Genomic DNA, 54,578 nt, shown 5'->3' on the forward strand with positions numbered 1-54,578 from the left:
TCAAGATCATCCCGTTCGGCGTCGAGGCGAGTTTGCGCGATGCCGCGGTGAAGGCGGCGGGCAAGGACGTGCTGAAGGTCGCGCCTTACGTGATCAAGCGCGTCGGCGTGGTCTCGACGCTGCTGCCGGGCCTGTCCACCAAGGTGATCGACAAGACGCTGCGCGTCACTGCCGAACGGCTGGCGCCAGCCGGCGCCAGCATCATCGCCGAGCGCCGGGTCCCGCACGAGGAGCAGGCGCTGTCGGCCGCGATCAAGGAATTGCTCGGCCTGGGCGCCGAGCTCGTGATCGTGTTCGGTGCATCCGCGATCGCTGACCGCCGCGACGTGATTCCGGCGGCCGTCACCGGCATCGGCGGCGAGATCGAGCATTTCGGCATGCCGGTCGACCCCGGCAATCTCTTGCTGATCGCCCGCGCCGGCGAGGTGCCTGTGCTGGGCGCGCCGGGCTGCGCGCGCTCGCCGGTCGAGAACGGTTTTGACTGGGTCTTAATGCGGCTTCTCGCCGGCATCAAGGTGACCCGCTCCGAGCTGATGGGCATGGGCGTCGGCGGCCTCTTGATGGAGATCGTGACGCGGCCGCAGCCGCGCGCCAAGCCGGAGACCGAGGGCAACAGCCAGGTCGCGGCCATCGTGCTCGCGGCGGGCCGCTCGACCCGGATGGGCGGGCCGAACAAGCTGCTCGCCGAGCTCGACGGCAAGAAGCTGGTGCGCCTCGCGACCGAGCAGGCGCTGGCCTCTAGGGCATCCGAGGTGATCGTCGTCACCGGCCATCAGGCCGAGCTCGTCGAGCAGGCGCTGCAAGGCCTGAAGGTGACATTCGTCCGCAATCCGGACTTCGCCGGCGGCATCGCCAGTTCGGTGAAGGCCGGCATCGCCGCCGTTCCCGAGACCTGCGATGGCACCGTCGTGTGTCTCGGTGACATGCCGCTGATCGACGCCGGCCTGATCGACAGGCTGATCGACAGTTTCGCGCCCGACCGCGGCAATCTCATCGTCGTTCCCGTCAGCGAGGGCCGCCGCGGCAACCCCGTGCTGTGGTCGCGCCGCTTCTTCAAGGAGTTGATGACGCTCGACGGCGACATCGGCGCGCGGCATCTGATCGCCAAGCACACCGAGGCGGTCGCCGAAGTGCCCGTCGACGGCGAGAGCGCCTTCCTCGACATCGACACGCCGCAGGCGCTGGAGGCGGCACGGCGGGGCTGAAGATGCGTAGGGCGGATTAGCCGAAGGCGTAATCCGCCGCTGTGTTTCTCCGCGGAAACAAAAGAGGCGGATTACGCTTCGCTAATCCGCCCTACGGGACTACGGCATCCTCCAAGCCTGCCGATTTCAACCCCCCGTTCACCATCTGGAAACGACCGCCGCTTAGAGTTGCCGCCACCTGCCTTGGGGGGAGGGGTTTTTCCATGGCTTCGAACGTCGTCGCGCGCCGTTGCGCGATGTTTTTCCTTGCGCTGTCCGTTTTTGCATCCGGCGCGCGCCATATGACAGAAGCCCAGGCCGCCGGCGCTTTCGCGGTCGGCAAGTGCGGCGCTTATGGCCAGGCCTATGATTATGGCCACGAGCACGAGGCCCGCGCCGCCGCGCAGAAGCAGTGCAAGGGCGATTGCACCACCATGACAATGAAGCGCGCCTGCGCTGCGATGTCGGTCGATATGACCAATCCCTGCGGCGCCTACGGCTATGCCGTCAAGCCGAATATTTCCGCCTCGCTCAACGCCGCTACGCGCGAATGCTACAAATACGGCGGCAAGGAATGCGTGATCCGCGCCTGGGCCTGTGACGCCAAGGGGTGATTTTCTCTTGCTGTCGTGATCGGGCGTTGCGTAGCATCGCCTCGGGAATGACAGTGGAAGGCATACATGCAGTTCGACACCAAGATCGCGGTCGTGATCCGTACCGATCTTCAAGCCTGGCAGAAGCTGAACGTAGCCTCCTTCCTCACCAGCGGCATCGCCGCGGCCTTTCCGGAATGCATCGGCGAAGCCTATGAGGACGCCTCGGGCACGAAGTATCATGCACTGATCGGCCAACCGATCCTGATCTATGGCGCCGACGGTCCGGCGCTGTCGCGCGCGCTGGACCGCGCGCTCACCCGCAACGTCAAGGCGGCGGTCTATACCGAGGAAATGTTCAAGACGACGCATGATGCCGCCAACCGCGAGGCGGTGAGGGCGGTTGCGCGCACCGATCTCAATCTCGTCGGCATTGCGATACGCGCCGAGCGCAAGGTGATCGACAAGATCGTCGACGGTCTCAAGTTCCATAGCTGACAGATCGAGAGCATCGCGCGGCGTCATTGGGGTGTCATGATGGACCCGCCCTTGCGCAATCATTGTGCTGTTTGACTCTCGTCAAGGGTGCGCCGGGCGGCGTCGCTATTCTGCTTCACAAAGCACAAGGAGCAGACCGATGCCGACCATGAAAGCCGCAATCGTCAAGGGATTCGGCAAGCCGCTGGTGATCGAGGACGTGCCGGTGCCGCAGCCCGGTCCGGGCGAGGTTCTGGTCAAGGTCAAGGCCTGCGGCGTCTGTCACACCGATCTGCATGCCGCCTCCGGCGACTGGCCGGTGAAGCCGGTGCCGCCCTTCATCCCCGGCCATGAAGCCGCCGGCATCGTCGCCGCACTCGGGCCCGGCGTGAAGAATCTGAAAGTCGGCGATGCCGTCGGCGTCGCCTGGCTGCACGACGCCTGCATGTCGTGCGAATATTGCGAGACCGGCTGGGAGACGCTGTGCGAGCACCAGCACAACACCGGCTACAGCGTCAACGGCGGCTTTGCCGAATATGTCATCGCTTCGGCCGCGTTCGCCGCCAAGCTGCCGGCGACGATCGATTTCGCGGCCATCGCGCCGATCCTCTGCGCTGGGGTCACCACCTACAAGGGATTGAAGGAAACCGAGGCCAAGCCCGGCGAGTGGGTCGTGATCTCCGGAATCGGCGGGCTCGGCCATGTCGCGATCCAATACGCCAAGGCGATGGGGCTGAAGGTCGCCGCGGTTGATATCGCCGAGGACAAGTTGGAGCTGGCGCGTGAAACCGGTGCCGATCTCGCGGTCAACGCGCTGGCGGATGGTGCAGTGGAGAAGGTGCTGACGGCGAGTGGGGGAGGCGCGCATGGCGTGCTGGTGACGGCGGTGTCGACTGCTGCATTCGCTCAGGCGCTCAAGATGGTGCGTCGCAAGGGCACTGTCAGCCTCGTCGGCCTGCCGCCGGGCGAATTCCCGACACCGATCTTCGACGTCGTGCTCAAGCGCATCACCGTGCGCGGCTCCATCGTCGGCACCCGCCGCGACCTCGACGAAGCCATCGCGTTTGCCGCCGACGGCAAGGTCAAGGCCGAGGTGACCAAGGTGCCGCTCGCAGCGATCAACGAGGTCTTCGACCGGATGAAGGCCGGCAAGATCGACGGTCGCATGGTGCTGGATTTTGGCTAAAGCGTTTTCGAGCGAAGTGGACACCGGTTCGCGTAAAGAAAACGCGTCAAAACAAGAATCTGGCGCTTTACCCCGGCGGCATGCCGTCGAACTTCACCAGGCCAGGGTCGAGAGGATCCCACTCATGGCCGCGCGCGGCGAAGGTCACCGCCTGCGGCCTGTAGCGGGCGGGCTCGTCGAGGCTTGCCGCCCGGATCGTGAACACGTCAGGCTGCGCCGCGAAGGTCATGTAGACAGCTACGCCGCATTGTGTGCAGAAGCCGCGGGTCTTCACCTTGCCGTTGTCGGCGACCATGTCCCAGTGCCTGGCATCGCCCGTCAGCGTGACGCCGGCGCGCGCGAAGGTCGCGTACGAGCCATGGCCGCTGCCGCTTTCCCGCTGGCAGTCCCGGCACTGGCAGTGATTGCTGAAGAGGGGTTCCCCTTCGATCGAATAGCGGATCGCGCCACAGGCGCAGCCGCCGGTATAGGGTTTCTCCACCGTGATATCTCCCGCTCAATCTTCGCCGCTGATCTCATCGAGCTTGCGAACCACTTGCTTCCAGCCGCCGCTCATCACCGTGTAGGCCGACTCGTTCCTGGGCAGGACGAAGCCCGCATGGACGAGGCGGATCCGTGTGCCGGCTTCGACCGGGGTGAGGGACCAGGTCACGACGGTGTCGAGCGGGGCGCCATAGCCGGTGTTGCGCTCGTCGCCGCCCTTCCAGGCGTAGACGAGGCGGCTGAAAGCCACGACCTCCAGAACCCGGCAATGGATCACGCCGTCCCAGTTGCCGCCCGGTTTGGTCTGGAAGGTGAAGGACTTGCCTTCGATGGCCTCAAACCCGGTCGGCTGCATCAACCAGCGCCCGATCAGCTGCGCGCTGGTCAGCGCCTTCCAGATCGTCTCGGGTGGGTGGGGGAAGACCTCGTCGATGACGATGTCTCTGGTGTCGGCTTTCAAGGCGGCAGCACTCACGGGTCGATCTCCTTCAAAAGGTCACGCAGGTTCTGGAAACGCTCGCGCCAGAAGACGCCGTAATGGTCCATCCAGGTGACCAGCGGCTCCAGTCCTTGCGGCGCGGCGCGGTAATAGACGTTGCGGCCCTCGGCGCGCTCGGCGACGAGGCCCGCTTGCTTCAACGATTTCAGGTGTTGCGAGACGGCTCCTTGCGTGACGCCGCTGCCGCGCGTCAGCTCGGCGACGCTGATCTCTTTGCTCTCGAACACACGCTCGAACACGGCGCGGCGGGTCGGATCGGCAAGGGCGCGCATCACGGTGGTGACGGGGTTTGGGGTGGCTTCGATCATGCCATCAAATTAGCAGATACTAATGCATTAGTCAACACTAATTCGTCTGGACAGTCGCCGCCCCCGCGCTCTTGACTATGACTGACCAGTCAGTCATATATATCGAATGACGAAGAAGCCGACCAAAGCCGCCTTGCCCTCCGCCGCTCCCACCGGAGCGAACGACCCTGGGACTGCTGGCCCCGATGCAGCGCCTGCCTCGAACCGCGCCTCGCGTGCGGCGGAGCGGCGTGCGGCGATCGTGGAGGCGGCGATGGAGGAGTTCATCGCGCGCGGCTTTGCCGCCACCAGGCTCGACGACATCGCCAAGCGCGCCGGCGTCGCCAAGGGCACGATCTACCTGCACTTCAAGGACAAGGAATCGATGTTCGAGGAGCTGGTGCGCATCGTCATCGTTCCCGTGGTCGCACGGCTGACCACGCTGCCGCCGCCGGCAGGCTCGGTGCGCGACCTCATCGAGACGTTCGCCGGCAACTTCCTGAAGGAGGTGATCGGCACGAGACGGGGCGATCTGGTGCGTCTGATCGTGGCGGAGGGGCCGCGCTTTCCGTCCGTCGCCGACTTCTACTACCGCGAGGTGGTCTCGCGCGGGATCACTGCCATGCGCGCGCTGATCGAGCTCGGCATCGCCCGCGGCGAGATCCGGCAGAAGGACCTCGCGCGCTATCCACAGATCCTGGTCGCGCCCGCGATGATCGCCGTGATCTGGCAGAGCCTGTTTGCGCGGCATGCGCCGCTCGACGCGCAGGAGATGCTGCGCGTTCATCTCGATTTGATTTTTGGCGAACGGAGGACGACATGAGGTCGTCGCAAGTGATTTCTTTCTTGGCATTGGTCCTTGTGCTCGCAACCGGGCTTGCCGGGTGCAAGGAGAAGCGCGATCCCGGCTTCCAGGGCTGGGTCGAGGCCGACATGATCTTCGTCAGTCCGGACGAAGCCGGGCGCGTCACCAAGCTCAATGTCCGCGAAGGCGACGAGGTCAAGGTCGGCGATCACCTCTATTCCGTCGATGACGATCTCCAGCTTGCCGACCTCAACCAGCAGAAGGCGACGCTTGCGAATGCGCAGCAGACCTATGACCGTGCGGCCTCGCTGAACAAGACCGGTTCGGGCACGCAGGCCAATCTCGATTCCGCCGTGTCCGCCTTGCGCGTCGCGGAGGCGCGGGTGGCGACCTCGGAGACGCGGATGGCGCGGCGCAAGGGCTTTGCGCCAGTCGCCGGCACCATCCAGCAGATCTATTTCCGCGAAGGCGAGATGGTGGCGGCGCAGCGGCCGGTGCTCTCGATCATGCCGCCCGGCAACATGAAGCTGCGCTTCTTCGTGCCGGAGACCGAGCTGCCGAAGCTCGCGATTGGCGACACGGTGCGTGTCTCCTGTGACAATTGCGCCGCCGACCTCACCGCGAAGATCTACTTCATCGCGACCTCGGCCGAATACACGCCGCCCGTCATCTACAGCCTCGAAGAGCGCAACAAGCTGGTCTATCTGATCCAGGCGCGACCCTCGCGGCCCGATGCCTTGCGCGTCGGACAGCCGATCGACATCCACCTCAATCCCAAAACTCCTGAGACCAAGACACCGGTGGCGGACAAGCGATGAGCAACGGCAACGGCATCGCAATCGACGTCAAGGGCCTGACCAAGTCATTCGGCGGCCGCGAGGTCGTGCACGATCTGTCGATGCAGGTGAAGCGCGGCTCGATCTACGGCTTCCTCGGTCCCAACGGCTCGGGCAAGACCACCACCATCCGCATCCTCTGCGGCCTGCTGACGCCCGACAGCGGCGAGGGCACCTGTCTCGGCTATGACATCCGCCGCGATGCCGAGAAGATCAAGCGCCAGGTCGGCTACATGACCCAGCGCTTCAGCCTGTACCAGGACCTCTCGGTGCGTGAGAACCTCGAATTCGTGGCGCGGCTCTATGGCCTCGCTGACGCGCGCGGCGCCGCGCGCGACATGATCAAGCGGCTCGGGCTCTCGGGGCGGGAGGAGCAGCTCGCCGGCGAGCTCTCGGGCGGCTGGAAGCAGCGGCTGGCGCTCGGGGCCTGCACGCTGCCCAATCCACAATTGTTGCTGCTGGACGAGCCGACCGCCGGCGTCGATCCCAAGGCGCGGCGCGATTTCTGGAACGAGATCCATGCGCTGGCCGCCGAGGGCCTCACGGTGCTGGTCTCGACCCATTACATGGACGAGGCCGAGCGCTGCCACGAGATCGCCTACATCGCATACGGCTATCTGCTGGCGCACGGCACGGTGGAGGAGGTCATCGCGAAATCCGCGCTGACGACCTACACCGTCACGGGCGACGACCTGAACGAGCTTGGCGCGGCGCTCACGGGCAAGCCCGGCATCGACATGGTGGCGCCGTTCGGCACCTCGCTGCATGTTTCCGGCCGCGACGTCCCGGCGCTCGAAGCCAGCATCGCGCCCTGGCGCGAGAGAGGCGGCCTGCACTGGCAGAAGTCCAAGCCCTCGCTCGAAGACGTGTTCATCGAGCTGATGGGACGCTCCAAGGACAATTTCCAATGACCGCGGTAGAACATCCCGAACCACGGCGCGAAATCCGCGAGCGTTTCGGCTTCCTGCGGCGCTCCTACGCGATGCTGGTCAAGGAGTTCATCCAGCTAAGGCGCGACCGCGTCTCGTTCGCGATGATCGTGATGCTGCCGGTGATGCAGCTGATGCTGTTCGGCTATGCCATCAACACCACGCCGCGCCATCTGCCGAGCGCGGTGCTGCTCCAGGAGGATTCCGATCTCGCCCGCTCGGTGCTGAAGGCGCTGGAGAACACCAAATATTTCCGCTTCCTCTACGAGGTTCACGACGTCGACGATTTCGACAACCTCCTGAAGTCCGGCAAGGTGCTGTTCGGGGTCGAGATCCCGCGCGGCTTCGAGCGGGCGGTGCGGCGCGGCGACAGGCCGGCGCTGCTGGTCGCGGCCGACGCCACCGATCCGGTCGCCGCAAGCGCTGCGCTCGGCTCGCTCGGCATGATCGTGCAGACCGCGCTCGCGCACGATCTCTATATCGGCGAGCCCCCGGAGATGCCGTTCGAGATCCGCGCCCACGCCCGCTACAATCCGGCCGCGAACTCCAGCCTCAATATCGTGCCAGGCCTCGTCGGCACTATCCTCACCATGACCATGCTGATCTTCACCGCGCTCTCGGTCACGCGCGAGGTCGAACGCGGCACCATGGAGAGCCTGTTGTCGATGCCGATCAAGCCGGTCGAGGTGATGTTCGGCAAGATCGTGCCCTACGTGCTGGTCGGCTTCGTCCAGGCCTTCCTGATCATCAGCATCGGTGTCGGCCTGTTCGGCGTGCCCGTGCTCGGCAATCTCGTCCTGCTGGCGCTGCTGTCGACGCTGTTCATCACCACCAATCTGGCGGTCGGCTACACCATCTCGACGCTGGTTCAGAACCAGCTCCAGGCCATGCAGATGTCAATGATGTTCTTCCTGCCGAGCATTCTGCTCTCCGGCTTCATGTTCCCCTTCGCAGGCATGCCGGCCTGGGCGCAATATCTCGGCGAATGCCTGCCGCTGACCCATTATTTGCGGATCGTCCGCGCCATCATGCTGAAGGGCGCGACCATGGAGAATTTGCGCTTCGATACGCTGGCTCTGGCGGCCCTGATGCTGCTCGCCATGACCGTCGCGGTGACGCGCTTCCGCCGCACGCTGGATTGAGGCACAATACCCCGGAATCGAGGGGCGGAATGGCCAAGTTTGCGAGCAGGAAGACGCGGCAGCATGCCGTCTTGTCGGAGGACTTCGAGCGCGAGCTGACGCGGGAGGTGCTGCGCACCGAGCTGTTGCGGGTCCGGGCGCTGATCGCGACCGGCTGCGTCATGACGCTGTTCCTCACCGCGATCTATCTGATCGACCCCGCCGTGGTGAACCGGGTCTGGCGCGGCACCGAAGGGTTCGCCGAAGTCTACGGCCTGCTCGTCGGGTTCATTTTGTTCGAGGTCTGGGTACACACCCAGATCAGGAAGAACCTCCGCCTCGATCGCGACGTGCCGGTGGCCAGGCGCTATATCGGCACGCTGATCGAGACGTCGCTGCCAACCGTGATCCTCATCCTGCAGATCCGGACCATGGGCGCGACCCAGGCCCTCGGCTTTGCCGTGCCGCTGATGTACTTCATTTTCGTCATCCTCTCGACGCTGCGGCTCGATTTCTGGCTCTCGACCTTCACCGGCTTCGTCGCTGCTGCCGAGCTGTTCGTGGTCGCACGGGTCTACGATCCCTCGAGCAGCGTCGGCGAGCCCCAGCTCTATTTTCACGCGGTGCGCAGCGCCATCATCCTGATCTGCGGCGTGCTCGCCGGCGCCGTCGGCGCGCAATTGCGCCGGCAGTTCGCCGCGAGCATCGCGGCCGCCACCGCGCGTGACCGGGTCACCAATCTGTTCGGCCAGCACGTCTCGCCGCAGGTGGTGGAGCGGCTGATGACGGCGGGAACGGGCGCTAGCGGCGACGTCCGCCGTGTCGCGGTGATGTTCGTCGATTTCCGCGGCTTCACGGCCGGTGCGCAGTCGCGCAGTCCGCAGGAGGTGGTCGACCGGCTCGACGGCGCCTTCGCCGTCCTGGTCGACATTCTCGACCGCCAGGGCGGCATCGTGAACAAGTTTCTCGGTGACGGTTTCCTCGCGCTGTTCGGCGCGCCGCTGGAAGCATCCGATGCCGCGCACCGCGCGGTCGCCGCCGGCCGCGAGATGCTGAGGGCCATGGACCGCATCAACGCAGAGAGCAGCTGGCCGCTGCGGATCGGCATTGGCATCCATTTCGGCGAGGTCGTCGCCGGCAATATCGGCTCGCCCCGGCGCAAGGAATACACGGTCATCGGCGATACCGTGAACTTCGCCTCGCGGCTCGAGGCGCTGAACAAGGATTTCGGCTCGCAGCTCTTGATCTCGGCGTCCGTGCGCGAGGCGCTGGGAGCCGACGGCAGCGATGCCGTCGCGCTCGGCGAGGTCGAAGTGCGCGGCTACGAGCAGAAAGTACCGGTGTTTCAGCTGGGGTAATGTGCATCACACATCGGTGCGCGCAGTTCTCTTTCATGCAAGCGATTGCTCCGATTGCACTCAATTTTGGGGCATGACGAGCGATGTTTTCGGCTTGTAGAGTGCTGCGCGATGCGGCCGGTCGCGGCCGCGACTTGCATGGGGAAGTGACGATGCAGCGCCGCTACATCACCGTCGACGTGTTCACCGACCGCGCCTTCGGCGGCAACCAGCTCGCTGTGGTGCTCGATGCCGGCGGGCTGACGACGCAGCAGATGCAGGCGATCGCGACCGAGTTCAATTATTCCGAGACCACTTTCGTGCTGCCGCCGCGCGACAGGGCCAACGACGCCGAGGTGCGCATCTTCACGCCGGTGCAGGAGATCGCCTTTGCGGGCCATCCCAATGTCGGCACCGCCTTCGTGCTGGCCTCGATGGCGAAGGAGCCGAAGCCACGCCTGCTGTTCGAGGAGAAGGCCGGATTGGTTCCGGTCGAGATCGTGCGAGAGCAGGGCAGGGTGATCAGAACCGAGCTCACCGCGCCGCAGCCGCTGCAGCGGCTCTCAACGCTGTCGACAGCGGAAGCCGCGAGCTGCATCTCGCTCGTTGCCGACGACATCAAGACCGACAATCACGAGCCACAGGTCGTCACCGTCGGAAACGCGTTTCTGGTGATGGAGCTGCATTCGCGTGAGGCGCTGAAGCGGGCCCGGCCCGATGCTGCGGCCTTTGGCAAGGTCTTGCCGCGCGACGGTGCCCGCTCGGTGTGGTTCTATACGCGCGATGTGCCGGCGGCGGAGGCGCCTTGCGAGCGACAGGCGCGCATGTTCATGCGCGGTGCCAGCGGCCTCGTCGAGGATCCCGCCACCGGCAGCGCCACGGTTGCCGCCGCCGCGCTGTTCGCCGATCTCGATCCCGCGAGCGACGGCGAGCTCAAGCTCACACTCGGCCAGGGTTTTGACATGGGTCGTCCAAGCATCCTCTCGACCCGCGTACGCAAGCAGGACGGCAAAATTGTATCCGCTCACGTCGGCGGCGCTTGCGTGCAGATGATGGAGGGGACGTTCCGGCTGGCGGGGGAGGGGTAACTTGTCATTCCGGGGCGCGCGTAGCGCGAACCCGGAATCCATCTAGCCGCAGTGTTGGTGGAGGAATGGATTCTCAGGTGCGCAATTGCGCACCCTAGCTCGCGCTACGCGCCCCGGAATGACGGCGACAACTACACCTGCCGCCCCGCCAAATTCTTTACCGCAACCCCATCGCGCTCCTCGATGATCTCCGCGATCATCTGGCGGTGGCAGTGGGTGTGGTCGCGCTCGTAGCAGAGCAGGCACACCGGGCCGGCCTTTTTCACCAGCGCAGAAAGCTCGTCCATCTCTTCCCTCGCCTGCGGCGTCTTCAGGTGCTTGGAGAAGATCTTCTCCAGCACGTCGTATTGACCGCTGCGGGCGGCGAGGCGGCCTTCCTTCGGCGTGCCGAGCGCGGCGAGATGGACATAGCCGATGCCGCGCTCGTCGAGGCCCGCCGAAAGCTGCTTCTTGGAAAAGCCCGGCCGACGCGACGACGTCACCGCGCGCACGTCGACCACGAGCTTGACGCCGGCCTGTTCCAGCTCGTCCAGCACGGCCTTCGGCGGCGTCTGCTCATAGCCGATGGTGAAGAGCTTCTTCGCCTTTGCCATGGGACCCTCAACTCACCCGTGCGATCAGTTCCATGGCGCCGTGCGGTGCGCGCACCTTGCCCTCGTGGATGACGTAAGCGAACACGTCGCGCGGCTCCTTTTTTGGCTTGGCCTTGTCGACCTTCGGAAGGTCGTCAGGTTCGCCGCCGGAAGCCCAGGCTTGGAAGCGCTCGGCCCAGGCATCGAGCTGCTTTGGCGGATAGCAGGTCTTGATCTCGTCATCGCCCTTCTGCAGCCGCGCATAGACGAAATCGCCGGCGACATCTGCGATGGCGGGATATTTGCCGTGCTCGGCGAAAACCACGGGCGTCTCGAACTCGCGGATCAGCGCCACGAAGTCCGGCGTGCAGAAGCTGTCATGGCGCACTTCCACGACATGGCGCAGCGCGCGCCCCTCGAGCTTGCGCGGCAACAGCTCCAGGAACTTGCCGAAATCGGCGCCATCGAACTTCTTCGTCGGCGCAAACTGCCACAGCACCGGCCCGAGATGATCGCCGAGTTCCAGCACGCCGGAATCGTAGAACCGCTTGACGGAATCACCGGCCTCGGCGAGCACGCGGCGGTTGGTCGCGAAGCGCGGTCCCTTCACCGAGAACACGAAACCGTCAGGCACCTCGCTCGCCCATTTGCGAAAGCTCTCCGGCTTCTGCGAGCCGTAATAGGTGCCGTTGATCTCGATCGAGGTCAGCTTCGAGGCGGCATAGGACAGCTCCTTCGCCTGCGCCAGCTTCTCCGGATAGAACACGCCGCGCCAGGGCTCGAAGGTCCAGCCGCCGATACCGATGAAGATGTTGCCGGATTTTTTGGACGCAGTTTTTGCTTTGGCCACGGGAGGATCTCGCATCGACGGGGAGGGATCTCATCCTAATCAAACCAGATGTGATTGGCCAGTTGGCCGGTCCGGTCTAAGCTCGCGACGGGCCCGCGAAGAAGGAGAACAAGATGCGGATGCTGCTGGTGGGGGGCGCACTCGTCATGATGACATCTGCTGCCATGACAAGTTCTGCCGTGGCGGATGACGACGACACGAAGGGCGCGCAGAAGCTCGCTCAGCAGGGCCGCGACGACTATTGGCATTGCCTCGCGCGGGAATATTCGCGCGAGTCCAATCAGGGCCTGTCGGAGCAGGATTTCGGCCGCTCGGTTGCGGGAGCCTGTCCATCGGAGCGGCAATATTACCGGGTGACGCTGCTCGATTATCTCACCACGCAATATCCTGATATCGATGCCGGCGCTCATCTCGCCACCGCGAACAGAGCGGTGGAGGCGGCGCAGAAGGACATCGTGATGGCCTTCGTCAAGCACCGGCCGCCCCAGAAGTAGGGGAGTGGCGAATGGCGAATAGGGCGACAAGGCAGGCCATGCTCATTCGCCATTCGCGATTCGCGATTCGCCCTGGGCCTTCCAGTCGCGCGCTCATCCATGGTATCAGTGAGCCCGTCTGGAGCAGGAACTTGCATGTCGTCTGAGTCGGTGGGTGGCATTCTGGGGGCGATCGTCGCGGCGGTCGTCCTTGCGGTTGCCGTCGTGTTCGGGCCGATCGGCCAGTACGGCAAGCCGCCCAAGCCGGCGAAGGCCGAGCCGGCGGCGGCGGCACCCGCAGCCCCGGTCGCGCCCGCGCCGCGCGGGCCGGTCATCCGGGAAGTGCCCAACCAATAGGGTTTGAAAATCGGATTTCCGCCCCTTGCGGAACGCTTTTGCCATTCCCATCTAGCTTCTAACGGCGACGTTGAGCGTAAAGACCTCCGTCGCTGGAACGACCTTGGAATAGCTTAAGGCTTGCGCCGGATGTACGCGCGGCCCGCCGTTCCGGGGTCGTTGGCATTTTAGGCCCCTTTTCGGCCCTTCCCCAGACCCCCGGCTTGGCAGCGCAGGATGCGGCGGATATACGCTGCCGTCATGAACGAAGCGATCAGACCGGGCATCGACAACCAAGCCCACGAGGGGCCGGAACTGTCGGTCATCGTCCCAACTTTCAACGAGCGCGACAACGTCACCGTGCTGTACCGGCGCCTCGAGGCGACGCTCGCCAACGTCGTCTGGGAAGTCGTGTTCGTCGACGACAATTCGCCCGACGGCACCTGGGATGTCGTGCGTGAGCTGGCGCAGCGCGACAGCCGCGTGCGCTGCGTCCGCCGCATCGGCCGCCGCGGCCTGTCGGGCGCCTGCATCGAGGGCATCCTTGCCTCCAGCGCGCCCTATGTGGCCGTGATCGATGCCGACCTCCAGCATGACGAGACCCAGCTGCCCAAGATGCTGCTCTTGCTCGCGAGCGATCAGGCCGACCTCGTCGTCGGCAGCCGCTACATCGAGGGCTACAAGAGCGAAGGCTTCAACAGGCAGCGCGCTGGCGCCAGCGCGCTCGCGACCGAGGTCGCCAAGAAGATGCTGCGGGTCGAGATTGCCGACCCCATGAGCGGCTTCTTCATGATCCGCCGCGACCGCTTCGAGCAGCTCGCGCCAAAACTCTCCGTGCACGGCTTCAAGATCCTGCTCGACATCGTCGCGACCGCGCATGGCAGCTTGCGGGCGGTCGAGATTCCCTACACCTTCGGCGCCCGCCAGCACGGCGAGAGCAAGCTCGATTCCATGGTCGCGCTCGACTTCCTTGGTCTCGTCTTCGCCAAGCTGACCAACGACATCGTCTCGCTGCGCTTCATCCTGTTCGCGATGGTTGGCGGCATCGGCCTCGTGGTGCACCTGACCACGCTGTTCATCGCGCTTCGCCTGTTCAACGTGCCGTTCCCGGAGGCGCAGGCCGCCGGCGCCATCGTCGCCATGACCAGTAATTTCATCCTCAACAATTTCCTCACCTATCGCGACCAGCGGCTGAAGGGCTTTGCGCTGCTGCGCGGCCTGATCGCCTTCTACATCGTGTGCAGCGTCGGCCTGCTCGCCAATGTCGGCGTCGCCTTCTCGGTCTACGACCAGGAGCCGATCTGGTGGCTGGCCGGCCTGGCCGGCGCGTTGATGGGCGTGGTGTGGAACTACGCGATGTCCGGACTGTTCGTCTGGCGCAAGAAATAGCGCGTGATGGGCGGGGCCGACGCGCGGATCGTCCGCAACACCGCGCTGCTGATTGTCGCGCTGGTGGGATTGCGGCTCGTCGCAGCCGCCTTCACGCCGATCACGTTCGACGAAGCCTATTACTGGATGTGGTCGAAGAGCCTCGCCGGGGGCTATTACGACCACCCGCCCATGGTCGCCTATGTGATCCGCGCCGGCACCATGATCGCGGGCGATACCGAGCTCGGCGTCCGCCTCGTCTCGATCCTGCTCGCGCTGCCGATGAGCTATGCGGTCTATCGCTCCGCCGCAATTCTGTTCGGCGGGGTGCGTGTGGCCGCGACCAGCGCCATCCTGCTCAACGTGACGCTGCTGGCTTCCGTCGGCACGCTGATCGTCACGCCCGATGCGCCGCTGCTGGTCGCCTCCAGCTTCGTGCTGTTCTTTCTCGCCAAGGTGCTGGAGACCGGACGCGGCGCCTGGTGGCTCGCGGTCGGCGCCGCCGTCGGCGCGGCGCTATTGTCGAAATACACCGCGATGTTCTTTGGCGCCGCGATCCTGATCTGGCTCGCTTGCGTGCCGAAGCTGCGGCGCTGGTTCCTCTCGCCCTGGCCCTATCTCGGCGGCCTCGTGGCGCTGGCACTGTTCTCGCCGGTGATCCTCTGGAATGCCGACCATCAATGGGTCTCGTTCGCAAAGCAGCTCGGCCGCGCCAGGATCGAGGACTTCCGCCCCGTCTTCATCGCCGAGCTGATCCCGACCCAGATCGCGTTCGCAACCCCGCTGGTCTTCATCCTCGGCGCCATGGGCCTGCATGCGCTGACCTGGCAGCGCGTCGGCGCGCTGCCCTCGCGCGTGCTGATCGAGACGATGTTCTGGACCATCGTCGTCTATTTCGTCTGGCATTCGCTGCATGCGCGCGTCGAGGCCAACTGGTTCGCGCCGGTGTATCCGCCGTTCGTCATAGCCGCGGCCGCCGCGGCCAATCTTGCGCAATGGAAGCCGCGTCAGCGGCGCCTCGTCGACGTTTGCCTGCGCTGGGCCGCGCCTGTGGGCATCGTCATGTTTGCCGCCTTGATCGTGCAGGCCAATACCGGCTGGTTGTCCGGATATCGCCGCGATGCCACCGTGCGCAGTGTCGGTGTCGGCTGGCGCGAGCTCGCGGCCGGAATCGAAGCGGTGCGCGCGCGCAGTGGCGCCACCTGCGTGCTGGCGCAGGATTACGGCACCACGAGCTGGCTCGCATTCTATCTGCCGCGCGGCACCTGCGTCGCGCAGCAAAGCCAGCGCATCCGCTGGGTCAACATGGCCGAACCCGATCCCAAGCTGCTCGCCGGCAAGCTGCTCTATGTCGACGAGCTGCGCGCCGACGGTCATCCTGCCCTCAATGCTCTCTTTGCAAAGGTGACGCAGGTGGCGCAATTGCAGCGCAAGCGCGGGCCGCTCGTGGTCGAGACCTACGGCATCGACCTGCTGGAAGTCGCCAAGGGCGAGGTGCTGGACCGTTCGCCGCCGCCGGAAGCGCGCTAAAGCGCGATGCGATTAGGATGAATCATCGTCGCGCTTTAGGTTTTCCGGATCATCTCTAGCGGCTTAATCGATCATCTCGGCCTTGTCAGCATCCTGTCCCGGCCCATCGCGATCGCGCCAGAACCAGACAGTCACGACGCCGGAACGGCCGCGGACCCGGGCGAGCAGGGGGCCGGACAGAACGCCGTCGGGCGCGCCCTGGAAGTCGGCCGCATCCAGCAGCGTGTCGCTCAGCGCAAGGCGCGCATCGTTCTGGGCGGCAATCTCCATCAGCCGGCTTGCGACGTTGACGGTGTCGCCCGTCGCCGTGATGTGCTGATGGCTTTCGCCGAGTCGCGAGGCGACGATCGGGCCGCAATGCGCGCCGATCTTGTAGCCAAGCTGACCTGCGATCGCCGGCGGCAGCGAGGCGATCCAGCGTGCGAGGCCGCGATGCAGATCGACCGCGCATTTCAGCGCGCGCGCCGAATCGTCGGGCATGGCGCGCGGCAGCCCGAACAGGATCATGGCGCCGTCGCCGAGAAAGCCCGTGATCATGCCGCCGCAATCGATCGCGATCCGGTCGATCAGCGCATGAAACGCCTTCAGAATATCCGTGAGCTCGTCCGGATCGATCCGCTCGCTCAAACCGGTGAAACCGGAGAGATCGACGAACACCACGGCTGCATCCTGCCGCACCGGCTTCGACAGGAAGTTCGGATCTCGCGAGAGCCAATCCCGCAGCGCCGGAGCCTGGAATTGCGCAAGCGACCTGCTCTTAGCGGCGAAATATTGCGTGCGGCGGCCTCCGGCCCACAGCTGCACGCCGGCAAAGACCGCAACCGGCGGCACGGCGGCGGCGAGCGTGGTCGCGGCGTTCAGCCAGACGCCGTGCGTGAACGCGAACAGGTTGAGCCCGGCCCAGGCGATCATCACCGCGGCCGCCGCCATGGTGCCGAGTGCGATGCGCCGCCAGGCGAGCAGGCCGACCAGCAGCACCGGCAGCAGGATCGCCGTGAGCGCGTCGGCAATGCGGACGCGGTGGTCACGCAGGATGGCGTCGCCGGCGACGAGATGCGTGATTGCGGTCGAGACCACCTCGACGCCGGGCATCAGGGAATCGAACGGCGTCGGATAGAAGTCGCCGCCGCCGGCGACGGAGGCGCCGATCACGACGATCCGGTTCTCGATGGCCGCGCGATCGAGCGTGCCGTCGAAGATGCTCTGTGCGCTGACGGTACGGATGGTGCGGCGCGGGCCGTAATAGGTGATCGGCAATGCCAGATTGCTGTCGGTCGGCACCACGCGATCGCCGAGCATGAGATGGCCCGGCGCGACGGTCAGCGGCTCGTCGAGCGCGCGCGCCGCAACGCGCAACGGAAACGACAGCTCGACCTTGTCGCGGGTCCGGAACAGCATCGGCACCGAGAGCGGCGAGCCCGATTGCCCGGTCGCGACGTTGACGATGCCGACCTCGGCGTGATCGGCGAATGCGGGCAATGGCTGCAGAAAGCGCTCGGCCTCCGGCAGCACGGCCAGCGGACCTTCGCTGCTGGGTGACACGGTTTCGCTGGCCGAGGGGAAGATCGCGGCGGCGGCGAGCACCATGCGGCCGGTGGCCAATGTGTTGGCCAGCGTCGCATCGCCGATCGCGGCGCTGCGGTCGACCAGCAGCAGGTCGATCGCCACGACCTTCGGCTTAAACTGCACGATGGTATCGACCACGCGGGCAAGATCGGCGCGCGGCAGTGGATAGGTGCCGCCGCGCTTCACGACGGTGTCGTCGATCGCAACGATGGTGACGAAATCCGGCGGACGCCGCACGCCGCGCGCCTGCGTTCGCCAATCCGTCAACGTGGCTTCGAGGCGGTCTAGAAAGCGCAGATGGCCGTGGGCGTGCGTGGCATAGATGCCCGCGCCCCACACCGCGGTGAGGACGAGTGCCACCAGGATCTGAACGCGTCGGCTGCGCATGCGGTCTTGCAATCGTATAATCCAAATCTCATGGGCCGGGCCTTGCCGGCCCCGGCTCATTGCCCGAGTCTGGCCATGAGCGCGTCGACGCGCGGCTGGCCCCAGGTCTTGACGGTCAACGGACCGGTTGGCTCGACATCGACGCCTTCGCCGGGGCCGAGCACGACGCCGCGTCCACGAGCCCTGCGGCTCACGCCGACCCGGCCGTCTGCGACGAACACGGAAGTCTTGGCGTCGGCGGCATCGACCGCCCATTTCGTGCCGCGCACTGCGGCGATCGCTTGCGGCGTCAGCACCTTGAAGGGATTGCCGCGCGGCTTCTTGGGCACCTCGATCAGCAGCGCTTTGCTGCTCAACTCCACGGAGTCTATATGTCCGTCGCGGTTGGCGTCCTTAAGTTCAAATCTGGCGCCGTTTTCCGCAACGATGGTGATGCCGTTGTCGCAGCGCCAGGTCTGCGTCCCGGCAGCCGACGGCGATGCCGTGCAGCCCGCATTCGCCGCAGGCTGCGCAGTCGCAGATCCGATCAACAGAAACGACCCCGCCAGGGCGAAAAACCCCGCGCGCGCGATCCCTCTCATGCCAGCCTCCGTTTGCGTGCTCGGCACAGCTCAGGGCAGGATGATACGGTACCGTATCACGCGCAGAGGCTGCTGAAAAGTGCCGAAGTGGGAGCTATTTTCTCGCACCCGCGATGTCCAGAACCGAGGCGATCAACTTTCAATCACGGCGCCGTGCCGCGTGAGGTCGCCCGGCGCGACATAAGCATGCAACATTCCCGCGCGGCCGACGAGGCCAATCCGACGTGTCGTCCACCAGCCTCGCGCAACGCTGGCGCGTTACGTTCGGGGGCAGTGGAGGGCCACGAAAATGACGTTCTCAAGTGCGTCATGGATGTGGGCGCAGACGTCCGAGAGTCTGGTGAACCGGCCGAGAATTATAGTTAACAGACCCGACTAAGTCCGTAGTTCTGCGGGCTTTTTCTCAAAACGGGACAGCGTTAACGAGTTGTCGCAGATCCGCCCGAACTTAATCCGCATTTAACTAAAAGTCGCCTTAATGACGCTCCGACCCTCTGCGAGATGCTGTTCCCGGATCGTGACCAGCGGCACTTCGAAGGGGGACTGAGTGACACCGTCCTGGACGCAAGGCGAATGAGTACGAGTATCGCTGCGCAGAGTAACGCGGCACGGAAGTCCAAGAATTTCTCGAAGAATAATTCGCGGAAATCTTCCCGGAAAATGATCACGATCAATTGGCTTGGCGCCGCGGCGATCGGCTGCGCCGTGGTGGGCGCCGGGTGGACCATCCACAGCAATATCTTCGGCGCGAGCGTCTATCCCTCAGTCGGCAGCAGCGGCTACGACGAGCCGGTGATCAAGCGCGCGCCCAGGGTGGCGCTGCGCGAGGCCGGCGAGGCCATCAAGGAAACCTTCGCGCTGCTGCCCGACCGCCTCCAGGTCGCAGCTCCAATCTCGCGCGAGATGTTCAACGAGCGCTTTGCCGCGGCCGCAACGCAGGGCGTGCCATCGAATGCCACAAGCGCCGCACCCCCGGCGCAGGTCGTTGCGGTGGCCAAAGACGCCCCGAAGCAGGGCGTGATCGCGAAGGTCGCGGAAGCGCTGAAGCCGGCAGCCAAGGGCGCCGATAACACCGCGGAGAAGACCAAGCGCGCGCCGGCTGCCCAGCTGCAACTCGCCTCGGCCGACCCGGCCGAGATCGTGCCGGCGCCCGAAGCCAAGCAAAAATCCTTCGCCGACCGTGCCAAGGCCGCGGTGATGTCGATCACCGCTCCGCGCCAGGCGATGGTGGAAAAGCTGTGGGGCAAGCGCGAAGCGTCCGGCGGGCTGCTCGCCTACGCCTCGGCCGATGCCAGCATCACTGCGTCCATCGCCCCGAAGGAGCAGAACCCGATGTTCGGCGGCGCTCCGCCTTACGAGCGGGACACCGCGGTCTACGACATCACGGCCAAGATGGTGTATCTGCCTGACGGCACCAGGCTCGAGGCGCATTCCGGCCTTGGCGCCAACCGCGACGATCCGGACTCGCGCCGCCTGCGCATGCGCGGCGTGACGCCGCCGCACATCTATACGCTGAAACCGCGCGAGGCGCTGTTCCACGGCGTGCCGGCGCTGCGCCTCACCCCGATCGGCGGCGAGAGCGCGATCTACGGCCGCGACGGCCTGCTCGCCCACACCTTCATGCTCGGGCCGGGCGGCGATTCCAACGGCTGCGTGTCGTTCAAGGATTACTACGCGTTCCTCGACGCCTACCGCAACAAGGGCATCCGCAAGCTCGCGGTGCTGGCGCGGGTGGAGTGAGGCGAGCTCAGGCCGCAACGGTCTTGCGCAGCGCCATCTCGGTCGCGATCGCGCGCCGGACCGCGGGGCGGGCCTGCATGCGTTCGAGATAGGCCGCGAGCGGTGGCCATTGCGCGATGTCGATCCCTGCCGGACGGAGCAGAAGCAAGGTCCAGGTGAGATGGGCATCGGCCACGGTGAAGGCGTCGCCGACGAGGAATTCGCGGCCCGCCAGATGCGCTGCCGGCACCGACAATGTCTGCATGATCCTCGCGCGCGGCTTGGCCAGCGAGCCGTCGTCCTTGTACCAGAAGGTTGGAAACAGGAACGCCTTGTGGATCTCGGCGCCGACGAAGCTCAGCCATTCCTGCAGGCGATAACGATCGATGTCGCCGGGCCGCGGCGCAAGGCGTGCCTCCGGCTTCACATCGGCGATGTATTGCAGCACCGCTGCGCTTTCCGTCAGCCGCTCGCCGTTCTCCAGCACCAGGACCGGCACCGCGCCCTTCGGTGACACCTCACGGAAGTCGCGGCCGTCGTCCACGAGCCGCTTGGTCCAGATATGGGCGAGGTGATACTGCGCCTCGATTCCGGCCTAAAGCAACGCGATGTGGCTCGAGAGCGAGCAGGCCATCGGAAAGAAATAGAGCTGCAGCATCGGGAAGGTCTCCTCAGGTCAGCACGTCGCTCTGCGCGATGATCGCGAAGCGGTCCGACAATTCGGCCAGAGCGACCTCGTGAACGATTCTCGCCGGCAGCGTGCCGCCGCGCCCATCGGGAAGATCGCGCGTGGCGCAGGCGTCGGCCGCGATCGTCGTGCGCAGGCCGAGATCGAGCGCGGCGCGCGCGGTCGAAGACACGCACATATGCGTCATGAACCCTGCGAGCACGATGTTCTTGCGTCCGGTCGCGGCCAGCCGGGCCTGCAGGTCGGTGCCGGCGAAGGCATTCGGCAGCGCCTTCTCGATCACGGGCTCGGTCGCGAGCGGCGTCAGGCGTTCGACGATCGCGCCGCGCGCCGCCTCGCGGTCGAACAGGCCGCCGGCGCGACCCTTGTGCGCGACGTGGAAGATCGCAGCTCCGCTCTCCCGTGCGCGCGCGAGTAGGCGCGCAGCCGCGGCGATCGCTGCTTGCGCATCGGGCAGGGCGAGTGGGCCGGCGCAATATTCGTTCTGGATGTCGATTAGAACGAGGCATGTCTCGTTGAGCTTGGGCGGATCGAGATCGGCGCCGGCGAGTTCGAGCAGCGTCTTTGGAGTGGTCATGCCGTCAGGCCTTCGTGAATTCGGATGCTTCGACACTAGCGCAGCAGCAGCCTGCTATTGTGCAGGACTATTGCAGCTGATGGCTGCAAATTTGCAGGCAGCGGCGCCGCCTGCTAAGCTCGCCCGATGAACTGGGACGATCTGCGCATCATCGCCGCGGTCAGGGACGAGGGCACCTATGCCGGCGCCAGCGCGCGGCTGCGCATCGACGAGACCACCGTCGGCCGCAGGCTTGCGCGCATCCAGCGCGATCTCGGCGTGAAGCTGTTCGATGCGGTGGACGGCGTGCGGCGGCCGACGCGCCAGTGCGAGGCGGTGCTCGCGCATGTCGGTGCGATGGCCGCGCATGCGGCGGCGATCGACCGCATCAAGGAGGGCCAGGCCGGCCCGGTCGGGCGGCTGCGCATCGCCTCGACCAATGCGGTCGCCGAAGAGCTGCTGGCGCCGCATGCGAGCAGCTTCCTGCGCGATCATCCGGGACTGACGCTGCAATTCCTCACCGCGAGCGGCAACGTCAAGTTCTCGCGCTGGCAGGCCGATCTCGCCATCCGCCTGCGCAAGCCGGAGAAGGGCGATTTCACCATCTCCAAGCTCGGCGACGTCAGGCTGTACTTCTTCGAGCCCGCGGACCGCGGCGGCCGCGAGCCCGTTGCGTGCGTCTATCCGGACGAGCTCGACGCGATCCCGGAAGCGCAGTTCTTGCGTGCGAAGCGGCTGACGAACGTGCGCTGCGTCACCGACAATATCCGCATCATCCGCACCATGATCCAGTCGCATCAGGCCATCGGCGTGCTGCCCGAGCACAGCTGCTTAGCCCTGCTCGCCGACCGCAGCCTGCGCGCCACCCTGCTGCCGAAGCGCCGCGACGTCTGGCTGCTCGTGCAGAACCACCTCAAGCGCGATCCCGCGACACGCGTGACGATCGCGTGGGTGAGGGCGTGCTTCCAGGACATCTCGCGCAATTGACGTCGCATATCGCCGCAATCATCGCGCCACGCAGCGCACGCTGCGACGAAAAAACTTCAGCCGCCCCCTTGCAACCCGAACGTGCCTGGTCTATTAGCGCCGTCCTTCGCTAGGCCATGGGTTCGGGCTCGCTGAGATCCCGACTGGCGCGGGCCGGGTCTTGCCGGTTTCGTGTTCCGCCGAATGAAGGAGAAACGCAGGACGTAGCTCATGGAGAGCGTCGGGTTGAACACCCGAAGGCATCGGTTCGATTCCGGTCTCTTGCACAAAGGATAGCTCAGTTTGGTAGAGCAGATGACTTTTACTCATCGGGTCGCGGGTTCGAATCCCGCTCCAGCGCTCCGTCTCAGCGTGAAACGCTGATACCTCTGACGAGGACCGGACGCGCGCTTCAGTCGCGGTCCGGCCGTTTTGCCGCAAGGCTTTCCGTCCGAACCTAGACACTGTGAGACCGGCTTTGCGCCGCGGGTAGATACCGCTTGCGCTGATGCCGGGTGGCTCCGCACGGCCGCGCGACACGTCTCGCGCGATCGCGCGCGTGCGCCCGTCGTCATGCAAGCTCAAGCCCCGGCCCGCCGATTTCGCGGGAAGCGTCGTCCGCGTCCTCACGTCCTTTGCAGGTGTAACCCGCTATCCGGCCGCGCTCGGCCGGAGGCAACTGAAGGAGGCGTGCCATGACTTTGAACAAGACTTGGCATTTGCTGATGCTGAACGTGACGGTGAAGGATGGCGAGCGTGCGTTGCTGACGCGCAACGGGCAGCTCGTGCGCGTGCTCGCGCCCGGCAAGCATCGCCTGTTCGATCCCCTGCACGAGCTGAAGGCCGAGGTGCTCGACGTGGTCCGCAGCGAATTTCCTGCGGAGCGCTACGCAGTGCTGAAGGCCGCGCGGCCTGATCTTGCCGCCGAGCTGTTCGAGGCGGTCGAGACCAAGGCGGACGAGATCGCCATCGTCAGCCTCGACGGCCGGCCCGTGCATCTGATGACGCCTTGGCAGGTGCGCGTCTACTGGAAGGTCGCAACGCGCATCGATGTCGAGCGCATCGATGTGTCCAGCGACGTCAGGGTCGACGCGCGGCACCTCACCATGATCGAGCGCAGCCGCTCGACCGTCATGAGCGAGACTGTGGTCGAGAACCACGAAGCGGGCCTGCTCTATGTCGAGGGCCGGCTCGTGGAGCGGCTCGCGCCCGGCCGGCACGCCTTCTGGACCGTCGGCCGCAAGATCGAGGTGAAGCGCCTCGACCTGCGGCCCCAGGCGGTCGAGATCACCGCGCAGGAGATGCTGACCAAGGATCGCATCGCGCTGCGGGTGACGCTGACGGCGTTCCGCCGCATCGTCGATCCCGAGCGCACGGTGGCGACCGTGCCCGACGTGGATGCGTGGCTGTACCGCCTGGTGCAGTTCGCGATCCGCGAGGCGGTGGCGGGCCGGACGCTGGACGAGGTGCTGTCTGCGAAGGCGGCGCTGGATGCGGAGCTGCGCGACTATGTGCGTGCACGCGTCGCGGTATCAGGCGTGGAGGTGACCGAGCTCGGCGTCAAGGACGTGATCCTGCCCGGCGAGATCCGGGAGCTGGTGAACAAGGTGGTGGAGGCGGAGCGGGTCGCGAAGGCGAACCTGATCCGCCGGCAGGAGGAGACCGCGGCGACGCGTTCGCTCCTGAACACTGCCCGCCTGATGGAGGAGAACCCCCTGCTGCTTCGGCTCAAGGAGCTGGAGTCGCTGGAGCGGCTGGTCGAGAAGGTCGGCCGCATCGACCTCCATGCCGGTGAGGGCCAGGGCCTCGATGCCCTCCTGACCCGGCTCGTGCGTCTGAAGGCGCACGAGAGCGCATGACCGAAGGGCCGCCCACGGGCGGCCCTTCACATTGGCGTTGCTGCCGTCTGCGATGAACGCGATCGGCGCGAGGCGCGACCAAATTTGAGCTCGTCGGGGATTGGGCGCGCTCGCAGGTTGCGTCATCTTGGGGCCGCAACGTCTTGATCAGGGAAGGCCCATGACCGTTCTTCAGGAATCGATCCGCCCCGCGGCACGATCCAGCGACTGGAAGGCGATCGTCGTCCTGATCCTCATGATCCCGGTGCTGTGGTCGCCGGTGATCCTGTTTCGCTTCGTCCTGTATCAGCCGTTCAACATTCCGTCCGGTTCGATGACACCGGCGCTGATGGTCGGCGACTACGTCTTCGCCGCGAAATACGCTTACGGGTATGGCCGCTATTCCCTCCCATTCGCGTCGTCCTGGATCTCGGGCCGCATCCTCGCCGCCGATCCCGAATACGGGGATATCGTGGTATTCCGGACGGCGAAGGACAGTTCTGCCGACTACGTCAAACGCGTCGTCGGCCTGCCCGGAGACCGCATCCAGATGCGGCAGGGCCGGCTCATCCTCAACGGCCGCCCGGTGACCCGCGTCGCCCTGGAGGCGACATTTGCCGGCGACGCCTGCGGTGTCGACGACCGCGCCGCCGTCAAGCGCTGGCGCGAGACGCTGCCGAGCGGTGCGTCCTATGTGACCTACGACTGCCTCGACAACGGCTATCTCGACAACACAGACGTCTTCACGGTGCCGCCGGGCCACATCTTCGTGCTCGGCGACAACCGCGACAATTCCACCGACAGCCGCGTGCAGTCGACGTTCGGCTTCGTGCCGATGGACAATCTCATCGGCAAGGTGACGCGGATCTTCTGGTCGCTGGATGAAGACGGCGAGCCGCGCTTCGAGCGGCTCGGGAAGGTGGAGTGAGGCTTGCTCCGTCATTCCGGGGCGGCGCGCAGCGCCGAGCCCGGAATCCATAATCACAGGCGGACGGGAATGGCCTACTATGTCTACATCCTTGCGAGCAAGAAACACGGCACGCTCTACATCGGCGTGACCAACGACCTGGTGCGCCGAGTGTATCAGCACAGAACGAAGACCGTCCCCGGCTTCACGAGCAAGTACGGCGTCGACAAGCTCGTCTTGTTCGAAATCTACGACGATGCCGTGAGCGCCAATGCCCGCGAGAAGGAGCTCAAGAAATGGCGACGTGACTGGAAGACGCGTCTCATCGAGGAGCAGAACCCAAATTGGGATGATCTCTATCCGGGGCTGACCAAATAAGGTTCATCCTGCACTCCTTGTCATTCCGGGGCGCGCCCCCTTGGGCGCGAGCCCGGAATCCATAATCACAGCCAGATGGAGTGGGCCCGCTATGCCCGTCGCCCGTGAGTTTCGTGGTTATGGATTCCGGGCTCGCGCCCAAGAGGGGCGCGCCCCGGAATGACGTGCTCCCCAAAACAAAAACCCCGGCATCGCTGCCGGGGTTTCGCATTCGTATCGTGCCTGAGAGGCTGGATCAGAAGTCCATGCCGCCCATGCCGCCGCCCGGAGGCATCGCGGGGCCGGCGCCGCCCTTCTTGGGCAGCTCGGCGACCATGGCTTCCGTGGTGATCAGGAGCGCGGCCACCGAGGCAGCGTTCTGTATCGCGGTACGGACCACCTTGGTCGGGTCGATGATGCCCTTCTTGACGAGGTCGGCATATTCGCCGGTCTGGGAGTCGAAGCCGTAATTGTAGGCCTTGTTCTCCAGGATCTTGCCGACGATCACCGAGCCGTCTTCACCGGCGTTGATCGCGATCTGGCGAGCGGGGGCCGACAGCGCCTTGCGCACGATCTCGACGCCGGTCTTCTGGTCGTCGTTCTTGGTGCGCAGACCCTTGAGCTGCTCGGAGGCACGGAGCAGGGCAACGCCGCCGCCCGGAACGATGCCTTCTTCCACGGCCGCGCGGGTCGCATGCATCGCGTCATCAACGCGATCCTTGCGCTCCTTCACCTCGACCTCGGTCGCGCCGCCGACGCGGATCACCGCGACGCCGCCCGCGAGCTTGGCGAGACGCTCCTGGAGCTTCTCACGGTCGTAGTCCGAGGTGGTCTCCTCGATCTGCGCCTTGATCTGGGCCACGCGCGCCTCGATGTCGGCCTTCTTGCCGGCGCCGTTGACGATCGTGGTGTTCTCCTTGTCGATCATCACCTTCTTGGCGCGACCGAGCATGTTGAGCGTGACGTTCTCGAGCTTGATGCCGAGGTCTTCCGAGATCGCCTGGCCGCCGGTCAGGATCGCGATGTCCTGCAGCATGGCCTTGCGGCGATCGCCGAAGCCCGGAGCCTTGACGGCCGCGACCTTGAGGCCGCCGCGCAGGCGGTTCACGACGAGGGTCGCGAGGGCTTCGCCTTCGACGTCCTCGGCGACGATGACCAGCGGCTTGCCGGTCTGCACCACGGCCTCGAGCAGCGGCAGCAGCTCGTTCAGCGAGGAGAGCTTCTTCTCGTTGATGAGGATGTAGGCGTCGTCCATCTCAACGCGCATCTTGTCGGCGTTGGTGACGAAGTAGGGCGAGATGTAGCCGCGGTCGAACTGCATGCCCTCGACCACGTCGAGCTCGGTCTCGAGCGACTTGGCTTCCTCGACGGTGATGACGCCCTCGTTGCCGACCTTCTTCATGGCGTCGGCGAGGAACTTGCCGATTTCGGCATCGCCGTTGGCCGAGATGGTGCCGACCTGGGCGATCTCGTCGTTCGAGGTGACCTTCTTCGAGTTCTTCTCGAGGTCGGCCACGACGGCTTCGACCGCGAGGTCGATGCCGCGCTTGAGGTCCATCGGGTTCATGCCGGCGGCGACAGACTTGGCGCCTTCCTTCACGATCGCCTGGGCGAGCACGGTGGCGGTGGTGGTGCCGTCGCCGGCCGCGTCAGCGGACTTGGAGGCGACTTCGCGCACCATCTGCGCGCCCATGTTCTCGAACTTGTCGTCGAGCTCGATCTCCTTGGCGACGGTGACGCCGTCCTTGGTGATGCGGGGAGCGCCGAACGACTTGTCGAGCACAACGTTGCGGCCCTTCGGACCGAGCGTGACCTTCACCGCATTGGCGAGAACGTCGACGCCGCGCAGCATCTTGTCGCGCGCTTCAACCGAGAATTTGACTTCTTTGGCTGCCATCTGGAGTTTTCCTTAGGTGAGTTTGACTGGAGGGGAGGAGAGGGGCTCTTAAGCCGCCTTCTTCTTGGACTCGCTGACTTCGAGAACGCCCATCACGTCGCTCTCCTTCATGATCAGCAGGTCCTGGCCGTCGATCTTGACCTCGGTGCCGGACCACTTGCCGAACAGCACGCGGTCGCCGACCTTCAGGTCGATCGGGATCAGCTTGCCAGCTTCGTCGCGGCCACCGGGACCAACGGCGACGACTTCGCCCTGGGAGGGCTTTTCCTTGGCAGTGTCGGGAATGATGATGCCGCCAGCGGTCTTCTCTTCTGCGTCGATGCGCTTGACCACGACGCGGTCGTGAAGCGGACGGAATTTCATGCAGTCCTCCTAAGCAATTGCACGTGTTGAGGATTTGGAGATTGTTAGCAGTCGTTGCCCGTGAGTGCTAGCACGGGCGAGCCTGAAATAGGACAGGAATTTTGCGGGAGCAAGGGTTTGTAGCAGAAAAATTAGCAGCCGAAAGCGCGGACTGCCAGAAACCCCTCGCCATCGTTAACCGGGCAGCCGTGACCGTATTAGCACGGAGTCGTCTCTGCTGCTAAAGCATTGAATTTCAACAGCTTGTTAAACTTTTGGGCTTGAGATGAGTTGTCAGTTTGCGTCACATTTCTCTCATGTGAGCGCATCGTTTCCGGGTGGCTCCCCGGGGCACGGACCAAGCCACTCGCCGAATGCGCTCCTGCAAAGGAGGTTTGGCATGGGCCTGCGCGTTGGGGGCGTTTCCGAGGAATTCCGGAAACAGATGCTGGGCTACGGGCTGACGACGGCACAAATTCTCTATCGGATGCCGGATCATCCCTCGCTGCTCCAGACCTATGTCTGGCAGAACTACGACATGTTTCCGAAATTCCCCGCGCTGACCGATTTCCTGGCGTTCTGGCAGGAGAAGCTCGACGGTCCCCTCCATTCGGTGACGGTGGCGCATTCCAAGCTGATCAAGCCGGCCGAGCTCCGCGCCGTTGACGGCGTGTTCCGCCTGCATTGAGGCCGCGTAGGGTGGATTAGCCTGCGGCGGCGCGACGCGCTGCCGCTGGCGTAATCCACCTCGCTTCTCTCCGCGTGCCGAAACAGAAACGGTGGATTACGCCTTCGGCTAATCCACCCTACGAGATCACGCAATCAGACGCCGCCGCTGCAATAACGCGTCCACATCGAGCGATAGGCCGCGTCCACCGCTCGTGCATATGAGATGGGGTTGGCCGCGGCCGTGGCGTTGATCGTTGCGGGCAGTTCGCGGCGCAATTTGTCGAGCTCGCCGGTCTCGGCCGCGCGACTGGCCGCGATCTCGACATAGGCCTCCTCGCTGTCGGCGACCCAGTCCGGCAGGCCAAGCGCGGTGAGGATGGCGCCGGCGGCGCGGCCGGGCAGGCTGTTGCCGAGCTTCGCCACCACGGGCACGCCCATCTGCAGGGCTTCCCATGTGCTGACGCCGCCGTTCTGCGGGAACGGATCGAGAGCAATATCGATGCGATTGAACGATGCCAGATGCTCGTCCCGCAACGTGGCCCCGAGCAGATCGACGCGTTCGGCCGGCAATCGGCAAGCCGCAAATCGCGCCAGCAGCTTGTCGCGGACGAGTTGATCGTCGAGCGCAACATCCTTGATCAGGAGGCGCGAGCCCGGCACCCGTTCGAGGATACTGGACCAGACTGCCGCGGCCTCGTCCGAGATCTTGCTGATGCGGTTGAAGACACCGAAGGTGACGAAGCCGTTCGAGAGTGCCGGCGTCTTGCCCTGCGCAATCCCGGCCGGCAGCGGCGCCAGCGTCACGAAGCACGGCAGGTCGACCACCGTCTCTGCAAACAGATGCCGAACGTCGTGCGGAATCCCGACCGGATCCGAGAACAGATAATCGATTGTCGGCAACCCGGTGCCGGTGCCATGGCCCCAGCCGTGCGCCTGGATCGGTGCCGGCTTGCGCGCAAATACGCCGAGGCGGTTTCCTTTGGTATGGCCGGACAGATCGATCAGGATATCGATGCGATCGTCGCGAATCTGGGCGGCGAGGCGATCGTCGCTCCATTGCGAGGCGTCACGCCAGCGATCGGCGATGCCTTGAAATTCGCGTGTCGTCGCGTCCACTTTCGCCGAGCACGAGTAGCACACGATCTCGAACTGGGCGCGGTCATGGTGTTGCAGGACGGGCTTGAAGATGAACGCAGCCGAATGCGCGTTGAAGTCCGACGAGACGTAGCCAAGCACCAGGCGGCGATCCGGATCGCGGCCGTTGTCATGCGGTGCCGCCGCTTCTGAAGCGATTTTCGCGCCGATCCGCTCCCACCATACGCGTCGCGCCTGCTGATGCCGCTCGACGCTGGCGTCCGGCACAAAATCGAGCGTGAAGATCTTGCTCGAGATCGCGCTCTCGAGATCGGGCCTGATATCGAGGGCTCTGTCGAAACTGGCGAGGGCTTCGTCTACCCGGCCTAGTCCGGCAAGACAAAGGCCCAGCACCAGATGAGCCTGATCGGAATCGGGCGCGATCGCGAGGGCCTTCTCGCAATCGGATAGTGCCTGGGCCACCTGCCGGGTCTGAAGCAAGACATTGGCGCGCCAAAGCCATCCGTTCACGTCGTCAGGGGCGAGGGCGATTGCCCGGTTGCAATCCGCCATGGCCTCGTCGAATCGCTGCAGCTCCCGGAGTGCCACGGCGCGGTTCGCCAGCGCCGCCGCATAGTCGGGCTTGATCGCGAGCGCGCGGTTCAGGCTTGCAAGAGCCTTGTCGTAGTTGCGCAGACGGCAGAGCGTGGAGCCGCGGCCGTTGTGGGCTTCGGCGAGGTTTGCGTCGACGGCGAGCGCCCGATCGTAGCTGTCGAGCGCTTCCAGGTAGCGATCCAGGGCCGCGCTCGCGTTCCCGAGATTGGAGAGAGCGAGGGCGTAGTTGGGCCGCAAGGCGAGTGCCTTGCGATAGCTCTCGCGGGCATCATTGTGACGTTTCAGCCCGTTCAGCGCGACGCCCAGGCTCATATGGGCTTCGGCCGATCGCGGATCGACGACAACCGCCCGGCTCAGCAGGCTCTCGGCCTGCTGATAATTCCCAGCATCGGACTCCAACGCGCCGAGCATATGCAGCGCGATGAATTGATTGGGCGCGATCTGCAGGAGCTGGCGATAGGCAGCCTTGGCCCCGGGCAAGCGTCCCTTCTTGTGCAACTCGAGCGCTTGCCCGAGCAAGGGCAGCACGTCGGCCTTTTGCCGCTTCTGAAGCCGGGCATTTTGAAATGCACGCTGACCGACATTGCTGCCCATGAATCAATTCCCCCGGATGTCCCGGGCGAGACTAGTTCAGCGCGAGAACGAAGACGAGACGCCCCCAGCCCGACGCGCCAGCTTGGGGCAAGCTACGATCCGATACGGTGATCGCGTGATTGGCCTCAGCCTCTTACCCTCCAGGCGAGGGTCCTGGAGGGGGAGGGTGACAGCGCGGATGCGGCACTACTCAACACGACCAGCTCTGCGATTGCTGCCTCGCCCACGACTGGATAAGCTGACCTTCAAGCCATACCGCGCGACGGCGGCTCAGAAACAGGGAGGCAGACAATGGCCAAGCAAAAGGCATCGAGGCCCGCATTGAAGACCGCGGTGAAGAAGCGGAGTGGCGCCAAGGCGGCGGCGCGATCCTCGGCACGCAAGGCCGTGAAGGCGAAGGCGCGCACTGCCGCTGCGAAAAAGCCCGCACGTCCGAAGCAGCGCATCGCCGTCAGCCATCACCGCGAGGAAGACTTCAAGGCCGACGGCCTGCGCGCCTACGCGAAGTATCGCGATCTCGGCATCGGCGAGGCGACCCATGGCCTCGCGCAGGCGCATGTGATCCGCCTGCAAGGTCCCTGCAACCCGGCCGAGGTGTCCAAGCTCCACTATCACGACGTCGAATTCCAGATGGTCTACGTGCTCAAGGGCTGGGTGAAGACCTATATGGACGGGCAGGGCGAGACCTTGATGCAGCAAGGCAGCGCCTGGACCCAGCCGCCGAAGATCAGACACATGATCCTGGACTATTCGGACGACGTGGAGCTGCTGGAGGTGATCCTCCCCGCTGAGTTCAAGACGGTGGAGCTGAAGGCGTAAGCGCAACTCTCGATCGCTAAAATGCGGTCGATCCGAGAAACCGGGCGGTCAGCAATCGGGATGATTTCGGCCGCCCCGCAAGCCTGGTGCTAACCAGTCGAAAATACCTCTCGCGTCAACTCAAGGCTGTGTCAACGCGGGAAATGCTTTCATGGCGACCAACACTTTTGGCCGACGCGGCATCGTAGCGCCAGCTCCAAGAGCATCGTTTCAAGCCGCCGCCGCGCCGATCGCCATAGAGAAGCCCTCTTCCAGCGAGGAGACGCTTTTTGCCGACAACAAGCTTCTGGCCGACATCCCCTTCCTCACCATCGGCCTGATCTTCGGTCTGCTCCTGATCTTCGTTATGCAGCGTAGTCTCGCCATCGACATCGCGCGGGACGGCGATCTCGATGTCCGCTCGCTGATCGCTCAGGGGGCGTCCGGCTACGATCTCGTCGTCGGGAGGGGAGAGTGGTGGCGAATCGGCCTTGCGCCGCTTCTGCATGGCAGCGGGTGGCACCTCGTGAGCAACTGCGTGGCGCTGTTCATCGTCGGCGTCAGGCTGGAGTCGCTGATCGGCCGCGGCTGGTTTGCTTTGATCTTCGTTGCCAGTGCATTGGCCGGAGAGGCCGGCTCGCTGCTGGGCAACGGTCCCGGCACGGTCGGCGTCGGTGCGTCCGGCGCCATCACCGGGCTGATCGCCGCGCTGTTCGTGGCGAGCTTCGATCCCGAAGCGGACGCCGATCAGACCATATCGAGGCTGAAGACGTCGCTGTTCTTCGGTGTTCCCGCACTGCTGCCAATGGCCTTTGGCGCTTCCGGCAACGTCAACTATTACGCCCACGCAGGCGGTGCGGTGGCCGGCGCCGCGCTCGCCGTCACGCCGTGGCTCGCCTTCTGGTCCTATGACAGCCTGCCGCGGAGCGCGAGCATGACCTTGCTGGCAGGATCCATCGGATCTCTCATCTGCGCCGGCTTCGCCGCCGCGCATTATTCGGCCTACATGGCCGATGCCGCGCACTATATCCGCGCCTCGGAAGTGCCGATGAAGGGCGACGAGATGGCCAGCCGGTCGCTCGATCTCGTTAGCCGCTACCCGAAAGACGCGCGGGCTCACGTCTACCGTGCTGTCTTCTTCCTGGAACAAGCGGATATCAATGCCGCCGAGAGGGAAGCGCAAACCGCCATGTCGCTCGCAGCTTCGGACGTGGCGGGTGGGCCGGTGCGCTCCGGGGCGCAGGGCTTGATAGCGGTGTTGCTGTGGGTGCAGGGGCGAACCAGCGAGGCAAAGGCCATGGCGGCCGAGCCGTGCCGTTCCAAGGTGCCTGAGGTGCGTCGCATCCTGCAGAAGTCGAAATTGTGCGGTTGAGGCAAAGATTCTCGCCGCCGTCATTGCGAGGAGCTCTTGCGACGAAGCAATCCAGACTGTCTCCGCGGACGCATGTCTGGATTGCTTCGCTTCGCTCGCAATGACGCGTGGAAAGAGAGCCTACGCCAACACCCCCACCACCGCTCCCATCAGGCACGTCGTGAGCGTCCCCGACACGATCGACTTCAGCCCCAGCGCGTTGATCTCCTCGCGCCGCTCCGGTGCCATCACCCCTAAGCCGCCGATCATGATGCCGAGGCTGGCGAAATTGGCGAAGCCGCACATCGCATAGAGCATGATCAGGCGCGAGCGCGGATCGAGCGTATCGGGCGGCAGCTTCGAGAAGTCGACATAGGCGATCAATTCGTTCAGCACGGTCTTGGTGCCCATCAGGCTGCCGGCGGTGATCGCTTGATCCCACGGCAGCCCCATCAGCCAGCACACCGGCGCCATGACGAGGGCGAGCAGCCGCTGCAGCGAGATCGCGGCGCCGCCGACGTGCGGGAGCAGGCCGAGGATGGCGTTGACGAGATAGACCAGCGCCACCAGCACCAGCAGCATCGCGACGATGTTGATCAGCAGCTCGATGCCCGCGCTGGTGCCTTTCACGATCGCGTCCATCGTGCTGGCGACCTCCATTTGCGGATCTTCCAGCGTGCCGCCGGTGCGCTTGTCGGAGGTTTCAGGGACCATGATCAGGCTGACCAGGATCGCCGCCGGCGCGCCGAGCACCGAGGCGATGACGAAATGCGCGGCGGCGTCGGGAATGAGCGGCGCCAGCAGAGTCGCATAGAGCACCAGCACGGTGCCGGCGATGCCGGCCATGCCGCCGGTCATGACCAGGAACAATTCGCTGCGCGTCATCTGTGCCAGATACGGCCGCACGAACAGCGGCGCCTCGACCATGCCGAGGAAGATGTTGGCAGCGGTCGAGAGCCCGACGGCGCCACCGACGCCGAGCGTGCGCTCCAAGAGCCAGGCCATGCCGCGGACGATCGGCGGCAGCACGCGCCAATAGAACAGCAGCGTCGTGAGCACGCTCATGACCAGCACGATCGGCAGTGCCTGGAACGCCAGGATGAAGTCCGCGCCTGGCGCCTTCAGGTCGAAGGGCAGGGGTCCGCCGCCGATATAGCCGAACACGAAGGCGGAGCCGGCCCGCGAGGCCGCCGAGATCGCGCCGACCGCCTCGTTGATGGCGCCGAAGGCATGGGCGACGACCGGCAGCTTCAGCAGCACGAGGGCGGTGACGAAGGTCGCGGCAAGGCCGATCGCCGCCTGGCGCAGCGACACCGCGCGACGATTTTCCGCCAGCGCGAAGGCGATCAGCAGCAATGCGAAAATGCCGAGTGCAGATTGCAGGCGCAGCATGATGTCCCAAACCCTCGATGATTATGGCCGTGCCTGCGCTGCAAAGGCAATGCCGGGAGCAGCCGGGAACGACCAGTGTTGACAAGCGGGGCCACCTCGGCCACGCGGGAGGCCTTCGATATCGAGGGAAAGAGCGGTCCGAGCGTGACCGAAGAGGCGATGCCAGAGCAGCCAATATCCGGACATCGACCGGTCACCGCCGGTGAGCTCCTCCGCCATCCCGCTTTCCTGTTCTTCCTGCTCTCGCGCAGCCTGTCGCGCTTCTCCAGCCAGATCGCGGCGGTCGCGATCGGTTGGCAGATCTACGATCTCACCGGCTCGGCGTTCGACCTCGGCATGGTTGGCCTAGTCCAGTTCCTGCCCACCGCGCTTCTGGTGTTCGTCGCCGGCCACGCCGCCGATCGCTACGAACGCAAGCGCGTCGTGCAGCTTTGCCAGCTGGTGGAGGCCGCGACCGCGCTCTATCTCGGGGCCATCACCTATCTCGGCGCGGTCAGCGAGGTGCAGATCTTCATCGCGACCTTCCTGCTCGGGATCGCCGGCGCGTTCGAGAGCCCGACCACCGCGGCGCTGCTGCCGCTGATCGCGCCGCAGGGCTCGCTCCAGCGCGCCACTGCCGTCTCCAGCGGGGCGGCGCAGGTCGCGACCATCACGGGCCCCGCGCTCGGCGGCATCGCCTATGCGGTCGCCCCGCATCTTGCCTATGCCGTGATGGTCCTGTTCTGGGTCTTGGGGATGATCTTGACCGGCTTCGTCCGGCCGCGCCCGCAGGCGATCGCGAGGGAGGGGATGGACTCCGACAACATCTTCGCCGGCGTCCGCTTCATTCGCAGCAACCCGGCGATCCTCGGGACCATCTCGCTCGATTTGTTCGCCGTGCTGTTCGGCGGCGTCACGGCGCTGCTGCCGATCTATGCCCGCGACATCCTCCAGACCGGCCCGGTCGGGTTAGGCGTGCTGCGCGCCGCGCCTGCGGTCGGTGCCTTGCTGATGACCATGGTGCTGGCGCGCCACGCGATCTCCCGGCATGTGGGCCTTCGCATGTTCCAGGCCGTGATCGTGTTCGGCCTCGCGACCATCGTGTTCGCGCTGTCGTCCTGGATGTGGCTGTCGGTGCTGTCGCTCGCCGTTTTGGGGGCGGCCGATACGATCAGCGTCGTGATCCGCTTCTCGCTGGTGCAGCTGTCGACACCCGACGAGATGCGCGGCCGGGTCGGCGCGGTGAACTTCCTGTTCATCAACGCCTCGAACCAGCTCGGCCAGTTCGAGAGTGGAGTGGCAGCCGCGCTGCTCGGCGCCATGCCCGCCGCTGTGCTCGGCGGCGTCGCCACCGTCGCAGTGGCGCTGCTCTGGATGAAGCTGTTTCCAGCCCTGCGCAAGGTGGAGAGCCTGGAGTAGGCGCTCCGCTCTCTCAACGTCATTGCGAGGAGCCCGCGACAAAATTGCGTAGCAATTTTGCGCTGATGCGACGAAGCAATCCAGAATCTCACCGCGGCGGCAGCCTGGATTGCTTCGCTGCGCTCGCAATGACGATTGTTGAGATGGCGTGGGGACTTAACTCGCGTCACGCCCGCAGCCCGGCAGCAGCAGGCGCCTCTTGACGCCTACTGTGCATGGGGTTGTTTTCGCGCTTTTTGTTCAGCCCCGCCCGACGAACGGCATCTTGGTCGCCATCACCGTCATGGTCAGCACGTTGGCATCGAGCGGCAGGCTGGCCATGTAGGCCACGGCATCGCCGACTGCTTTCGCGTCCATGCGCGGCTCGTGCTTGGTGGTGCCGTCGGGCTGCAGCACGCCGGGGCCGTTGACCATGCGGTCGGTCATCGGGGTTGCGGCATTGCCGATGTCGACCTGGCCGACGGCGATGTCGTACATGCGGCCGTCGAGATTGCTGGCCTTGGTGAGGCCGGTGATGGCGTGCTTGGTCGAGGTGTAGGCCGCCGAGAATGGCCGCGGCGCGTGCGCCGAGATCGAGCCGTTGTTGATGATGCGGCCGCCGCGCGGGGTCTGATCCTTCATGATGCGGAAGGCGTGCTGGGTGCACAGGAACGGGCCGGTGAGGTTGGTGTTCACCACGGCCTGCCATTGCTCGAGGCTGAGATCCTCGAAGTTGACGGCCGGCGCGCCCATGCCGGCATTGTTGAAGAGCACGTCGAGCCGGCCGTAGGTCGCCTTCACCTTGTCGAACAGCGCGGCGATGGAGTCCGGCTTGGTCATGTCGGCGGTGACGCAGAGGCTTTTTCCCGCGGGACCGAGCTTTGCCGTCTCCTCGAGCATGTCGAGCCGGCGGCCTGTGAGCACCACGGTGAAGCCGGTGTTCATCAGCGCCAGCGACGCCGCGCGGCCGACGCCGGTGCCGGCGCCCGTCACCAATGCGATCTTTTTCGCTTCACTCATCGTTTCCTGCCTTTTCTCTTCTGCTGTCAGGTTTTGGGTTCTTTGTCGTTCTTGTAGGGCGGGCGCGGAATGTTCTGATGCGCCGCGCGCAAGGCCGCCGACCAGCGCGAGCGCAGGTCGTGGAAATAGGGCTCGCCTGCCTCGATGCGATGGTTGAGATCGGCCTCGCAGGCATCGTTGCGCACCACCAGCACGTCGATCGGCAGCCCGACGCCGAGGTTTGAGCGCATCGTCGAATCCATCGAGATCAGGCCCGTCTTCAGCGCCTCGTAGAGCTCGACGTCGTAATGCATGGCACGGTCGAGCACCGGCTTGCCGTATTTGTGCTCGCCGATCTGCAGGTACGGCGTGTCGGTGGTGCACTCGATGAAATTGCCGGCGGTGTAGACCATGAACAGGCGCATCCGCGCGCCCTTGATCTGGCCGCCGAACAGAAAGGAGACGTCGAAGGACACGTCCTCGGATTTCAGCGCCGGCCCTTCGGTGGCATGCACCGCCCGGATCGCCCGGCCGATGCGCTGGGCGGCCTGGAACATGGTCGGCGCGTTCATCAGCGTCTCGATCTCGCCCGTATTGGGATCTTCGAGGCCCTCGGTCAGCGTCGACAGCACCGACTGGCTGATGGCGAGGTTGCCGGCACTGGCGATCGCCATGATGCGCTCGCCGGGCTTGGAGAAGATGTGCAGCTTGCGGAAGGTTGAGACATTGTCGAGGCCGGCATTGGTGCGGGTATCGGCGATCATCACCAGACCGTCCCGAACCAGGATTCCGCAGCAATAGGTCATTTCCAGTCCCCGAACGCGTTTGCGCGGAATTACTAGCCAATTTCAAGGGCCACTCCAACCCCCGATTAAGCCCGTCATTCCGGGGCGCGACGAAGTCGCGAGCCCGGAATCCATCCACCAACTCTGCGACCAGATGGATTCCGGGTTCGCGCTACGGAATGACGGTGTGAGACGGCAAGCTAGTCAGCTGCGTCGACCAGAAACGCCTCATCAACCGGCACGCCGAGCGCGGTGACCAGCCGGTTGGTCTCCGCGGCCATGCCGACGATGGCGAGCAGCTCGCCATATTCGGCCTCGGTCATGCCCCTCGCCCGTGCGGCGGCCGTGTGGGAGTGGATGCAATAGCTGCAGCCGTGTGCGATCGACACCGCGACGTAGAGCATTTCCTTGACCTTGGGATCGAGCGCGCCGGGAGCCATCACCTCCTTGATGCTCTCCCAGGTCCGCCGCAGCGTCTTCGGATCATGCGCCAGCGCGCGCCAGAAATTGTTGACGAAGTCCGATTTCCGCACCTTGCGGATATCGTCGAAAACGGCGCGCGCTTCGGCCGAGAGTTCATCATCCGAAAGTAGTTTCACAGTCGCCATGGCTACCTCGCGGGTCTGATCCGATCCCGCGATTGTAGCACGCCGAATGTGTTCGGCTGGCGGCTCCTAGCTCTGCCGCTGGGATTGCGATTGCGACTGCCCGCCGCGGCCGGCCTGTTCGACCTTCACCGCCACCGTCAGCGTTTCCGTGCCGCCGCCGTAGCGCGTGCCGCGCACCGGGGCCGCGCCGAGATAGTCAAGCCCGATCGCGAGGCGGACATGCGCGTCGGTGGCGCAGATGCTGTTGGCGGGATCGAAGCCGACCCAGCCGAGATCGGGCACGTAGGCCTCTGCCCAGGCATGGCCGGCGTCCTGGTGCACCGTGTCGTCCGCACGCAGGAAATGTCCGGAGACGAAGCGCGCCGGCACGCCGCCGGCGCGGGCGCAGGCGATGAAGATGTGCGCGTAGTCCTGGCAGACCCCGCGCTTGAGCGTGAACGCCTCCGCTGCGGACGTGCCGCTGTTGGTGGGGTCCTCGTCGAACGTCATGTGATCGGCCACCTGCGTCATCAGCGTGTGCAGGAAGCCCAGCGTGTCGCTCTCGGCCTCGCTGCGCAACTGGCGCGCGACCGCCGTCATCGCCGGATTGACCGAGGTGAGGTCGGTGACGCGCAGGAACATGCCGGGGGGAAAACGCTCGTCGCTGCCGCGCAGCACGCCGCCGGTGTCGTGAGTCTCGATCAGCCCTTCGGCAATGATCTGGATGTCGCCGACGGGCCCGCAGGACAGCACGTGGGTGACGTTGCCGAACGCGTCCTCATGCATGTCGAGCTTGGTGTCGGTGGAGACGTCGATCTGCCATTCCGCGACGTATTGCCCGTCATGGCTGCCCGGCGTCATGCGCAGGATCTGGATCACGCTGGTGGCCGGCGGCTCGTAGCGATAGGTCGTGGTGTGCTGGATTCGCAGGCGCATGGTGGACCGTGTCGTTTGTTGTAAGGCGTGACTGCCGTCGCAAAGAAGCTCGTCATGCCCGGGCTTGTCCCGGGCATCCACGTTCTTCCTCGTCGCGCAAAAGCAAGAACGTGGATGGCCGGGACATCTAGCGCGAAGACGCGCTTCGCGCTTTTGCCCGGCCATGACAATATCCCCTGTCGTCAGTCGAGCGACATTAGATCAAATACTGCTTCGTGATGATTTCGCCCAGCCTGGAATTGTCCGCGATGAATTCCTGAATGAATTCATGCACGCCATGCTGGAAAATGTCGTTCATGTTGCTGTGTTCCAGCCGGTTGCGGATGCCGCGGGCGTGGCGCTGGGCCGGGCCCTGGCGGCCATAGGCGACGCCGATCTGGTCGAGGTTGCGCACGAGGTTGCCGTAGCAGCTGGCGAGCGAGCGCGGCAGCGTGTCGTTGAGGATCAGGAGGTCCGCGATCAGCCAGGGCTTCAGCGTCTCGCGATAGACCCAGTGATAGGCCGTCAGCGCCGAGACCGAGCGCAGGATCGAGCTCCACTGGTAGAAGTCGAGAGGCCCGCCGACATGCTCCTCCTCGGGCAGCAGCACGTGATACTTCACGTCGAGGATGCGCGCGGTGTTGTCGGCGCGCTCCAGGTGCACGCCCATGCGCGAGAACCAATAGGCGTCGTTGCGCAGCATGGTCCGATAGGCCGAGCCGTCGAAGCGCAGCGAGGTCTCCTGCACGAAGCGCAGGAATTTTGCGAGGTCCTCGCGCGTCGAGGTGCCCTTGCTCCACACCGCCTGAAGCTCGATCCAGGCCGAGTTGATGGTGTCCCACATCTCGCTGGTGAGGGCCGTGCGCACCGAGCGCGAGTTCAGCCGCGCCGCTTCGATACAGTTTCGGATCGAGGACGGGTTGTTCTGGGAGAACGAGAGATACTCGACGACGTTGTGCTCGTTGGCTTCCTCATAGGCCTGATAGAAGCTCGCGGCGACCCCGGCGGTGAGCAGCGCCGAATCCCATTCATTGGTCTTGCCGATATAGGCGGCGGGAAGCGCGGTGACGCGCAGCGTCGCATCGATGGTGCGCGCGAGATATTCGGCCCGTTCGACGTAGCGGGCGAGCCAGTAGAGGTTTTCGGCGGTACGCGACAGCATCTCTCTACTCGTCCAGAATCCAGGTGTCCTTGGTGCCGCCGCCCTGGCTCGAGTTCACCACCAGGGAGCCTTCCTTGAGCGCGACGCGGGTGAGCCCGCCCGGCACGATGGTCGTGCTCTTGCTGCCCGTGAGCACGAAGGGGCGAAGATCGACGTGACGTGGAGCGAGGCCGGACGCCGTGCAGGTCGGGCAGGTCGAAAGCGCCAGCGTCGGCTGGGCAATGAAACCTTCCGGCTCGCGCTTGAGCTTGTCGCGGAACGCTTCGATCGTCGCTTTGGTCGCGGCGGGGCCGATCAGCATGCCGTAGCCGCCGGAGCCGTGCACTTCCTTGACGACGAGCTCGCTTAGATTGTCCAGCACATAAGCGAGGTCCTTTGGCTCGCGGCAGCGCCAGGTCGGCACGTTCTTCAGGATCGGCTCCTCGCCGAGATAGAATTTCACGATGTCGGGCATGTAGGAGTAGATCGCCTTGTCGTCGGCGATGCCGGTGCCGACGGCGTTGGCGAGCGTGATGTTGCCGGCCGCGTAGGCCGACATCAGTCCGGGCACGCCGAGCACCGAATCGGGACGGAAGGTGAGGGGATCGAGGAAGTCGTCGTCGACGCGCCGATAGATCACGTCGACCCGCTTCAGCCCTTCCGTCGTCCGCATGAACACTTCGTTGTTCTTGACGATGAGGTCGCGGCCTTCGACCAGCTCGATGCCGAGCTTGTCAGCGAGGAAGGAGTGCTCGTAATAGGCCGAATTGTAGACGCCCGGGGTGAGCAGGGCGACTGTCGGCTCGCCGGAGGCGCTTTGCGGCGCGACCGAGCGGAGCGCTGCGAGCAGCTCGTCCGGATAGCGCTCGACCGGCGCCACCCGGTGGCGGGCGAACAGATCCGGAAACAGCCGCATCATGATCTCGCGGTTTTCCAGCATGTAGGACACGCCCGACGGCGTGCGGGCGTTGTCCTCCAGCACGATGAAGTCCTCGGCGTCGACCCGGACGATGTCGATGCCGGCGATGTGCACGTAGACGTCGTGCGGCACCTGCTGGCCGTTCATCTCGGGCCGGAACACCGGGTTCTGGAAGATCAGATCGTCGGGCACGATGTCGGCGCGGAGGATGTCGCGGCCGTGATAGATGTCGCGCAGGAACATGTTGAGCGCGCGCACGCGTTGCTTCAGGCCCTTCTCCAGCCGCGCCCATTCCTTGCCGGACATGATCCGCGGAATCACGTCGAAGGGGATCAGGCGCTCGGTGGACTCGGAATCGCCGTAGACCGCGAAGGTGATGCCGATCCGGCGAAACAGCAGCTCAGCTTCCTGGCGGCGATATTCGAGCGCCTCGGGAGGCGTCTCCTTGAGCCAGCGCGCCAGCTCCTGATAGGCGGGGCGGAGGTCCCCGCCGGGAATGTTCATTTCGTCAAACGCGACTGCCATAGATCCCGACTTGTCTCCCCAGGCGTTGCGCCATGCGCCAGGTCGCGTCGGCCTTGATGAGACCGCAACGTCCTGTGGCCATGCGTCAACAGTGCATGACTTTCATGTGGTAGCAAGGGCCGGGCCAGCGCGATAAGCATGGAGAGGGGGCATTTGCCGGCGACGGCCGGCGGCGTGCCTGAAAAAATGGCTGAAGACTGCTTATTTCAGAAGCAAAACCGCGTGACTTCAACGCGTTACCTCGGCAAAGTCGGCGTCACAGGTGAGGGACTTAAGGCATGAGCGAGATCGTCACGGCGGGCATTCTGGTCATCGGAGACGAAATCCTGTCCGGCCGGACCAAGGACAAGAATATCGGCTTCATCGCCGAATACCTGACCAATATCGGCATCGACCTGAAGGAGGTCCGCATCGTCTCCGACGACGAGCCGGATATCATCGCTGCACTGGATGCATTGCGGCATCGCTACACCTACGTCTTCACCACGGGCGGCATCGGGCCGACCCATGACGACATCACCGCTGATGCCGTCGCCAAGGCGTTCGGCGTTGGCATCGATCATCATCCGGAAGTGGTCGCCCGCTTCCGCGAGCGCTGGAGCGAGCAGGACCTCAACGAGGCCCGGCTGCGCATGGCCCGCATCCCCGACGGCGCCGAGCTGATCCAGAGCGCGACCATCCTCGCCCCCGGCTTCAAGATCGGCAACGTCATCGTCATGGCCGGCGTGCCCTCGATCATGCAGGCGATGATGGACATCGTCTCGCCCAAACTGAAGTCGGGCGTGCGCATGCTGTCGGACTCGGTCCGGGCCAATGCGCGCGAGGGCGATATCGGCGGACCGCTGCGGGCGATCGCTGCCGCCCATCCCGACACCATCATCGGCAGCTATCCCTTCATGGACGAGGAGCAGAAGCCCAACACCAATCTGGTGGTGCGCTCGCGCGATCCCGAGAAGCTCGCGGCGGCAATGGCCGCGGTGAAGGAAATGCTGGCGGGATTGAACGTCAACCGCTAGCAGAGAATTGCCGGACGAGATTGCAGGAGACAGGCGATGGCTGGTGAAGCACCGGAACTGAGTGCGCAGGAGCGGGCAGGCAAGGCCTTCCCCGTCTCGTGGGACCAGTTCCACCGGGATTGCCGGGCGCTGACCTGGCGGCTCAACGAGGTCGGTCCGTTCCATGCGGTGATTGCGATCACCCGCGGCGGCCTGGTGCCCGCCGCGATCGTGGCGCGCGAGTTAGGGGTGCGCGTCATCGATACGGTCTGCGTCGCCAGCTACGACCACAACAAGCAGGGCGAGCTCCAGGTGCTCAAGGGCATTTCCGAGGCGACAATGACGCTCGGCGGCGGCACCGGCAAGGGCCTGTTGATCGTCGATGACCTCGTCGATACCGGCAAGACCGGCAGGATGGTGCGCGAGATGCTGCCCGATGCGCATTTCGCCACCGTCTACGCCAAGCCGATGGGACGTCCGCTGGTCGACACTTTCATCACCGAAGTCTCGCAGGACACCTGGATCTTCTTCCCCTGGGACACAGCACTGTCCTACCACCCGCCGCTGCGCGACGGCGCGGCGTGACCAGAGCGAATGGCGAGTAGCGAATGGCGAGTAACACCGACCCCATTCGCCATTCGCCATTCGCCACTCGCCCCCTCCAGAACCGAGTCACGCCCACCGGCGACATCATCGCCACCCCACACCGCGGCCTGTTCACCGGCAATCGCGGCATCATCCACGATCCCGCGACGAAGACGCTGCTGAAGAAGCGCTGGTCGACGCCGGCCTGGATCACATGCCTGTGCGAATTCCGCGGCTGGCGGCGGCCGGTGATGGCGCGGCGGAGCTGGACCGAGCTGTTCTTTCTCGACGAAGCCACCGCCTTTGCTGCCGGACATCGCCCATGCTTCTTCTGCCGGCGTGACGATGCCAACCGGTTTCGCGCGGCATGGGAGAGGGGAAACGGCGCAAGCAAGGTGAGCGCAAAGTCGATGGACGCAAAGCTGCACCTGGAGCGTCTGGATCACGGCCGTAAGCGCCTGCACCCACTGCGAGGGCCGCTCGCAGACTTACCCGATGGCGTGATGGTGCAGCAGGGCGAGCAGAGCTATCTTGTGACGAAAGGCCGGCCGCTGCTTTGGTCGCCAGCCGGCTATGCCCGTACCGAGCACGAACTGTCGAGTGCGATGCTGCTGACGCCTCCATCCACATTACGGGCGTTCAGCGCCGGATATCGACCGGCGTTGCATCCGACCGCTCCAGACTAGCCGAGCGACCTGCGGATCACCGCCATCATCCCAGCCTCTCGCGCGCCAGCGCCGCGCCGGCGCCGAGCGCCATCAGCTTGGCTTCGGCGATCTCGCGCCGCATCGGCGCCATGCCGCAATTGGTGGTGGCGATGATGTTGCTCTTCGGCACGAATTGCGACACCGCCTCGATCACCTTCACGACGTCCTCGGCCGTCTCCACCGTATCGCTGGCGACGTCGATGACACCGGCCTGCACAATCTTGTTCTTCAGCAGCGCGAGCAGGTCGAGCGGCACCTTGGAATTGCGGCACTCGATCGCGACCTGCTGGATCGGGCTTGCGTCGATGGCCGGAAAGATCTGCTCGTATTGCCGCCATTGGCTGCCGAGCGTCTCCTTCCAGTCCGTATTGGCCTTGATGCCGTAGCCGTAGCAGATGTGCACGGCGGTGGCGCAGGCGAGGCCCTGTGCGGCGCGCTCCAGCGCCTTGATGCCCCAATCGTTGACCTCGTCCATGTAGACGTTGAAGGCGGGCTCGTCGAATTGCACGAGATCGACGCCGTCGGCCTGCAAGGCCCTGGCTTCCTCGTTCAAGAGCTCGGCGAAGGCAAAGGCCATCTTGACCCGGTCGCCATAATAGCGGTCGGCAATGGTGTCGATGATGGTCATCGGGCCGGGCAGGGTGAATTTCAGCTGCTTCCTGGTGTGCGTGCGCGCGACGCGCGCCTCGAAGGCATGGACGCGGTCCTTCAGCCGCAGCGGCGCGACCACCTGCGGCACCATCGCCTTGTAGCGATCTTTCCGGATGCCCATCTCGACCTTGTGGGCGAAATCGATGCCCTCGATCTTCTCCAGGAAACCGTGCACGAAGTGCTGCCGGGCCTGCTCGCCTTCGGTGACGATGTCGATGCCGGCGTCCTCCTGGAGCTTCAGCCAGATCAGCGTCGCATCGCGCTTGGCCCGGAGCAACTCGTCGCCTTCGGACTTCCAGGGCGCCCAGAGCATGTTCGGCTCGGCGAGCCATTCCGGCTTCGGCAAGGAGCCGGCGATCGTGGTTGGAAACAGCATGGCGGCCCTCCCGGCAGATTGTTGCGCCCCTTCCTGCCATGTCCTAACGTCGAGGTACAGAACAACAAAAGTCGTCATTGGCTGGCGGCAGCGATAGGGACGGCGCAAGGGAAGGCCCATGATCGACCTCTATTACGCGCCGACGCCGAACGGCTGGAAAATCTCGATCATGCTGGAGGAGCTCGGGCTTCCCTATCGGGTGATCCCCGTGAATATCCGCGCCGGCGAGCAGTTCAATCCTGAGTTCCTGGCGATCTCTCCGAACAACCGTATTCCCGCGATCGTCGATCACGCGCCCGCTGATGGCGGCGCGCCGTTCTCGGCGTTCGAGACCGGCGCGATCCTGATCTATCTCGCGGAGAAGACCGGCCGCTTCCTGCCCGCCGATTGGCGCGGCCGCTCCAGCACGATCCAATGGGTGATGTGGCAGATGGCGGGCCTCGGGCCGATGCTCGGTCAGCACGGCCATTTCGCGCTCTATGCGGCCGAGAAGATCCCTTACGCAATCGAGCGCTATCGCGACGAGGCGGCGCGGCTCTACGGCGTGCTCGATCGCCAATTGGCCAGGACCGGCGCCTATGTCGCCGGCGACTATTCCATCGCCGACATCGCCTGCTTCCCCTGGACCATGACCCACAAGGCGCAGGGTTTTACGCTCGACGACTATCCCAATGTGAAACGCTGGTATGCCGAGGTCCGGGCAAGGCCGCAGGTGCAGGCGGGGCTAGCGATCGGAAAATTCGTGAAAGAGCCGTTCGACGAGGAATCACGCAAGATCATGTTCGGGCAACGGGCTAAGGAAGTGCTGGGAAGGAAGTGACGGCCACGCCGTCATTCCGGGGCGCGACGAAGTCGCGAACCCGGAATCCATCGGGCAGCGTAATGAGAGGCGAAATGGATTCCGGGTTCGCGCCCAAAGGGGCGCGCCCCGGAATGACAACAATAAGGAAACCCCCATGATCGAATTCTTCTTCGACTGCTCCAGCCCCTGGACCTATCTCGCCTTCCACAACATCCAACCGCTCGCCAAGGAGTTCGGAGCCGACATCACCTGGCGGCCGATCCTGGTCGGCGGCATCTTCAATTCGGTCAATCCGAGCGTCTACGCGCAGCGCGAGAAGCCGGTGCCGCTGAAGGCGCGCTACATGAAGAAGGACCTCGCGGATTGGGCGCGTTCGGCGGGTCTTGCCATCAAGATGCCGCCGACGGTGTTTCCGGTGAACAGCGTCAAGGCGATGCGCGGCTGCCTCTGGCTCGGTCAGGACATGGTGCCGTTCGCGACATCAGTGTTCGAGGCCTATTGGGGCGAGGACAAGGACATCTCGCAGGACGCGGTGCTCGCGGAGATCTGCAGGAAGGTCGGCATCGACGAGCAAAAGTTCTTCGCCGGTATTGCCGAGCAGGGCATCAAGGACCAGCTCAAGGCCAATACCGAGGAGGTCATCGCGCGCGGCGGCTTCGGCTCGCCGACGATCTTCGTGAACAAGACCGACATGTATTTCGGCAATGACCGCCTGCCGCTGATCCGCGAAGCGCTTTTGCGCAGCAAGGCGAGCGCGGCCTGATGGTGCGCGCCGTCGTCTGCCGCGAGCTCGGCGCGCCCGAGCGTTTGCTGCTGGAGGAGTTTCCGCCCCGCGCGCTGAGGCCGGGCGAGGTGCGCGTCGCCATCCGCGCCGCCGGGCTGAACTTCCCCGACGTGCTGATGGCCGCCGGCGAATACCAGCTCAAGCCGGAGCTGCCGTTCACGCCGGGCATGGAAGCGGCCGGCGACGTCATCGAGGTGGCATCGGAGGCAAGCGGCGTTGCCGTCGGCGACAAGGTCATTGTGAAGATGCGCTTTGGTGCCTTCACGGATGAAGCGGTGGTGATGCCGTCGCAACTCACCCCCATGCCGTCCACCTTCGACTATGCGGAGGCTGCGACCTATCTCGCCGGCCACGGCACGGCCTATCACGCGTTGATCGATCGCGGCCGGGTGGCGCCCGGCGAGGTGCTGCTGGTCCACGGTGCCGGCGGCGGCGTCGGCCTTGCCGCTGTCGAGATCGGCAAGATGCTGGGCGCGACCGTGATCGCGACCGCCTCCAGCGACGAGAAGCTCAGAATCGCGAAATCGCGCGGCGCCGATCATCTCGTCCGTTACGACCGCGAGCCGTTTCGCGATGCCGTCAAGCGCATCACCGAGGGGCGCGGCGCCGACGTCGTGTTCGACCCCGTCGGTGGCCAGGTCTTCGAAGATTCGATGCGCTGCATCGCCTGGGGCGCGCGGCTCTTGGTGATCGGCTTCACCGGCGGCATCGGCTCGGCCAAGACCAATCTGTTGCTGATCAAGGGCGCCAGCGTGCTCGGCGTACGCGCCGGCGAAGCGGTGCGGAAGAATCCTGCGCTCGGCGAGGTCCGCCTGAAGGCGCTGTTGCAATGGGCGGAGGAGGGCAAGCTGCGCCCCAACGTCTCGCACCGCCTGCCGCTTAAGGACTATGCGAAGGCGATGCGGTTGTTGCTCGACCGCAAGGCGATCGGACGCGTCGCGCTACTGATGTGACGTCCGCGCGACGGTGTCGCGGCCGCCCGGCGCGTAGCCGAGGCAAGTCCGCACGATCTGGCCGCAGACGGCGTCACGCGCATTTCCGATGTCGGTATTCCCGGCATATTGCACCTCGGTGACCTTGCCGCGAGCAAAGCGCAACTGCACGCGACAATAGCCCGACGGCGCCTGGCCTCCGATATTCAGGCCGGGCGGAAGCGTGAGCGTGGGCGGCGCGATGCCGCCGGGAGGGCTCGCCGCGTGCTCGTACATCCAGATCTCGCCCGAACCGTCCTTGGCGGTTCCGGCCGGCAGGCCGGCGCACATGCGGATCGCCGACTGGTCGAGACCGATCAAGCTGGCTCGTCCGCGCTGCGCCCACTCGGCGTCCTGCGCGGCACAGCCGGCAAGGACGAGTGGCGCGAGAGCCGCCATTCGCAGGCAAAGTTGCATCGGCATCGCTTCCCTGTGCGATGCGAACGATAGCGCAAGGTGGTTTTGCGATGCAGCAGGCCTGTCGACCGACTGTCCATGCGCACTTGGCATGGATCAAACAGCCGAGTTGCGCGTTAAGGCGCGCTACGCGCTCGTCACTTGTACTCGCGCTCCGTCCACCACGGGAAGTAATCCGGCATGTCGGTGGACACCTTGTTCTTGAAGTGCGCGGGACGCTTCTCCAGGAACGACACCACGCCTTCCTTGACGTCGTCCGAGCGGCCGCGGGCGTAGATGCCGCGGCTGTCGACCTTGTGGGCTTCCATTGGATCGTCGGCGCCCATCATGCGCCACATCATCTGGCGGATCAGCGCGACCGACACCGGCGCGGTCTTTGCCGCAAACTCCTTGGCGAGCGCTCGGGCGGTCGGCAGCAGATCATCGGGGGCCACGACCTTGCTGACGAGGCGGCCCGCAAGCGCTTCCTGCGCCGGGAAGACACGGCCCGAATAGCACCATTCCAGCGCCTGCGAGATGCCGACGATGCGCGGCAGGAACCAGCTCGAGGCCGCCTCGGGCACGATGCCGCGCTGGGAGAACACGAAGCCGAACCGCGCAGCCTCCGAGGCGATGCGGATATCCATTGCAAGCTGCATGGTGACGCCGATGCCGACGGCCGGGCCGTTCACCGCCGCGATCACGGGCTTGAGGCATTTGAAGATGCGCAACGTCACCTGGCCGCCGCCGTCACGCACCTGCGGGTCGCTATAGTCGACCTTGCCGTCGGCAAAACGCTTGACCGGCCCGCGCCGCGCGTCGCGATCGAACGTGTCGGCACCGGAGGAGAGATCGGCGCCCGCGCAAAAGCCGCGGCCGGCGCCGGTGACGATGATGGCGCGGACGTTATCATCCTTGTCGGCGGTGTCGAACGCGTCGATCAGTTCGGCTTGCATCTGCGCGTTGAAGGCGTTGAGCTTGTCGGGCCGGTTCAGCGTGATGGTGAGGATCTGATCGGCGACCTCGTACTTGATCGTCTCATACGCCATGGTGGTTTCCTTCCCTGTTTCTTTGTCGCTCTCTCTAGCACGTCATTCCGGGGCGCGCGAAGCGCGGGCCCGGAATCCATTTGTCCACATCAGTAATGCGGATGAGTGGATTCCGGGCTTGCGCCAAGAGGGCGCAACCCGGAATGACGAGCGAGCGTTTGTTACGCCGGCGGCTTCGGCCAGGGCCGCTGCGGGCCGCGCAGGCCTTCAAACGCCTTGGCCATGCCGAGCACGCCGATGTCGTCGAAGCGGCGGCCGACGATCTGCACGCCGATGGGAAAACCCTTGGCGTCGAAGCCGCCGTTGAGGGAGATCGCCGGGTTCTCCGACATATTCCACGGCACGGTATAGGCGATGTGCTCGAACGGCTTCATGGGATCGTTGGTCGGCGACGCCCATTCCGCCGGAAAGTTCACGTTCGGCGCGGTCGGCGAGATCACATAGTCGAGCTCGCAAAAGAGCTTCGCCGCAGCCGCGCGGATCGCCATGGTCTGGTTGAAGCCGCGGATGACGTCGACGCCCGAGAGCTTGGCCCCGGACTCGCCCCACTTGAAGATATAGGGCAGCACCTTGGCCTGCTCGGCCGGCGTCAGCTTGGACAGATCGTCCCACATCCGCGCGCGCCAGAAATTGTCGAGGCCGTCGAGCATCTCGCGCGTGAGGATGCCGTCGACCTCGGTGACGACGCTGCCTGCGGACTCGAATGCCTTCGCGGCCTTCACTGCGACCTCGCGCACCGGCTTCTCCAGCGCCAGGCCGCAGCCGGGATCGAGCATCAACCCGATGCGTAGTTTTCGCGGAGATTTCTCCAGCCCCTTCCAGTTCAGCAGCTCGGCCGGCAGGCTCATGCCGTCGCGCCGGTCGGGCTTTGCGATCGCGCTCATCATCAGCGCGCAATCGTCGACCGTGCGGGTCATCGGGCCGGCGACACGGCCGACATAAGTGGGGTCGATCGGCACGCGGCCAAAACTCGGCTTCAGGCCGACGAGGCCGCACCAGCCGGCGGGCAGGCGAACCGAGCCGCCGATATCGGTGCCGAGATGCAAGGGCCCGTAGCCGGCCGCGGCGGCGGCGCCTGCGCCGGCGCTGGAGCCGCCCGGGTTCTTGCTGAGATCCCACGGGTTGCGCGCGAGCGCATGGAACGAGGAGAGCCCGGAGGACAGCATGCCGTAATCGGGCATGGTGGTCTTGGCGAAGATGATGCTGCCGGCCTCACGCAGCCGCGCAGCGGGCGGCGCGTCCTTCTCGGCCGGCACGAGCTTGACGCTGGCTGCCCCCAGCGGCACCGGCACGCCCTTGGTCGCGATGTTGTCCTTCACCGTCACGGGCACGCCGTCGAGCGGCCCGGAGGGCTCGCCGCCGGTCCAGCGCGCGGTCGAGGCCTTTGCGGCCTCGCGCGCGCCATCGGGGTCGAACGCATAGAGCGCCTTCAGATGCGGTTCCCACGCCGCGACATGCGCGAGCACGTCCTCCAGCACCTCGCTCGGCGAGAACTGCTTGGCACGATAACCCGCGATCAGGTCGACCGCGGACAGATCGTGCAGCGAGGTGACCGCTTCCTCGACGCTCTTTTTATGCATTGCCACCCACCGGCATGCGCGTCTCGACGATGCGGGCGAACATGCTGGCACCGATCGGCAGGATCTTGTCGTCGAGCACGAAGCCGGGATTGTGCACGGGCACCGAGCCGTCATGGCCGACCCAGAAGTAAGCGCCGGGAATCGTCTCCAGCATGTCGGCGAAATCCTCGCTGCCCATCTTCGGCTGGATGCGGGTGATCACGTTGGCGGGATCGACGATGGTGCGCGCGACCTCCTCGACCACCTTGGACTGCTCGACCTGGTTGACCAGAACGCCGAACGTGTCGCGGATGTCGGCTTCGATCGTGCACTGATAGGCGGCGGCGATGCCGGCGCAGATGGTGCGGATGCGCTCGGCGATCAGGGCGCGGACCTCGTTGGAGAAGGTGCGGATGGTGCCGCACAGATGCGCATCGCCCGGAATGACGTTGTAGGCGGAGCCGGCATGGATCTGGGTGATCGAGATCACCGCGGCCTGCAGCGGGTCGACGTTGCGGCTGACGATGGTCTGGATCGCCTGCGCCAGTGTGGTCGCAATGACAACCGCGTCCTTGGAGCGCTCGGGCATCGCGCCATGCGCGCCGTAGCCGGTGATGCGCAGGTCGAAGAAGTCGGCACTGGCCATGGCCGGGCCCGGCAGGATCGCGATCTCGCCATGGTTGAGGTCGGGCGCGTTGTGCAGGCCGTAGAGCTCGTCGCAGGGAAATTTCTCGAACAGCCCGTCCTTGATCATGGCGCGGGCGCCGCCGAGGCCTTCCTCGGCCGGCTGGAAGATCAGATGCACGGTGCCGTCGAAATTCCGGGTCTCGGCGAGATAGCGCGCGGTGCCGAGCAGCATGGTGGTGTGGCCGTCATGGCCGCAGCCGTGGAAGCGGCCGGGGATCTTCGAGCTCCACTTCAGATTGGTGTTCTCTTCCATCGGCAGCGCGTCCATGTCGGCGCGCAGCCCGATGCGCTTGCTGCCGGTGCCCTTGCCCTTGATGACGCCGATCACGCCGGTGCCGCCGAGGCCGCGATGCACTTCGATGCCCCAGCTCTTCAGCTTGTCGGCGACGATGCCGGAGGTGCGCACTTCCTCGAAGCCGATCTCGGGATGGGCGTGGAGGTCGCGCCTGATTGCGGTGAGCTCGTCGGCGTAGCCGTCGATGCGATCGATCGTGGGCATGTGGTCCTGTCCGGTTAGCGTGAGGGAGGCGTGAATACGGGGCCGTTCGGCTTGATGCGGATGCCCGGGCGCAGGCGCGTCCAGGGTAGCGAAGCGGTGTCGGCCGGCATCGCACCGGGCGCGGCACAGATCATCAGCTTCTCGGCGATCGGCTCGAAATCGGCGCGGAAATGCACCGAGCTCTTGTTGACCAGGATTTTCTGTTCGGTCGGCTCGATGCCGACATAGCGGTACATCGCCTGGTCGGCGAGCTGGGCCTTGTGCGAAGAGACGACGATGCGGACATCGCCGATGCGCAAGGCTGCGGACGGGCCCATCTCCATCTCGCGGCCGCCGTAATAGGGACCGGGCGCGATGAAGCGGCCGTCCGAGAGCTGCTCGACCACGAAGGTCTCGCGATAGGGCTCGTCGCCGGGGATGCCGGACTTGCCGCCGAGCGACAGCGTCACGGTGGCGCCGACGCCGGCTGCGTGCGCGGCCTTGGCCGATTCCGGATCGTAGATCGCGCCGGTTGCGGCACTCGCCTTGTTGCGCACCAGCGCGCGCAGCATGCCCGTGGTGTCGGAATCGCCGCCGGCGCCCGGATTGTCCTGGGTGTCGGCGATGATGATCGGCTTGCGCGCGCCCTTGGCAAGTTCCATGGCGTGGCGCACGCCGTCGTCGGGCGTCCAGATCTTGCCGTCGAAATCGTTCTCGTGGCTTTCGATCAGCTTCAGAAGCGCGTCGGCCGCACGATCGGCGTCGTGTTGCGTCTTGCCGTAGGCGAACACGCTGGGGCCGCAGTCGCGGAAATCGGCGGCGGGAAAGCCGGGCGCGAAAGAGAGGGTGGGGACGGCATCGCTCTCCAGCGCGGCGAGTCTTTCGTAGATGCCTTTGGTGGGCTGGTCGTTGGTGCATTGCCAGCTGATCGGGATCAGGAACGGCAATTGCCGGAAGGCCTTTGCGAAGCGCTGCTTCGTCTGCAGCAGCAGCGCGAGATGGCGCGCGCAGGCGCGGCCGGTCTCGGCCATGTCGACATGCGGATAGGTGCGGTAGGCGATCAGCGCGTCGGCATGCTCCATCATCTCGGGCGTGACGTTGGCGTGGAGATCGAGGCTGGTGACCAGCGGAACATCCTTACCGATGACGCGGCGCACGCGCGCCAAGATCTCGCCTTCGCCGTCGTCGAGATGCTCGGTCACCATGGCGCCGTGCAGGTCGAGATAGACGGCGTCGATCGGGCCGGCGGCGGCGATGCCGTCGACCATGACCTTCACGATGCGCTCGAATGCGTCTTCGGTGACATGCGCCGACGGGCTCGCGCCGCAGGCGATGGTCGGAATGAGTTCCCAGCGGTTCGCCTCGGCGCTGTCGACGAAACCGGCGAGCCCGACATTGATGCGGCGCATCACCTTCAACACGTCGGCACCTTCAGTCATCGCCGGCCAGCCGCCGCCATGCTGGAAGTCGGCGAATGTCGCCTTCGTCGGAGCGAAGGTGTTGGTCTCGTGCAGGAAGCCGCCGACGGCAATACGTGTCATTCAGTTCAGTCCCAATTGAAAGTGCGCGACGTTAGCCTTGCCCTTGCGAGGAGGGCAAGGTGAGGAAGCACTCGCGACGTGCATAGGGTCAAGACGATTTGGGAATGCTGCTCCGCCGTCATTCCGGGTCGCGCGTAGCGCGAGCCCGGAATCCATCGTGCGACAGAGTTCGCAGCCTGATGGATTCCGGGCTCATCGCTTCGCGATGCCCCGGAATGACGGCGGAGAGAGTTAAGCCGTGGCCCCCACGCCCTCGGCCACCGGCCTGAAGTTCGCAAAATCCCAACCCCGCCCGGGCGCCGCATCCAGCAGCGCCTTGGTGTAGGCCTCCTTAGGATGCGTCAGCACTTCGGCGGCCGGTCCCTGTTCGACAACGCGGCCGTGCTGCATCACCACGACCTCGTCGCAGATCTGGGCTGCGACGCGGAGGTCGTGGGTGATGAACAGGATGGCGATGCCGAGCCGCTTCTGGATCTCGTCGAGCAGCTCCAGCACCTGCGCCTGCACCGAGACGTCGAGCGCGGAGACCGCTTCATCCGCGACCAGCACGTCCGGATCGAGCGCGAGCGCCCGGGCGATCGCGATGCGCTGGCGCTGGCCGCCGGAGAATTGGTGCGGATAGCGCGACACCGCATCCGGCGGCAGGCCGACCAGCTCGAGCAACTCGCGCGCCCGCTTCATCGCGTCGGCGTGCGCCACGCCGTAATTGACCGGGCCTTCGGCGATGCTCTCGCCGACGGTGACGCGCGGATTGAGCGAACGATAGGGATCCTGGAATACGATCTGGATCTTCTGCCGATGCGGCTGCAACAGGCGGCGCGAGATGTCGGCGATCTCGCGGCCGGCGAGGCGCACGCCGCCGGAAGTCGGATCGATCAGGCGCACGATGCAGCGCGCAACCGTCGACTTGCCCGAGCCGCTTTCGCCGACGATGCCGAGCGTGCGGCCCTTGCGCAGGGTCAACGTGACCTTGTCGGCAGCGACGACCTCGCGGCCTTTGCCGAAGAAGGCGCGCTCCTTGTAGACCTTGCCGAGCTCGTTGGCCTCCAGCACCACGGGCTCGCGGGTTTCCTCGCGCGGCGGGCGCGGCACCAGGCTCGGCACCGAGGAGAGCAGGTTGCGGGTGTATTCCATGGTCGGATTGCGCAGCACGGTCTCGAGCGGACCGGTCTCGACCAGGCGGCCCTGCCGCATCACCGCGACGCGATCGGCAATCTCGGCCACCACGCCCATGTCGTGCGTGATGAACAGCACGGCGGTGCCGTGATCGCGCTGGAGCTCGCGGATCAGGGACAGGATCTGCTTCTGCGTGGTGACGTCGAGCGCGGTGGTCGGCTCGTCGGCAATGAGCAGCTTCGGCTCCAGCACCAGCGCCATCGCGATCATGATGCGCTGGCGCTGGCCGCCGGAGAGACGGTGCGGGTAGGAGGCGAAGATGCGCTCGACCTGGGGCAGGTGGACCTGCTCCATCATGTCGAGAATGCGCTTCCTGCGCGCT

55 protein-coding genes, 2 tRNA genes and 1 pseudogene (2 of these 58 cut by a window edge) are annotated in these 54,578 nt (G+C 65.2%); 31 read left to right on the forward strand and 27 right to left on the reverse strand.

The genetic code is table 11. The features are described 5' to 3' along the window. From ACTEK7_RS32245 to adhP, 4 genes are all read left to right on the forward strand, one after another. Window positions 1–1,205, forward strand: the 3' portion of a protein-coding gene (locus tag ACTEK7_RS32245) for an NTP transferase domain-containing protein (RefSeq protein ID WP_225147543.1). It extends 400 nt beyond the left edge of the window; the window shows 1,205 of its 1,605 coding nt (coding positions 401–1,605); its start codon lies beyond the left edge, outside the window; it ends in the stop codon at window positions 1,203–1,205. Between the two features lie 203 nt (window positions 1,206–1,408). Beyond that, window positions 1,409–1,798, forward strand: a complete 390-nt coding sequence (locus tag ACTEK7_RS32250) for a DUF4189 domain-containing protein (protein WP_036043591.1) — start codon at window positions 1,409–1,411, stop codon at window positions 1,796–1,798. Between the two features lie 66 nt (window positions 1,799–1,864). Further along, a complete protein-coding gene (locus tag ACTEK7_RS32255) occupies window positions 1,865–2,275 on the forward strand; it encodes a DUF2000 family protein (RefSeq protein ID WP_225147542.1) in 411 nt (136 codons plus the stop codon). 139 nt (window positions 2,276–2,414) lie between these two features. After that, a complete protein-coding gene (adhP, locus tag ACTEK7_RS32260; protein WP_225147541.1) occupies window positions 2,415–3,440 on the forward strand; it encodes an alcohol dehydrogenase AdhP in 1,026 nt (341 codons plus the stop codon). A gap of 67 nt (window positions 3,441–3,507) precedes the next feature. Here the strand turns inward: adhP and ACTEK7_RS32265 are convergent, their stop codons facing one another. The 3 genes from ACTEK7_RS32265 to ACTEK7_RS32275 are packed head-to-tail and all read right to left on the reverse strand — an operon-like array spanning window position 3,508 to window position 4,730. Beyond that, window positions 3,508–3,921: a GFA family protein gene (locus tag ACTEK7_RS32265; protein WP_036012827.1), complete on the reverse strand. Its 414-nt coding sequence runs from the start codon at window positions 3,919–3,921 to the stop codon at window positions 3,508–3,510. A 15-nt stretch (window positions 3,922–3,936) separates the two neighbouring features. Beyond that, a complete protein-coding gene (locus tag ACTEK7_RS32270) occupies window positions 3,937–4,398 on the reverse strand; it encodes an SRPBCC family protein (protein ID WP_225147540.1) in 462 nt (153 codons plus the stop codon). Continuing rightward, window positions 4,395–4,730, reverse strand: coding sequence for an ArsR/SmtB family transcription factor (locus ACTEK7_RS32275; protein WP_036043607.1), 336 nt, complete (start codon window positions 4,728–4,730; stop codon window positions 4,395–4,397). Before ACTEK7_RS32275 ends, ACTEK7_RS32270 begins: the two co-directional genes overlap by 4 nt. Window positions 4,731–4,836: 106 nt before the next feature. Between ACTEK7_RS32275 and ACTEK7_RS32280 the strand changes: the two genes are divergently transcribed. From ACTEK7_RS32280 to ACTEK7_RS32305, 6 genes are all read left to right on the forward strand, one after another. Then, a complete protein-coding gene (locus ACTEK7_RS32280; protein WP_085969158.1) occupies window positions 4,837–5,532 on the forward strand; it encodes a TetR/AcrR family transcriptional regulator in 696 nt (231 codons plus the stop codon). Further along, entirely contained in the window at window positions 5,529–6,332 is an 804-nt protein-coding gene (locus ACTEK7_RS32285) for an HlyD family secretion protein (protein WP_036027776.1), read from the forward strand. Before ACTEK7_RS32280 ends, ACTEK7_RS32285 begins: the two co-directional genes overlap by 4 nt. Further along, window positions 6,329–7,261, forward strand: coding sequence for an ABC transporter ATP-binding protein (locus ACTEK7_RS32290; RefSeq protein WP_036027774.1), 933 nt, complete (start codon window positions 6,329–6,331; stop codon window positions 7,259–7,261). Before ACTEK7_RS32285 ends, ACTEK7_RS32290 begins: the two co-directional genes overlap by 4 nt. Next, a complete protein-coding gene (locus ACTEK7_RS32295) occupies window positions 7,258–8,421 on the forward strand; it encodes an ABC transporter permease (RefSeq protein WP_225147539.1) in 1,164 nt (387 codons plus the stop codon). Before ACTEK7_RS32290 ends, ACTEK7_RS32295 begins: the two co-directional genes overlap by 4 nt. A gap of 29 nt (window positions 8,422–8,450) precedes the next feature. Beyond that, entirely contained in the window at window positions 8,451–9,758 is a 1,308-nt protein-coding gene (locus ACTEK7_RS32300; protein WP_225147538.1) for an adenylate/guanylate cyclase domain-containing protein, read from the forward strand. Window positions 9,759–9,910: 152 nt separating this feature from the next. Then, window positions 9,911–10,825, forward strand: a complete 915-nt coding sequence (locus ACTEK7_RS32305; protein WP_225147537.1) for a PhzF family phenazine biosynthesis protein — start codon at window positions 9,911–9,913, stop codon at window positions 10,823–10,825. Window positions 10,826–10,956: 131 nt separating this feature from the next. Here the strand turns inward: ACTEK7_RS32305 and ACTEK7_RS32310 are convergent, their stop codons facing one another. Next, complete coding sequence (locus ACTEK7_RS32310; RefSeq protein WP_109143263.1) at window positions 10,957–11,418, reverse strand: DUF488 domain-containing protein; 462 nt, start codon at window positions 11,416–11,418, stop codon at window positions 10,957–10,959. Window positions 11,419–11,425: 7 nt separating this feature from the next. After that, on the reverse strand, window positions 11,426–12,262 hold the full coding sequence (locus tag ACTEK7_RS32315) for a DUF72 domain-containing protein (protein ID WP_225147536.1): 837 nt from the start codon (window positions 12,260–12,262) through the stop codon (window positions 11,426–11,428). A gap of 98 nt (window positions 12,263–12,360) precedes the next feature. Here ACTEK7_RS32315 and ACTEK7_RS32320 point away from each other — a divergent pair, with 98 nt between their 5' ends. From ACTEK7_RS32320 to ACTEK7_RS32335, 4 genes are all read left to right on the forward strand, one after another. Continuing rightward, on the forward strand, window positions 12,361–12,741 hold the full coding sequence (locus ACTEK7_RS32320) for a hypothetical protein (RefSeq protein WP_036012816.1): 381 nt from the start codon (window positions 12,361–12,363) through the stop codon (window positions 12,739–12,741). A 135-nt stretch (window positions 12,742–12,876) separates the two neighbouring features. Continuing rightward, complete coding sequence (locus tag ACTEK7_RS32325; protein ID WP_036027765.1) at window positions 12,877–13,077, forward strand: hypothetical protein; 201 nt, start codon at window positions 12,877–12,879, stop codon at window positions 13,075–13,077. 240 nt (window positions 13,078–13,317) lie between these two features. After that, window positions 13,318–14,445, forward strand: coding sequence for a glycosyltransferase family 2 protein (locus tag ACTEK7_RS32330; protein WP_225124781.1), 1,128 nt, complete (start codon window positions 13,318–13,320; stop codon window positions 14,443–14,445). 6 nt (window positions 14,446–14,451) lie between these two features. Next, a complete protein-coding gene (locus tag ACTEK7_RS32335; RefSeq protein WP_225147535.1) occupies window positions 14,452–15,954 on the forward strand; it encodes a glycosyltransferase family 39 protein in 1,503 nt (500 codons plus the stop codon). 63 nt (window positions 15,955–16,017) lie between these two features. On the opposite strand, the gene ACTEK7_RS32340 is transcribed toward ACTEK7_RS32335, so the two are convergent. Together ACTEK7_RS32340 and ACTEK7_RS32345 are read right to left on the reverse strand one after the other, a co-directional pair. Next, window positions 16,018–17,907: a CHASE2 domain-containing protein gene (locus ACTEK7_RS32340; protein WP_109143267.1), complete on the reverse strand. Its 1,890-nt coding sequence runs from the start codon at window positions 17,905–17,907 to the stop codon at window positions 16,018–16,020. Between the two features lie 56 nt (window positions 17,908–17,963). Continuing rightward, entirely contained in the window at window positions 17,964–18,488 is a 525-nt protein-coding gene (locus ACTEK7_RS32345; RefSeq protein ID WP_036012807.1) for a FecR domain-containing protein, read from the reverse strand. Window positions 18,489–19,148: 660 nt separating this feature from the next. On the opposite strand from ACTEK7_RS32345, the gene ACTEK7_RS32350 reads away from it, so the two are divergent. Continuing rightward, window positions 19,149–20,228: a tlde1 domain-containing protein gene (locus tag ACTEK7_RS32350; protein WP_225147534.1), complete on the forward strand. Its 1,080-nt coding sequence runs from the start codon at window positions 19,149–19,151 to the stop codon at window positions 20,226–20,228. 7 nt (window positions 20,229–20,235) lie between these two features. Here ACTEK7_RS32350 and ACTEK7_RS32355 read toward each other — a convergent pair. Together ACTEK7_RS32355 and ACTEK7_RS32360 are read right to left on the reverse strand one after the other, a co-directional pair. Next, window positions 20,236–20,865: pseudogene (locus tag ACTEK7_RS32355) on the reverse strand (glutathione binding-like protein). Between the two features lie 13 nt (window positions 20,866–20,878). Further along, window positions 20,879–21,472, reverse strand: coding sequence for a cysteine hydrolase family protein (locus ACTEK7_RS32360; protein WP_225147532.1), 594 nt, complete (start codon window positions 21,470–21,472; stop codon window positions 20,879–20,881). A gap of 126 nt (window positions 21,473–21,598) precedes the next feature. On the opposite strand from ACTEK7_RS32360, the gene ACTEK7_RS32365 reads away from it, so the two are divergent. The 6 genes from ACTEK7_RS32365 to ACTEK7_RS32390 all read left to right on the forward strand — a co-directional run bounded on the left by ACTEK7_RS32365 (window position 21,599) and on the right by ACTEK7_RS32390 (window position 25,540). Next, window positions 21,599–22,438, forward strand: coding sequence for a LysR family transcriptional regulator (locus ACTEK7_RS32365; RefSeq protein ID WP_225147531.1), 840 nt, complete (start codon window positions 21,599–21,601; stop codon window positions 22,436–22,438). A 196-nt stretch (window positions 22,439–22,634) separates the two neighbouring features. Beyond that, window positions 22,635–22,704, forward strand: a tRNA-Phe gene (locus tag ACTEK7_RS32370). Window positions 22,705–22,708: 4 nt separating this feature from the next. After that, window positions 22,709–22,774: transfer RNA gene (locus ACTEK7_RS32375), tRNA-Lys, on the forward strand. Between the two features lie 338 nt (window positions 22,775–23,112). Next, on the forward strand, window positions 23,113–24,276 hold the full coding sequence (locus ACTEK7_RS32380) for a slipin family protein (protein WP_225147530.1): 1,164 nt from the start codon (window positions 23,113–23,115) through the stop codon (window positions 24,274–24,276). Between the two features lie 160 nt (window positions 24,277–24,436). Continuing rightward, the gene (gene lepB, locus ACTEK7_RS32385) at window positions 24,437–25,183 is read left to right on the forward strand and encodes a signal peptidase I (RefSeq protein ID WP_225147529.1); all 747 of its coding nucleotides are present in this window, start codon (window positions 24,437–24,439) and stop codon (window positions 25,181–25,183) included. 69 nt (window positions 25,184–25,252) lie between these two features. Beyond that, window positions 25,253–25,540 (forward strand): GIY-YIG nuclease family protein, encoded by a 288-nt coding sequence (locus ACTEK7_RS32390; RefSeq protein WP_225147528.1) that lies wholly within the window; start codon window positions 25,253–25,255, stop codon window positions 25,538–25,540. A 235-nt stretch (window positions 25,541–25,775) separates the two neighbouring features. Here ACTEK7_RS32390 and groL read toward each other — a convergent pair whose 3' ends face one another. Together groL and ACTEK7_RS32400 are read right to left on the reverse strand one after the other, a co-directional pair. After that, window positions 25,776–27,416: a chaperonin GroEL gene (gene groL, locus ACTEK7_RS32395; protein ID WP_057029537.1), complete on the reverse strand. Its 1,641-nt coding sequence runs from the start codon at window positions 27,414–27,416 to the stop codon at window positions 25,776–25,778. A gap of 48 nt (window positions 27,417–27,464) precedes the next feature. After that, complete coding sequence (locus ACTEK7_RS32400) at window positions 27,465–27,779, reverse strand: co-chaperone GroES (protein ID WP_025037205.1); 315 nt, start codon at window positions 27,777–27,779, stop codon at window positions 27,465–27,467. 379 nt (window positions 27,780–28,158) lie between these two features. On the opposite strand from ACTEK7_RS32400, the gene ACTEK7_RS32405 reads away from it, so the two are divergent. Then, window positions 28,159–28,446 carry an usg protein gene (locus tag ACTEK7_RS32405; protein ID WP_036015394.1) on the forward strand — a complete coding sequence of 96 codons (288 nt, stop codon included), beginning with the start codon at window positions 28,159–28,161 and terminating at the stop codon, window positions 28,444–28,446. 134 nt (window positions 28,447–28,580) lie between these two features. On the opposite strand, the gene ACTEK7_RS32410 is transcribed toward ACTEK7_RS32405, so the two are convergent. Next, the gene (locus tag ACTEK7_RS32410) at window positions 28,581–30,710 is read right to left on the reverse strand and encodes an O-linked N-acetylglucosamine transferase, SPINDLY family protein (protein WP_225147527.1); all 2,130 of its coding nucleotides are present in this window, start codon (window positions 30,708–30,710) and stop codon (window positions 28,581–28,583) included. 291 nt (window positions 30,711–31,001) lie between these two features. Here ACTEK7_RS32410 and ACTEK7_RS32415 point away from each other — a divergent pair, with 291 nt between their 5' ends. Continuing rightward, window positions 31,002–31,529, forward strand: coding sequence for a cupin domain-containing protein (locus ACTEK7_RS32415; protein ID WP_036029806.1), 528 nt, complete (start codon window positions 31,002–31,004; stop codon window positions 31,527–31,529). Window positions 31,530–31,644: 115 nt separating this feature from the next. On the opposite strand, the gene ACTEK7_RS32420 is transcribed toward ACTEK7_RS32415, so the two are convergent. Then, entirely contained in the window at window positions 31,645–32,016 is a 372-nt protein-coding gene (locus ACTEK7_RS32420; protein ID WP_225147608.1) for a hypothetical protein, read from the reverse strand. Window positions 32,017–32,034: 18 nt separating this feature from the next. On the opposite strand from ACTEK7_RS32420, the gene ACTEK7_RS32425 reads away from it, so the two are divergent. Continuing rightward, the gene (locus ACTEK7_RS32425; RefSeq protein WP_346347576.1) at window positions 32,035–32,880 is read left to right on the forward strand and encodes a rhomboid family intramembrane serine protease; all 846 of its coding nucleotides are present in this window, start codon (window positions 32,035–32,037) and stop codon (window positions 32,878–32,880) included. A 120-nt stretch (window positions 32,881–33,000) separates the two neighbouring features. On the opposite strand, the gene ACTEK7_RS32430 is transcribed toward ACTEK7_RS32425, so the two are convergent. Further along, window positions 33,001–34,251, reverse strand: coding sequence for a NupC/NupG family nucleoside CNT transporter (locus ACTEK7_RS32430; protein ID WP_036015385.1), 1,251 nt, complete (start codon window positions 34,249–34,251; stop codon window positions 33,001–33,003). Window positions 34,252–34,410: 159 nt separating this feature from the next. Between ACTEK7_RS32430 and ACTEK7_RS32435 the strand changes: the two genes are divergently transcribed. After that, window positions 34,411–35,649, forward strand: a complete 1,239-nt coding sequence (locus ACTEK7_RS32435; protein WP_225147604.1) for an MFS transporter — start codon at window positions 34,411–34,413, stop codon at window positions 35,647–35,649. A 240-nt stretch (window positions 35,650–35,889) separates the two neighbouring features. Here ACTEK7_RS32435 and ACTEK7_RS32440 read toward each other — a convergent pair whose 3' ends face one another. The 6 genes from ACTEK7_RS32440 to ACTEK7_RS32465 form a co-directional block, all read right to left on the reverse strand. Next, window positions 35,890–36,648: an SDR family oxidoreductase gene (locus ACTEK7_RS32440; protein WP_036029803.1), complete on the reverse strand. Its 759-nt coding sequence runs from the start codon at window positions 36,646–36,648 to the stop codon at window positions 35,890–35,892. 26 nt (window positions 36,649–36,674) lie between these two features. Then, on the reverse strand, window positions 36,675–37,433 hold the full coding sequence (locus ACTEK7_RS32445; protein ID WP_036015360.1) for a proteasome-type protease: 759 nt from the start codon (window positions 37,431–37,433) through the stop codon (window positions 36,675–36,677). A gap of 179 nt (window positions 37,434–37,612) precedes the next feature. Beyond that, window positions 37,613–38,020, reverse strand: a complete 408-nt coding sequence (locus tag ACTEK7_RS32450; RefSeq protein WP_036029802.1) for a carboxymuconolactone decarboxylase family protein — start codon at window positions 38,018–38,020, stop codon at window positions 37,613–37,615. 66 nt (window positions 38,021–38,086) lie between these two features. Continuing rightward, window positions 38,087–38,935 (reverse strand): transglutaminase family protein, encoded by an 849-nt coding sequence (locus ACTEK7_RS32455; protein ID WP_036029799.1) that lies wholly within the window; start codon window positions 38,933–38,935, stop codon window positions 38,087–38,089. Between the two features lie 196 nt (window positions 38,936–39,131). Then, on the reverse strand, window positions 39,132–40,076 hold the full coding sequence (locus ACTEK7_RS32460; RefSeq protein ID WP_036015356.1) for an alpha-E domain-containing protein: 945 nt from the start codon (window positions 40,074–40,076) through the stop codon (window positions 39,132–39,134). 4 nt (window positions 40,077–40,080) lie between these two features. Next, window positions 40,081–41,499, reverse strand: a complete 1,419-nt coding sequence (locus tag ACTEK7_RS32465; RefSeq protein WP_036029797.1) for a circularly permuted type 2 ATP-grasp protein — start codon at window positions 41,497–41,499, stop codon at window positions 40,081–40,083. 278 nt (window positions 41,500–41,777) lie between these two features. On the opposite strand from ACTEK7_RS32465, the gene ACTEK7_RS32470 reads away from it, so the two are divergent. Genes ACTEK7_RS32470 through ACTEK7_RS32480 form a run of 3 tightly spaced genes read left to right on the forward strand, consistent with a single transcriptional unit; the run spans window position 41,778 to window position 43,765 of the window. Next, window positions 41,778–42,515, forward strand: a complete 738-nt coding sequence (locus tag ACTEK7_RS32470; RefSeq protein WP_036046217.1) for a competence/damage-inducible protein A — start codon at window positions 41,778–41,780, stop codon at window positions 42,513–42,515. 36 nt (window positions 42,516–42,551) lie between these two features. Further along, window positions 42,552–43,079 (forward strand): xanthine phosphoribosyltransferase, encoded by a 528-nt coding sequence (gene gpt / locus ACTEK7_RS32475; protein WP_036015348.1) that lies wholly within the window; start codon window positions 42,552–42,554, stop codon window positions 43,077–43,079. Window positions 43,080–43,102: 23 nt separating this feature from the next. Further along, the gene (locus ACTEK7_RS32480) at window positions 43,103–43,765 is read left to right on the forward strand and encodes a hypothetical protein (RefSeq protein ID WP_225132682.1); all 663 of its coding nucleotides are present in this window, start codon (window positions 43,103–43,105) and stop codon (window positions 43,763–43,765) included. 25 nt (window positions 43,766–43,790) lie between these two features. Here the strand turns inward: ACTEK7_RS32480 and ACTEK7_RS32485 are convergent, their stop codons facing one another. Further along, the gene (locus ACTEK7_RS32485; protein ID WP_109143281.1) at window positions 43,791–44,813 is read right to left on the reverse strand and encodes a methionine synthase; all 1,023 of its coding nucleotides are present in this window, start codon (window positions 44,811–44,813) and stop codon (window positions 43,791–43,793) included. A 118-nt stretch (window positions 44,814–44,931) separates the two neighbouring features. On the opposite strand from ACTEK7_RS32485, the gene ACTEK7_RS32490 reads away from it, so the two are divergent. The 3 genes from ACTEK7_RS32490 (at window position 44,932) to ACTEK7_RS32500 (ending at window position 47,352) form a co-directional block, all read left to right on the forward strand. Continuing rightward, entirely contained in the window at window positions 44,932–45,633 is a 702-nt protein-coding gene (locus ACTEK7_RS32490) for a glutathione S-transferase N-terminal domain-containing protein (protein ID WP_109143282.1), read from the forward strand. A gap of 136 nt (window positions 45,634–45,769) precedes the next feature. After that, a complete protein-coding gene (locus ACTEK7_RS32495; protein ID WP_225147526.1) occupies window positions 45,770–46,378 on the forward strand; it encodes a 2-hydroxychromene-2-carboxylate isomerase in 609 nt (202 codons plus the stop codon). Further along, window positions 46,378–47,352 (forward strand): NADPH:quinone oxidoreductase family protein, encoded by a 975-nt coding sequence (locus ACTEK7_RS32500; protein ID WP_225147525.1) that lies wholly within the window; start codon window positions 46,378–46,380, stop codon window positions 47,350–47,352. Before ACTEK7_RS32495 ends, ACTEK7_RS32500 begins: the two co-directional genes overlap by 1 nt. On the opposite strand, the gene ACTEK7_RS32505 is transcribed toward ACTEK7_RS32500, so the two are convergent. From ACTEK7_RS32505 to ACTEK7_RS32530, 6 genes are all read right to left on the reverse strand, one after another. Further along, window positions 47,341–47,787: a hypothetical protein gene (locus tag ACTEK7_RS32505; RefSeq protein WP_225147524.1), complete on the reverse strand. Its 447-nt coding sequence runs from the start codon at window positions 47,785–47,787 to the stop codon at window positions 47,341–47,343. The genes ACTEK7_RS32500 and ACTEK7_RS32505 overlap by 12 nt on opposite strands. Before the next feature lie 137 nt (window positions 47,788–47,924). Continuing rightward, window positions 47,925–48,815, reverse strand: coding sequence for a crotonase/enoyl-CoA hydratase family protein (locus tag ACTEK7_RS32510; protein ID WP_036045899.1), 891 nt, complete (start codon window positions 48,813–48,815; stop codon window positions 47,925–47,927). A gap of 161 nt (window positions 48,816–48,976) precedes the next feature. Next, window positions 48,977–50,395 (reverse strand): amidase, encoded by a 1,419-nt coding sequence (locus ACTEK7_RS32515; RefSeq protein ID WP_036015335.1) that lies wholly within the window; start codon window positions 50,393–50,395, stop codon window positions 48,977–48,979. Continuing rightward, a complete protein-coding gene (locus ACTEK7_RS32520) occupies window positions 50,388–51,560 on the reverse strand; it encodes a M20 aminoacylase family protein (RefSeq protein ID WP_036015333.1) in 1,173 nt (390 codons plus the stop codon). Before ACTEK7_RS32520 ends, ACTEK7_RS32515 begins: the two co-directional genes overlap by 8 nt. A gap of 14 nt (window positions 51,561–51,574) precedes the next feature. Beyond that, a complete protein-coding gene (locus ACTEK7_RS32525) occupies window positions 51,575–53,080 on the reverse strand; it encodes a M81 family metallopeptidase (RefSeq protein WP_036045893.1) in 1,506 nt (501 codons plus the stop codon). A 231-nt stretch (window positions 53,081–53,311) separates the two neighbouring features. After that, window positions 53,312–54,578 carry the 3' portion of an ABC transporter ATP-binding protein gene (locus ACTEK7_RS32530; RefSeq protein WP_057029706.1) on the reverse strand. It continues 383 nt past the right edge of the window, so 1,267 of the gene's 1,650 nt are visible here — the last part of the coding sequence; its start codon lies beyond the right edge, outside the window; it ends in the stop codon at window positions 53,312–53,314.

Source organism: Bradyrhizobium sp. JHI2711 (assembly GCF_056156565.1).

Excerpts from the sequence above, each read along its gene's own strand:
- ACTEK7_RS32250 (WP_036043591.1), top strand. The coding sequence starts at position 1,409 with ATGGCTTCGAACGTCGTCGCGCGCCGTTGCGCGATGTTTTTCCTTGCG.
- ACTEK7_RS32255 (WP_225147542.1), top strand. The coding sequence starts at position 1,865 with ATGCAGTTCGACACCAAGATCGCGGTCGTGATCCGTACCGATCTTCAA.
- adhP (WP_225147541.1), top strand. The coding sequence starts at position 2,415 with ATGCCGACCATGAAAGCCGCAATCGTCAAGGGATTCGGCAAGCCGCTG.
- ACTEK7_RS32275 (WP_036043607.1), bottom strand. The coding sequence starts at position 4,730 with ATGATCGAAGCCACCCCAAACCCCGTCACCACCGTGATGCGCGCCCTT.
- ACTEK7_RS32280 (WP_085969158.1), top strand. The coding sequence starts at position 4,837 with ATGACGAAGAAGCCGACCAAAGCCGCCTTGCCCTCCGCCGCTCCCACC.
- ACTEK7_RS32285 (WP_036027776.1), top strand. The coding sequence starts at position 5,529 with ATGAGGTCGTCGCAAGTGATTTCTTTCTTGGCATTGGTCCTTGTGCTC.
- ACTEK7_RS32290 (WP_036027774.1), top strand. The coding sequence starts at position 6,329 with ATGAGCAACGGCAACGGCATCGCAATCGACGTCAAGGGCCTGACCAAG.
- ACTEK7_RS32295 (WP_225147539.1), top strand. The coding sequence starts at position 7,258 with ATGACCGCGGTAGAACATCCCGAACCACGGCGCGAAATCCGCGAGCGT.
- ACTEK7_RS32300 (WP_225147538.1), top strand. The coding sequence starts at position 8,451 with ATGGCCAAGTTTGCGAGCAGGAAGACGCGGCAGCATGCCGTCTTGTCG.
- ACTEK7_RS32305 (WP_225147537.1), top strand. The coding sequence starts at position 9,911 with ATGCAGCGCCGCTACATCACCGTCGACGTGTTCACCGACCGCGCCTTC.
- ACTEK7_RS32310 (WP_109143263.1), bottom strand. The coding sequence starts at position 11,418 with ATGGCAAAGGCGAAGAAGCTCTTCACCATCGGCTATGAGCAGACGCCG.
- ACTEK7_RS32315 (WP_225147536.1), bottom strand. The coding sequence starts at position 12,262 with ATGCGAGATCCTCCCGTGGCCAAAGCAAAAACTGCGTCCAAAAAATCC.
- ACTEK7_RS32320 (WP_036012816.1), top strand. The coding sequence starts at position 12,361 with ATGCGGATGCTGCTGGTGGGGGGCGCACTCGTCATGATGACATCTGCT.
- ACTEK7_RS32325 (WP_036027765.1), top strand. The coding sequence starts at position 12,877 with ATGTCGTCTGAGTCGGTGGGTGGCATTCTGGGGGCGATCGTCGCGGCG.
- ACTEK7_RS32330 (WP_225124781.1), top strand. The coding sequence starts at position 13,318 with ATGAACGAAGCGATCAGACCGGGCATCGACAACCAAGCCCACGAGGGG.
- ACTEK7_RS32335 (WP_225147535.1), top strand. The coding sequence starts at position 14,452 with ATGGGCGGGGCCGACGCGCGGATCGTCCGCAACACCGCGCTGCTGATT.
- ACTEK7_RS32340 (WP_109143267.1), bottom strand. The coding sequence starts at position 17,907 with ATGCGCAGCCGACGCGTTCAGATCCTGGTGGCACTCGTCCTCACCGCG.
- ACTEK7_RS32345 (WP_036012807.1), bottom strand. The coding sequence starts at position 18,488 with ATGAGAGGGATCGCGCGCGCGGGGTTTTTCGCCCTGGCGGGGTCGTTT.
- ACTEK7_RS32350 (WP_225147534.1), top strand. The coding sequence starts at position 19,149 with ATGATCACGATCAATTGGCTTGGCGCCGCGGCGATCGGCTGCGCCGTG.
- ACTEK7_RS32360 (WP_225147532.1), bottom strand. The coding sequence starts at position 21,472 with ATGACCACTCCAAAGACGCTGCTCGAACTCGCCGGCGCCGATCTCGAT.
- ACTEK7_RS32365 (WP_225147531.1), top strand. The coding sequence starts at position 21,599 with ATGAACTGGGACGATCTGCGCATCATCGCCGCGGTCAGGGACGAGGGC.
- ACTEK7_RS32380 (WP_225147530.1), top strand. The coding sequence starts at position 23,113 with ATGACTTTGAACAAGACTTGGCATTTGCTGATGCTGAACGTGACGGTG.
- lepB (WP_225147529.1), top strand. The coding sequence starts at position 24,437 with ATGACCGTTCTTCAGGAATCGATCCGCCCCGCGGCACGATCCAGCGAC.
- ACTEK7_RS32390 (WP_225147528.1), top strand. The coding sequence starts at position 25,253 with ATGGCCTACTATGTCTACATCCTTGCGAGCAAGAAACACGGCACGCTC.
- groL (WP_057029537.1), bottom strand. The coding sequence starts at position 27,416 with ATGGCAGCCAAAGAAGTCAAATTCTCGGTTGAAGCGCGCGACAAGATG.
- ACTEK7_RS32400 (WP_025037205.1), bottom strand. The coding sequence starts at position 27,779 with ATGAAATTCCGTCCGCTTCACGACCGCGTCGTGGTCAAGCGCATCGAC.
- ACTEK7_RS32405 (WP_036015394.1), top strand. The coding sequence starts at position 28,159 with ATGGGCCTGCGCGTTGGGGGCGTTTCCGAGGAATTCCGGAAACAGATG.
- ACTEK7_RS32410 (WP_225147527.1), bottom strand. The coding sequence starts at position 30,710 with ATGGGCAGCAATGTCGGTCAGCGTGCATTTCAAAATGCCCGGCTTCAG.
- ACTEK7_RS32415 (WP_036029806.1), top strand. The coding sequence starts at position 31,002 with ATGGCCAAGCAAAAGGCATCGAGGCCCGCATTGAAGACCGCGGTGAAG.
- ACTEK7_RS32420 (WP_225147608.1), bottom strand. The coding sequence starts at position 32,016 with ATGCAGAAGCGGCGCAAGGCCGATTCGCCACCACTCTCCCCTCCCGAC.
- ACTEK7_RS32430 (WP_036015385.1), bottom strand. The coding sequence starts at position 34,251 with ATGCTGCGCCTGCAATCTGCACTCGGCATTTTCGCATTGCTGCTGATC.
- ACTEK7_RS32435 (WP_225147604.1), top strand. The coding sequence starts at position 34,411 with ATGCCAGAGCAGCCAATATCCGGACATCGACCGGTCACCGCCGGTGAG.
- ACTEK7_RS32440 (WP_036029803.1), bottom strand. The coding sequence starts at position 36,648 with ATGAGTGAAGCGAAAAAGATCGCATTGGTGACGGGCGCCGGCACCGGC.
- ACTEK7_RS32445 (WP_036015360.1), bottom strand. The coding sequence starts at position 37,433 with ATGACCTATTGCTGCGGAATCCTGGTTCGGGACGGTCTGGTGATGATC.
- ACTEK7_RS32450 (WP_036029802.1), bottom strand. The coding sequence starts at position 38,020 with ATGGCGACTGTGAAACTACTTTCGGATGATGAACTCTCGGCCGAAGCG.
- ACTEK7_RS32455 (WP_036029799.1), bottom strand. The coding sequence starts at position 38,935 with ATGCGCCTGCGAATCCAGCACACCACGACCTATCGCTACGAGCCGCCG.
- ACTEK7_RS32460 (WP_036015356.1), bottom strand. The coding sequence starts at position 40,076 with ATGCTGTCGCGTACCGCCGAAAACCTCTACTGGCTCGCCCGCTACGTC.
- ACTEK7_RS32465 (WP_036029797.1), bottom strand. The coding sequence starts at position 41,499 with ATGGCAGTCGCGTTTGACGAAATGAACATTCCCGGCGGGGACCTCCGC.
- ACTEK7_RS32470 (WP_036046217.1), top strand. The coding sequence starts at position 41,778 with ATGAGCGAGATCGTCACGGCGGGCATTCTGGTCATCGGAGACGAAATC.
- gpt (WP_036015348.1), top strand. The coding sequence starts at position 42,552 with ATGGCTGGTGAAGCACCGGAACTGAGTGCGCAGGAGCGGGCAGGCAAG.
- ACTEK7_RS32480 (WP_225132682.1), top strand. The coding sequence starts at position 43,103 with ATGGCGAGTAACACCGACCCCATTCGCCATTCGCCATTCGCCACTCGC.
- ACTEK7_RS32485 (WP_109143281.1), bottom strand. The coding sequence starts at position 44,813 with ATGCTGTTTCCAACCACGATCGCCGGCTCCTTGCCGAAGCCGGAATGG.
- ACTEK7_RS32490 (WP_109143282.1), top strand. The coding sequence starts at position 44,932 with ATGATCGACCTCTATTACGCGCCGACGCCGAACGGCTGGAAAATCTCG.
- ACTEK7_RS32495 (WP_225147526.1), top strand. The coding sequence starts at position 45,770 with ATGATCGAATTCTTCTTCGACTGCTCCAGCCCCTGGACCTATCTCGCC.
- ACTEK7_RS32500 (WP_225147525.1), top strand. The coding sequence starts at position 46,378 with ATGGTGCGCGCCGTCGTCTGCCGCGAGCTCGGCGCGCCCGAGCGTTTG.
- ACTEK7_RS32505 (WP_225147524.1), bottom strand. The coding sequence starts at position 47,787 with ATGCAACTTTGCCTGCGAATGGCGGCTCTCGCGCCACTCGTCCTTGCC.
- ACTEK7_RS32510 (WP_036045899.1), bottom strand. The coding sequence starts at position 48,815 with ATGGCGTATGAGACGATCAAGTACGAGGTCGCCGATCAGATCCTCACC.
- ACTEK7_RS32515 (WP_036015335.1), bottom strand. The coding sequence starts at position 50,395 with ATGCATAAAAAGAGCGTCGAGGAAGCGGTCACCTCGCTGCACGATCTG.
- ACTEK7_RS32520 (WP_036015333.1), bottom strand. The coding sequence starts at position 51,560 with ATGCCCACGATCGATCGCATCGACGGCTACGCCGACGAGCTCACCGCA.
- ACTEK7_RS32525 (WP_036045893.1), bottom strand. The coding sequence starts at position 53,080 with ATGACACGTATTGCCGTCGGCGGCTTCCTGCACGAGACCAACACCTTC.